The 56,876-nt window shown below is 69.5% G+C and carries 51 protein-coding genes (2 of these 51 only partly in view); 20 read left to right on the top strand and 31 right to left on the bottom strand.

Annotated features, from left to right (window positions below):
* The 5 genes in view from hsaB to AVR91_RS13560 are tightly spaced (at most 43 nt apart) and all read right to left on the bottom strand, a layout consistent with a single transcriptional unit that may run on beyond the window.
* Positions 1-119, bottom strand: the 5' end (the start) of a protein-coding gene (gene hsaB, locus AVR91_RS13580) for a 3-hydroxy-9,10-secoandrosta-1,3,5(10)-triene-9,17-dione monooxygenase reductase subunit (RefSeq protein ID WP_063271392.1). The gene continues 436 nt to the left of window position 1, outside the view; only the first 119 of its 555 coding nucleotides appear in the window; its start codon is at positions 117-119; its stop codon lies beyond the left edge, outside the window.
* Positions 116-1,030: an iron-dependent extradiol dioxygenase HsaC gene (gene hsaC, locus AVR91_RS13575; RefSeq protein WP_063271393.1), complete on the bottom strand. Its 915-nt coding sequence runs from the start codon at positions 1,028-1,030 to the stop codon at positions 116-118. The genes hsaB and hsaC overlap by 4 nt, the downstream gene beginning before the upstream one ends.
* Positions 1,030-1,878: a 4,5:9,10-diseco-3-hydroxy-5,9,17-trioxoandrosta-1(10),2-diene-4-oate hydrolase gene (gene hsaD / locus AVR91_RS13570; protein WP_016332856.1), complete on the bottom strand. Its 849-nt coding sequence runs from the start codon at positions 1,876-1,878 to the stop codon at positions 1,030-1,032. Before hsaD ends, hsaC begins: the two co-directional genes overlap by 1 nt.
* Positions 1,878-3,053 carry a 3-hydroxy-9,10-secoandrosta-1,3,5(10)-triene-9,17-dione monooxygenase oxygenase subunit gene (gene hsaA / locus AVR91_RS13565; RefSeq protein WP_063271394.1) on the bottom strand — a complete coding sequence of 392 codons (1,176 nt, stop codon included), beginning with the start codon at positions 3,051-3,053 and terminating at the stop codon, positions 1,878-1,880. Before hsaA ends, hsaD begins: the two co-directional genes overlap by 1 nt.
* Before the next feature lie 43 nt (positions 3,054-3,096).
* Positions 3,097-4,695 carry an FAD-binding protein gene (locus AVR91_RS13560; protein WP_063271395.1) on the bottom strand — a complete coding sequence of 533 codons (1,599 nt, stop codon included), beginning with the start codon at positions 4,693-4,695 and terminating at the stop codon, positions 3,097-3,099.
* Between the two features lie 99 nt (positions 4,696-4,794).
* On the opposite strand from AVR91_RS13560, the gene kstD reads away from it, so the two are divergent.
* The 7 genes from kstD (at position 4,795) to AVR91_RS13525 (ending at position 11,117) form a co-directional block, all read left to right on the top strand.
* Entirely contained in the window at positions 4,795-6,465 is a 1,671-nt protein-coding gene (gene kstD / locus AVR91_RS13555; RefSeq protein WP_063271396.1) for a 3-oxosteroid 1-dehydrogenase, read from the top strand.
* A complete protein-coding gene (locus tag AVR91_RS13550) occupies positions 6,462-7,601 on the top strand; it encodes a Rieske 2Fe-2S domain-containing protein (protein WP_063271397.1) in 1,140 nt (379 codons plus the stop codon). The genes kstD and AVR91_RS13550 overlap by 4 nt, the downstream gene beginning before the upstream one ends.
* A complete protein-coding gene (locus tag AVR91_RS13545; RefSeq protein ID WP_063271398.1) occupies positions 7,598-7,858 on the top strand; it encodes a hypothetical protein in 261 nt (86 codons plus the stop codon). Before AVR91_RS13550 ends, AVR91_RS13545 begins: the two co-directional genes overlap by 4 nt.
* Positions 7,855-8,880, top strand: a complete 1,026-nt coding sequence (locus AVR91_RS13540; RefSeq protein WP_063271399.1) for a ferredoxin--NADP reductase — start codon at positions 7,855-7,857, stop codon at positions 8,878-8,880. The genes AVR91_RS13545 and AVR91_RS13540 overlap by 4 nt, the downstream gene beginning before the upstream one ends.
* Before the next feature lie 10 nt (positions 8,881-8,890).
* Positions 8,891-9,754 (top strand): MaoC/PaaZ C-terminal domain-containing protein, encoded by an 864-nt coding sequence (locus AVR91_RS13535; RefSeq protein ID WP_063271400.1) that lies wholly within the window; start codon positions 8,891-8,893, stop codon positions 9,752-9,754.
* Between the two features lie 52 nt (positions 9,755-9,806).
* Positions 9,807-10,556, top strand: a complete 750-nt coding sequence (locus tag AVR91_RS13530) for a class I SAM-dependent methyltransferase (RefSeq protein ID WP_063271401.1) — start codon at positions 9,807-9,809, stop codon at positions 10,554-10,556.
* A gap of 99 nt (positions 10,557-10,655) precedes the next feature.
* The gene (locus AVR91_RS13525) at positions 10,656-11,117 is read left to right on the top strand and encodes a riboflavin kinase (protein WP_063271402.1); all 462 of its coding nucleotides are present in this window, start codon (positions 10,656-10,658) and stop codon (positions 11,115-11,117) included.
* 116 nt (positions 11,118-11,233) lie between these two features.
* On the opposite strand, the gene AVR91_RS13520 is transcribed toward AVR91_RS13525, so the two are convergent.
* From AVR91_RS13520 to AVR91_RS13490, 7 genes are all read right to left on the bottom strand, one after another.
* Positions 11,234-11,803: a DUF5134 domain-containing protein gene (locus tag AVR91_RS13520; protein WP_063271403.1), complete on the bottom strand. Its 570-nt coding sequence runs from the start codon at positions 11,801-11,803 to the stop codon at positions 11,234-11,236.
* A gap of 73 nt (positions 11,804-11,876) precedes the next feature.
* Positions 11,877-13,046 (bottom strand): lipid-transfer protein, encoded by a 1,170-nt coding sequence (locus tag AVR91_RS13515; RefSeq protein WP_063271404.1) that lies wholly within the window; start codon positions 13,044-13,046, stop codon positions 11,877-11,879.
* Positions 13,046-13,441, bottom strand: a complete 396-nt coding sequence (locus tag AVR91_RS13510; protein WP_063271405.1) for a MaoC family dehydratase — start codon at positions 13,439-13,441, stop codon at positions 13,046-13,048. The genes AVR91_RS13515 and AVR91_RS13510 overlap by 1 nt, the downstream gene beginning before the upstream one ends.
* Positions 13,438-14,352 carry a bifunctional MaoC family dehydratase N-terminal/OB-fold nucleic acid binding domain-containing protein gene (locus AVR91_RS13505; protein WP_063271406.1) on the bottom strand — a complete coding sequence of 305 codons (915 nt, stop codon included), beginning with the start codon at positions 14,350-14,352 and terminating at the stop codon, positions 13,438-13,440. The genes AVR91_RS13510 and AVR91_RS13505 overlap by 4 nt, the downstream gene beginning before the upstream one ends.
* Positions 14,349-15,521, bottom strand: coding sequence for an acyl-CoA dehydrogenase family protein (locus AVR91_RS13500; RefSeq protein ID WP_063271407.1), 1,173 nt, complete (start codon positions 15,519-15,521; stop codon positions 14,349-14,351). Before AVR91_RS13500 ends, AVR91_RS13505 begins: the two co-directional genes overlap by 4 nt.
* Positions 15,522-15,525: 4 nt before the next feature.
* Positions 15,526-16,590 (bottom strand): acyl-CoA dehydrogenase family protein, encoded by a 1,065-nt coding sequence (locus tag AVR91_RS13495; protein WP_063271408.1) that lies wholly within the window; start codon positions 16,588-16,590, stop codon positions 15,526-15,528.
* A gap of 87 nt (positions 16,591-16,677) precedes the next feature.
* Positions 16,678-18,069: a WS/DGAT/MGAT family O-acyltransferase gene (locus AVR91_RS13490; protein WP_063271409.1), complete on the bottom strand. Its 1,392-nt coding sequence runs from the start codon at positions 18,067-18,069 to the stop codon at positions 16,678-16,680.
* A gap of 66 nt (positions 18,070-18,135) precedes the next feature.
* Between AVR91_RS13490 and AVR91_RS13485 the strand changes: the two genes are divergently transcribed.
* Positions 18,136-19,377, top strand: a complete 1,242-nt coding sequence (locus tag AVR91_RS13485; RefSeq protein ID WP_063271410.1) for an alpha/beta hydrolase — start codon at positions 18,136-18,138, stop codon at positions 19,375-19,377.
* 479 nt (positions 19,378-19,856) lie between these two features.
* On the opposite strand, the gene AVR91_RS13480 is transcribed toward AVR91_RS13485, so the two are convergent.
* The 3 genes from AVR91_RS13480 to AVR91_RS13470 all read right to left on the bottom strand — a co-directional run bounded on the left by AVR91_RS13480 (position 19,857) and on the right by AVR91_RS13470 (position 25,997).
* Positions 19,857-21,041 carry an SWIM zinc finger family protein gene (locus AVR91_RS13480; protein ID WP_063271411.1) on the bottom strand — a complete coding sequence of 395 codons (1,185 nt, stop codon included), beginning with the start codon at positions 21,039-21,041 and terminating at the stop codon, positions 19,857-19,859.
* A complete protein-coding gene (locus AVR91_RS13475; RefSeq protein WP_083737531.1) occupies positions 21,041-23,806 on the bottom strand; it encodes a DEAD/DEAH box helicase in 2,766 nt (921 codons plus the stop codon). The genes AVR91_RS13480 and AVR91_RS13475 overlap by 1 nt, the downstream gene beginning before the upstream one ends.
* Positions 23,807-23,921: 115 nt before the next feature.
* The gene (locus AVR91_RS13470) at positions 23,922-25,997 is read right to left on the bottom strand and encodes an acyl-CoA dehydrogenase (protein ID WP_063271412.1); all 2,076 of its coding nucleotides are present in this window, start codon (positions 25,995-25,997) and stop codon (positions 23,922-23,924) included.
* A gap of 145 nt (positions 25,998-26,142) precedes the next feature.
* Between AVR91_RS13470 and kstR the strand changes: the two genes are divergently transcribed.
* Positions 26,143-26,790 (top strand): cholesterol catabolism transcriptional regulator KstR, encoded by a 648-nt coding sequence (gene kstR, locus AVR91_RS13465; protein WP_038523880.1) that lies wholly within the window; start codon positions 26,143-26,145, stop codon positions 26,788-26,790.
* 58 nt (positions 26,791-26,848) lie between these two features.
* Here the strand turns inward: kstR and AVR91_RS13460 are convergent, their stop codons facing one another.
* Genes AVR91_RS13460 through icmF form a run of 3 tightly spaced genes read right to left on the bottom strand, consistent with a single transcriptional unit; the run spans position 26,849 to position 31,960 of the window.
* A complete protein-coding gene (locus AVR91_RS13460) occupies positions 26,849-27,838 on the bottom strand; it encodes a TIGR03557 family F420-dependent LLM class oxidoreductase (RefSeq protein WP_063271413.1) in 990 nt (329 codons plus the stop codon).
* Positions 27,835-28,680: an LLM class F420-dependent oxidoreductase gene (locus tag AVR91_RS13455; RefSeq protein WP_063271414.1), complete on the bottom strand. Its 846-nt coding sequence runs from the start codon at positions 28,678-28,680 to the stop codon at positions 27,835-27,837. The genes AVR91_RS13460 and AVR91_RS13455 overlap by 4 nt, the downstream gene beginning before the upstream one ends.
* 43 nt (positions 28,681-28,723) lie before the next feature.
* Positions 28,724-31,960, bottom strand: a complete 3,237-nt coding sequence (icmF, locus tag AVR91_RS13450; RefSeq protein ID WP_063271415.1) for a fused isobutyryl-CoA mutase/GTPase IcmF — start codon at positions 31,958-31,960, stop codon at positions 28,724-28,726.
* 135 nt (positions 31,961-32,095) lie between these two features.
* Between icmF and AVR91_RS13445 the strand changes: the two genes are divergently transcribed.
* The 3 genes from AVR91_RS13445 to AVR91_RS13435 all read left to right on the top strand — a co-directional run bounded on the left by AVR91_RS13445 (position 32,096) and on the right by AVR91_RS13435 (position 33,748).
* Positions 32,096-32,434, top strand: coding sequence for an ArsR/SmtB family transcription factor (locus AVR91_RS13445; RefSeq protein WP_063271416.1), 339 nt, complete (start codon positions 32,096-32,098; stop codon positions 32,432-32,434).
* On the top strand, positions 32,427-33,080 hold the full coding sequence (locus tag AVR91_RS13440) for a DUF899 domain-containing protein (RefSeq protein ID WP_063271417.1): 654 nt from the start codon (positions 32,427-32,429) through the stop codon (positions 33,078-33,080). Before AVR91_RS13445 ends, AVR91_RS13440 begins: the two co-directional genes overlap by 8 nt.
* 110 nt (positions 33,081-33,190) lie before the next feature.
* Complete coding sequence (locus AVR91_RS13435) at positions 33,191-33,748, top strand: dihydrofolate reductase family protein (protein WP_063271418.1); 558 nt, start codon at positions 33,191-33,193, stop codon at positions 33,746-33,748.
* A 37-nt stretch (positions 33,749-33,785) separates the two neighbouring features.
* Here AVR91_RS13435 and AVR91_RS13430 read toward each other — a convergent pair whose 3' ends face one another.
* From AVR91_RS13430 to AVR91_RS13415, 4 genes are read right to left on the bottom strand one after another with little or no spacing between them, the layout of a single operon-like run.
* Positions 33,786-34,349, bottom strand: a complete 564-nt coding sequence (locus AVR91_RS13430; protein WP_007033694.1) for a GTP-binding protein — start codon at positions 34,347-34,349, stop codon at positions 33,786-33,788.
* Positions 34,350-34,377: 28 nt separating this feature from the next.
* Entirely contained in the window at positions 34,378-35,124 is a 747-nt protein-coding gene (locus tag AVR91_RS43525) for a DUF742 domain-containing protein (protein ID WP_172843509.1), read from the bottom strand.
* A gap of 7 nt (positions 35,125-35,131) precedes the next feature.
* The gene (locus AVR91_RS13420) at positions 35,132-35,584 is read right to left on the bottom strand and encodes a roadblock/LC7 domain-containing protein (protein ID WP_005166055.1); all 453 of its coding nucleotides are present in this window, start codon (positions 35,582-35,584) and stop codon (positions 35,132-35,134) included.
* On the bottom strand, positions 35,581-38,982 hold the full coding sequence (locus tag AVR91_RS13415) for a sensor histidine kinase (protein WP_063271419.1): 3,402 nt from the start codon (positions 38,980-38,982) through the stop codon (positions 35,581-35,583). The genes AVR91_RS13420 and AVR91_RS13415 overlap by 4 nt, the downstream gene beginning before the upstream one ends.
* 979 nt (positions 38,983-39,961) lie before the next feature.
* Between AVR91_RS13415 and AVR91_RS13410 the strand changes: the two genes are divergently transcribed.
* Together AVR91_RS13410 and AVR91_RS13405 are read left to right on the top strand one after the other, a co-directional pair.
* Entirely contained in the window at positions 39,962-40,384 is a 423-nt protein-coding gene (locus AVR91_RS13410; protein WP_063271420.1) for a DUF485 domain-containing protein, read from the top strand.
* On the top strand, positions 40,381-41,955 hold the full coding sequence (locus tag AVR91_RS13405) for a solute symporter family protein (RefSeq protein ID WP_063271421.1): 1,575 nt from the start codon (positions 40,381-40,383) through the stop codon (positions 41,953-41,955). Before AVR91_RS13410 ends, AVR91_RS13405 begins: the two co-directional genes overlap by 4 nt.
* 39 nt (positions 41,956-41,994) lie before the next feature.
* Here AVR91_RS13405 and AVR91_RS13400 read toward each other — a convergent pair whose 3' ends face one another.
* Positions 41,995-42,564 carry a TetR/AcrR family transcriptional regulator gene (locus tag AVR91_RS13400; protein ID WP_063271422.1) on the bottom strand — a complete coding sequence of 190 codons (570 nt, stop codon included), beginning with the start codon at positions 42,562-42,564 and terminating at the stop codon, positions 41,995-41,997.
* Between the two features lie 137 nt (positions 42,565-42,701).
* Between AVR91_RS13400 and AVR91_RS13395 the strand changes: the two genes are divergently transcribed.
* Entirely contained in the window at positions 42,702-44,123 is a 1,422-nt protein-coding gene (locus AVR91_RS13395) for an MFS transporter (RefSeq protein WP_063271427.1), read from the top strand.
* Here AVR91_RS13395 and AVR91_RS13390 read toward each other — a convergent pair.
* From AVR91_RS13390 to AVR91_RS43340, 5 genes are all read right to left on the bottom strand, one after another.
* On the bottom strand, positions 44,120-44,473 hold the full coding sequence (locus AVR91_RS13390) for a DUF3817 domain-containing protein (protein ID WP_016332822.1): 354 nt from the start codon (positions 44,471-44,473) through the stop codon (positions 44,120-44,122). The genes AVR91_RS13395 and AVR91_RS13390 overlap by 4 nt on opposite strands.
* Before the next feature lie 24 nt (positions 44,474-44,497).
* Positions 44,498-44,869 (bottom strand): hypothetical protein, encoded by a 372-nt coding sequence (locus tag AVR91_RS13385; RefSeq protein ID WP_063271423.1) that lies wholly within the window; start codon positions 44,867-44,869, stop codon positions 44,498-44,500.
* Between the two features lie 619 nt (positions 44,870-45,488).
* Positions 45,489-46,373, bottom strand: coding sequence for a lytic transglycosylase domain-containing protein (locus AVR91_RS13380; protein WP_063275099.1), 885 nt, complete (start codon positions 46,371-46,373; stop codon positions 45,489-45,491).
* 131 nt (positions 46,374-46,504) lie between these two features.
* On the bottom strand, positions 46,505-46,987 hold the full coding sequence (locus AVR91_RS13375) for a hypothetical protein (RefSeq protein ID WP_016332819.1): 483 nt from the start codon (positions 46,985-46,987) through the stop codon (positions 46,505-46,507).
* 354 nt (positions 46,988-47,341) lie between these two features.
* Positions 47,342-47,497, bottom strand: coding sequence for a hypothetical protein (locus AVR91_RS43340; RefSeq protein ID WP_162182762.1), 156 nt, complete (start codon positions 47,495-47,497; stop codon positions 47,342-47,344).
* Between the two features lie 133 nt (positions 47,498-47,630).
* On the opposite strand from AVR91_RS43340, the gene AVR91_RS13370 reads away from it, so the two are divergent.
* Together AVR91_RS13370 and AVR91_RS13365 are read left to right on the top strand one after the other, a co-directional pair.
* A complete protein-coding gene (locus tag AVR91_RS13370) occupies positions 47,631-48,416 on the top strand; it encodes a crotonase/enoyl-CoA hydratase family protein (protein WP_063275098.1) in 786 nt (261 codons plus the stop codon).
* A 10-nt stretch (positions 48,417-48,426) separates the two neighbouring features.
* Positions 48,427-48,951 (top strand): GNAT family N-acetyltransferase, encoded by a 525-nt coding sequence (locus AVR91_RS13365; protein WP_063275097.1) that lies wholly within the window; start codon positions 48,427-48,429, stop codon positions 48,949-48,951.
* 14 nt (positions 48,952-48,965) lie between these two features.
* On the opposite strand, the gene AVR91_RS13360 is transcribed toward AVR91_RS13365, so the two are convergent.
* Positions 48,966-50,114, bottom strand: a complete 1,149-nt coding sequence (locus AVR91_RS13360; protein ID WP_063275096.1) for a CaiB/BaiF CoA transferase family protein — start codon at positions 50,112-50,114, stop codon at positions 48,966-48,968.
* A 26-nt stretch (positions 50,115-50,140) separates the two neighbouring features.
* On the bottom strand, positions 50,141-51,292 hold the full coding sequence (locus tag AVR91_RS13355) for an acyl-CoA dehydrogenase family protein (protein WP_043848699.1): 1,152 nt from the start codon (positions 51,290-51,292) through the stop codon (positions 50,141-50,143).
* 104 nt (positions 51,293-51,396) lie between these two features.
* Between AVR91_RS13355 and AVR91_RS13350 the strand changes: the two genes are divergently transcribed.
* The 3 genes from AVR91_RS13350 to AVR91_RS13340 all read left to right on the top strand — a co-directional run bounded on the left by AVR91_RS13350 (position 51,397) and on the right by AVR91_RS13340 (position 54,629).
* Complete coding sequence (locus AVR91_RS13350) at positions 51,397-52,011, top strand: TetR/AcrR family transcriptional regulator (RefSeq protein ID WP_063275095.1); 615 nt, start codon at positions 51,397-51,399, stop codon at positions 52,009-52,011.
* A 103-nt stretch (positions 52,012-52,114) separates the two neighbouring features.
* Positions 52,115-52,897: a hypothetical protein gene (locus AVR91_RS13345; protein ID WP_063275094.1), complete on the top strand. Its 783-nt coding sequence runs from the start codon at positions 52,115-52,117 to the stop codon at positions 52,895-52,897.
* A gap of 118 nt (positions 52,898-53,015) precedes the next feature.
* Positions 53,016-54,629 carry a succinic semialdehyde dehydrogenase gene (locus tag AVR91_RS13340; protein ID WP_063275093.1) on the top strand — a complete coding sequence of 538 codons (1,614 nt, stop codon included), beginning with the start codon at positions 53,016-53,018 and terminating at the stop codon, positions 54,627-54,629.
* Between the two features lie 48 nt (positions 54,630-54,677).
* Here the strand turns inward: AVR91_RS13340 and AVR91_RS13335 are convergent, their stop codons facing one another.
* On the bottom strand, positions 54,678-56,876 hold the 3' portion of the coding sequence (locus AVR91_RS13335; RefSeq protein ID WP_063275092.1) for a helix-turn-helix transcriptional regulator. The gene runs 828 nt beyond the window's last position; 2,199 of the gene's 3,027 nt are visible here — the last part of the coding sequence; its start codon lies beyond the right edge, outside the window; its stop codon occupies positions 54,678-54,680.

Genomic DNA, 56,876 nt, shown 5'->3' with positions numbered 1-56,876 from the left:
CCCACCGGAGCTTCGCCGTCGTGTCCGGTCACCACCGCGACGCCGGTGCAGAAGTGCCCGAGCACCGTGCGGAATCGTGCCGGATCGATGTCCGCGCCGAGGTCCGTCACCGGGGTCACGACTGCCCCGGCGGACGGGCGCCGACTGAAAAGTCGTGTCCCCACAACGAAACCGCCGTACTCTCTCGGGCGATCCAGCTCTCGTCGTCCACCTGACGTCCCTCGCAGCCGTATTCGACATCGAAGCCGCCGGGGGTCTTCATGTAGAACGAGAGCATCAGATCGTTGACGTGCCGCCCGAGGGTCGCCGACATCGGCACCTTCCGGCGGATGGCCCGGTCGAGGCAGAGACCGACGTCGTCGGTTTTCTCCACCTCTACCATGAGATGCACGATGCCACTCGGTGTCGGCATCGGCAGGAACGCGAGACTGTGGTGACGCGGGTTGCAGCCGAAGAACCGCAGCCAGGCCGGTGCGCCGTCGGCGGGCCTTCCGACCATCTGCGGCGGCAGTTTCATCGAGTCCCGCAGCCGGAATCCGAGCACGTCACGATAGAAGCGCAAGGACGCCTCATCGTCGTGTGTGGACAGGACGACGTGCCCGAGCCCTTGCTCGCCGGTCACGAACTTGTGCCCGTACGGGCTCACCACGCGCCGATGTTGCAACGCGACACCGTGGAACACTTCGAGCGTGTTGCCGGAAGGGTCCTCAAAGGACACAAGACCGTCGACCCGACGATCTGCCAGCTGATCCGGCGTGCCTTCCTTGTACGGCACCGAGTGCGCGTCGAGCGACGCCCGGATCTCGTCGAGTTCGCCGGCGTTGGCGACCTCCCAGCCCGCGACGGCGAGCCTGTCGCGCTCACCGGGGAACACCACCAGCCGCGCCGGGAAGTCGTCCATGCGCAGGTAAAGCGCCTCGGGATTGGTGCCGGAACCCTCGACCATGCCGAGGACCTTCAGCCCGTATTCGCGCCACGCGGCCATGTCCGTGGCTTCGATACGCAGGTAGGCGAGCGAGCGGATACCCATCAGGAGGCTCCCAGGAAGTCGAGTGCCAGCCGGTTGAATTCGTCGAATTTCTCCAGCTGCGCCCAGTGTCCGCAGCCGCCGAACACGTGCAACTGGGCACGCGGGATCGTCTTGAGCGCGAGCAGCGCGCCGTCGAGCGGGTTCACCCGGTCTTCCCGTCCCCAGATCAGGAGCACACGCTGACGCAGGCGATGCGCCTCGCGCCACAGCATGCCCTCTTCGTAGGTGTCGGGCTGGGCGAACGACTTGCCCATCGCCTTCATCGCGGCCAGCGACTCCGGCGCGCTCGCGGCGGCGAACCGCTCGTCGATCAGCTCGTCGGTGATCAGCGACTGGTCGTGCACCATGATCCGCAGGAAGGCTTCCAGCTTCTCGCGGCTCGGCCCCGGCGGAGCACTGAACCGGCCGAGGTTCTTGATGCCTTCGGTGGGATCGGGCGCGAACAGGTTGACGCTCAGGCCGCCCGGCCCCATCAGGACGAGTCGCCCGGCGCGCTTCGGGTGGTTGAGCGCGAGCCGCACGGAAGTCCCGCCGCCGAGCGAGTTCCCGACGAAATGCGCCCGCTCGATGCCGAGTTCGTCCATCAGCCCGGCCACGGCGTCCGCGCTGTGCCGGAAATACTGCGGATGCTCGGTCGGTTTGTCCGACCGGCCGAATCCGGGCTGGTCGATCGCCAGGGTCCGGTAGTTCTTGCCGAACACCGGGAGATTACGGCCGAAGTTGCTCCACGCCGACGCGCCGGGCCCGCCGCCGTGCAGCAGGATCACCGTCTCGGAATGTTCCGCGCCCGCCTCGTGGTAGTGCAGCTTGAGTCCACCTTGGACGGTGACGTACTTGCCTTCGGTCATCAGACCATCGCATTCTCGACGGGCAGCCCGAAGGCGCCGGTTCCGAACATGACGTAGGCGCGCTCGGCGTCGTTCGCCGCGTGCACCCGGCCGGCGTGCGCGTCGCGCCAGAACCGCTGGATCGGGGTTCCGGCCTGCAGCGCGCGGCCGCCGGAGTTCTCGAAAAGCCGGTCGATCGCGAAGATCGCGCGTTCCGTGCCGCGGACCTGATCACGGCGGACCCGCAGCCGCGTGGGGAACGGGAGCTTCTCCCCCTTGCACGCCAGCTGGTACAGCTCGTCGATGTTGTTCGTCAGCTGGAGCCAGGCCGCGTCGATCTCGCTGGCCGCCTCGGCGATGCGCACCTTCGCGAACGGGTCCTCTTTGGACTGTTCACCCGCGTACGCCGCGCGGACCCGCTTGCCCTGGTACTCCACATGCGCGTCGTACGCGCCTTGCGCCATCCCGATGATCGGCGCGGTGATCGTGCTCGGATGCACCGAACCGTAGGGGAGTTTGTACAGCGGTCCGGGGTTGATCTCCTGTCCGGGCGTCTTGCACTTCGACGTCGCGATGAAGCTGAGCGCGCGGTGCGCCGGGACGAACACGTCGTTCACGATGATGTCGTTGGACCCGGTGCCGCGCAGGCCCACGGTGTCCCAGACGTCTTCGATCGTGTAGTCGGAGATCGGCACCAGGTAGGTGCAGAAGTCGACGGGTTTGCCGTCCTTGAACGTCGGCCCGCCCAACAGCACCCAGGTCGCGTGGTCGCAGCCGGAGGAGAAACTCCAGCGTCCGCTGAGCCGGTAGCCGCCCTCGACGACGTCCGCCTTGCCCATCGGCGCGTACGACGAGGAGATCCGGACATCGGTGTCGTCACCCCAGACGTCCTGCTGCGCCTGCGCCTCGAACAGGCCGAGGTGCCACGGGTGGACGCCGAGGATGGAGGCGACCCAGCCGGTGGACCCGCACGCGCTCGCGACGAGTTTGACCGCGGTGTAGAAGCTCACCGGGTCGGCTTCGATGCCACCGAAGGTCTTCGGCTGCAGCATTTTGAAGAACCCGGTCTCCTGCAGGGATTTGACGGACTCCTCGGGAACGCGCCTGGCGTCCTCCGCCTCCTGCGCCCGTTCCCGCAGGACCGGCAGCAGCTCCCGGATCCCCGCGATCACGTCCTGCGCGGCGTGCTCGCTCATATGCGTTCCCTCTCTCGCCATACTCCGTGAACCGGATCCAAGACTAGAACACGTTCTCGTTTTTGTCGACCGATCCCCGGTCGAGCGCACTGTGCAGTCCGGCACGCCGACCGGAAAACACGCAGTCGGCCAGCGACAGACCGCTCACATAAGACCTAGAACAGATTCCCACCGCGGTCCGGCCCGCCGCGTACAGACCGCGGATGGGGACACCGGCCCCGGAACGCACGGCACCGGTCTCTTCGTCGACGACCAGGCCGCCCAGCGTCAGCATCGGGCACGGATAGCCGAGGTTCGGCTTGATCGAGACGTCGATCAGCGAATACGGCGCCCGATCCAGCGACCGCGCGAATTCCGCCGGCTTACCCACCGGATCCGCGCCGGAACGCGCGGCCTCGACGGTGGCGGCCAGCCCGCCCGGGTCGACGCCCGCCTTGCGCGCGACCTCGTCCAGCGACCCGGCGACGACCCGCTGCCGCAGCAGATACCGCACCTGAAGTCCTTGGAACCATTGGCTTTGCCCGCGCGCGTCCCGTTTGACCTCCCCGACGATGGCGTCGTCGACCAGCAGCCAGCCGCGGCCGCCGTGCCCGGTGATCATGCGTTCGCCGACGGCGGCGCCGTAGCGGGATTCGTCGATGATCCGGCCGCCCGTCTCGTCCACGAGCAGCCCGCCGAGGAACGCCGACGGCGGGGTGATGAACCGCCAGGCGGAGATCCGCCCGAGTTCGGCGGTGGCCCCGCCCACCTCGACACCCATCCGGATGCCGGACCCGTCGTCGGCCGACGTCCCGAGTGCCAGCCCGCCCCGGTACGCGGGGGCGTGCTCGCGCACCATCTCGCGGTTCGCGATGAAGCCGCCCGCCGCGAGAACGACCCCGCGTGTGGCGGAAATCCGCAGCTCACGTCCGTATCGGCGTTCGATCCGCTCCGCCCGCCGGTGCAGCGACTTCCGCAGCGACGGCACGTAGATCCCCGGTTTCGCGGCATACGCGGACAGCCTCCGGTGCGCGGCCCGCACGCGGGCGGGAGCGTCCCGCAGGGTGGACACCACGACGCCGGTGACGGTCCCGTCGGCGTCCACGATCAGGTTCCGCGCCGCCGTCTGCGGCAACACCTGGATCCCGCGGCTCCGGACGGCGTCGGCCAGGCGTTTCATCAGCAGCTTCCCGGAGGTGCCCGGCCCCTTGACGCGATGCCCGCGCGGCGCCGGCTTGGCCGCCTCGCGGAAACCGCCGGCCGCCTCGCTGCCCGAGTAGTACAGATAGTGCTTGTCGCTCGGATAAGACGTCTTGTACGGGCACAGACTGCCCTCGAACGGGACGCCGTTGCCTTCCAGCCACGAGATCATCTCCGTACTCCCCGCGCAGAACCGCCGCAGGGTCTCTTCGGAGACGACGTCGCCGACTTCGAGCCGCAGATAGTCGTACATCGCGTCGACGCTGTCGTCGACGCCCGCGTCCCGCTGCTGCGCCGTCCCGCCACCGGCGTAGACGACACCGCCGCTGACCGCGCTCGCGCCACCGCCGGAGAACCGGTCCAGCACGAGCACCCGGGCACCGGCGTCGGCCGCTTCGATCGCCGCGCAGGCGCCCGCCGCACCGAAACCCACGATCACCACATCCGCGACGAGGGAGTCCATGGCCCCACCCTAGAACTAGAACACGTTCTCGTCTATGGTGACTGGAGCAGCGCGGATGCTGCTCGATGCTTCCTACAACGTGTTTCAGGTGAGGGGCGTATGGAGTTCGACGTGATCGTGGCGGGCACCGGTGCCGCCGGGATGACCGCCGCACTGTCCGCAGCCCACCGGGGACTCGAGGTCCTGGTCGTGGAGAAGGCCGCCCACTTCGGCGGCTCCACCGCCCGCTCCGGCGGCGGCGTCTGGATCCCCGGCAACCACGCGCTGCGGGCGGCCGGGATCTCCGAACCCCCGGAGCGGGCGCGCGAATACCTCGAAGCGATCGTCGGTGACGTGGTCCCCGCCGAACTGCGGTCGGCCTTCCTCGACCGCGGCCCCGAGGTGCTGTCCTTCGTCTGCGACCACACGCCGCTGCGCTTCCGCTGGGTCCGCGGTTACTCGGACTACCACCCGGAGGCTCCCGGCGGGCGCGCCGGCGGACGCTCGGTCGAACCGGTCGCGCTCGACGGCAACCTGCTGGGCCCGGAACTGGCGAATCTGGAGCCGCCGTACAGCGCTCCCCCGCTGGGCGCGCCGATCACCCAGGCGGACTACCGGTGGCTGAGCCTGCTCGCCCGGCACCCGCGCGGGATCCTCCGCGTGCTGAGCCTCGGCGGCCGCTGGCTCGCCGGCCGGATTCGCCGTCAGCGGTTGCTGTCCATGGGGCAAGCGCTTGCGGCCGGGTTGCGCGAGGGACTGCGGCGGGCGGATGTCCCCGTCTGGCTGAACACTCCCCTGGTGGATCTGGAGATCGAGGGCGACCGGGTGACCGGCGTCGTCGTGCGCCACGAGGGTGAGGACAAGACGATCCGCGCGCGGCTCGGCGTCGTCCTCGGCGCGGGCGGGTTCGAGCGCAACGAGGAGATGCGGGTCAAGTACCAGCGGGCGCCCATCGGTACGGAGTGGACCGTCGGCGCCGAAGCCAACACCGGCGACGCCATCGACGCCGGGCTCAAACTCGGCGCGGCCGTCGACCTGATGGACGACGCCTGGTGGGGTCCGTCCATCCCGCTCACCGGCGGCCCGTGGTTCGCGCTCGCCGAGCGGTCGCGGCCGGGCTGCCTGATGGTCAACGGGCGGGGCGAGCGCTTCGTCAACGAGTCGGCGCCGTACGTCGAGGCCGTCCACGCGATGTACGGCGACGGGGACGGCCCCGGCGAGAACATCCCGACCTGGCTGGTGTTCGACCAGCGCAACCGCAACCGGTACATGTTCACCGGCCTCGGCCCGCGCCAGCCGCTGCCCGGCCGCTGGTTCAAAGCGGGCATCGCGGTCAAAGCGAGCACCATCGCGAAACTCGCCGAGCGGATCGAGGTCCCGGCCGACGCGCTGGAGAACACCGTGCGCCGGTTCAACGGCTTCGCGAAAAGCGGCGTGGACGAGGACTTCCACCGCGGGCGCAGCGCGTATGACCACTACTACGGCGACCCGCGGAACAAACCCAACCCCAGCCTGGGCCCGCTGGACGTCGCGCCGTACTACGCGGTGAAGATCGTGCCCGGCGACCTGGGCACCAAGGGCGGATTGAGGATCGACCCGCACGCGCGCGTCCTGCGCGAGGACGGGTCGGTCATCGACGGGCTTTACGCGGCGGGCAACACGAGCGCGGCGGTGATGGGCCGCACCTACGCCGGCCCCGGCGCGACGATCGGCCCGGCGATGGTGTTCGGCTACCTTGCGGCCGAGCACCTCGCGCAGCAAGATCACACCAAAGCGGGAGGCAGCCGATGACGACGGAATCCGTACGGCAGATCGACGCGGGCGCGCCCCCTGCGCGGTTCGCGCGCGGGTGGCACTGCCTCGGCCTCGCCGAGACGTTCCGCGACGGGAAACCACACGCCATCACCGCGTTCGGGACGAAACTGGTGGTCTTCGCCGATTCGTCCGGCAAGCTGAACGTGCTCGACGGGTACTGCCGCCACATGGGCGGCGACCTCACCCAGGGCGAGGTCAAGGGCGACGAGATCGCCTGCCCGTTCCACGACTGGCGCTGGAACGGCAACGGCAAATGCGTGTCGATCCCCTACGCCAAACGGGTTCCGCTGCGGGCGCGCACGAAGTCGTGGCAGGTGCTGGAGGAGAACAAGCAGCTGTTCGTCTGGCACGACCCGGAGGGGAACCCGCCGCCGGAAGACGTCGTCATCCCGCGCATCGAGGGCATCTTCACCGGCGAGTGGAGCAACTGGACCTGGGACTCGGTGCTCATCGAGGGCTCCAACTGCCGCGAGATCATCGACAACATGGTCGACATGGCGCACTTCTTCTACATCCACTACGCCTTCCCGACCTACTTCAAGAACGTGTTCGAGGGCCACATCGCCACGCAGTACCTGAACACGAAGGGCCGCCCGGACAAGGGCATGGCGTCGAACTACGGCGGCGAGGAGAACCTGCTGCGGTCCGAGGCGTCGTACTTCGGCCCGTCGTACATGATCAACAAGCTGCTCAACACGTACCAGGGTTTCGAGATCGAGAACGTGCTGATCAACTGCCACTACCCGGTCACCGAGAACTCGTTCGTCCTGCAGTGGGGCGTGAGCGTGAAGAAGTTCGAGGGCGTCTCGGACGAGCACGCGGACAAGATCGCCGGGAAGTTCGCCAAGGGTATCGGCGTCGGCTTCCTGCAGGACGTCGAGATCTGGCGCAACAAGACCCGCATCGACAATCCGTTGCTGTGCGAGGAAGACGGGCCGGTGTACCAGCTGCGCCGCTGGTACGACCAGTTCTATGTGGACGCGGCCGACGTCACCGAGGACATGACGCGCCGGTTCGAGTTCGAAGTGGACACCAGCCGCGCCAACGAGGTCTGGGCGGCGGAGGTGGCCGAGAACCTGGCACGGCAGCAGGCGGAAGAGGCCGGGGTGTGAAGCCCGAGACCGTCGAATTCCTCACCGCCGGGCTGCGGCCGCTGACCTGCCGCTCGTGCGGGACGTGCGTGCTGGTCAAGAAGAACAGCATGCAGCACACCAGCATCCAGTGGACGAGTGACGCGTCCCGGAGCTGCCCGGTGTTCGCCGAGCAGAAGGCTTCCGGGGCGCAGACCGCGTTGCTCGACACGTGCGGCAATCTCAGCGAGAGCATCGAAGCCGCGTTGAAGGACGGCCTGCTGGAGGTGCCCGAATGAGCGGTCCCGTCACCGTGACCGTGGCCGAGGTGATCACCGAGACGGCCGACGCGCGCTCGATCGTGTTCGAGATCCCGGCCGAGCACGTCTCCGCCTTCTCTTACGTCCCAGGGCAGTTCCTCACGCTGCGCGTGCCGAGCGACCGGACCGGTTCGGTGGCCCGGTGCTACTCGCTCTCCAGCGCGCCGCACGAGGGCCGGGTGCAGGTCACCGTCAAACGCACCGCCGACGGTTACGGGTCGAACTGGCTGTGCGACAACCTCCGGGCGGGTCAGGAAGTCCAGGTTCTCCCGCCGGCCGGGGTGTTCAGTCCCGCGTCGCTCGACGAGGACTTCCTGCTGCTCGCGGGCGGCAGCGGGATCACACCGGTGATGTCGATCCTCAAATCCGCGCTGGAGCACGGCACCGGCAAGGTGGTGCTCCTGTACGCCAATCGCGACGAGAGCTCGGTGATCTTCGCGAGGGAGCTGGCGGACCTCGCCGCCCGGTACTCCGACCGGCTGGTCGTCGTGCACTGGCTGGAGAGCCTGCAAGGACTGCCGACGGAGACGCATCTGCGCGCGCTGGTGGCGCCGTACACCGCGCACGAGGCGTTCATCTGCGGACCCGGCCCGTTCATGGACGCGGCGCGCGCGGTGCTCAAGGAGCTCGGGCTGCCGCGCAAGCGGATCCACCTGGAGCGGTTCCTGTCACTGGGCGGGAACCCGTTCGAGGTGGCCGAGCCCGTCGCCGTCGAAGAGGCCGAGACCCCGGCGTCGGTCGAGGTCACCCTCGACGGCGAGACCAGGAACCTCGCGTGGCCTCGCCGGACGAAACTGCTGGACCTGTTGCTGGAAAAGGGTTTCGACGCGCCGTACTCGTGCCGCGAGGGCCAGTGCAGCGCGTGTGCCTGCCGGGTCACCTCCGGCGAGGTGAAGATGCTGAACAACGAGGTCCTCGACGGCGACGACATCGCCGAAGGCATCGTGCTGGCGTGCCAGTCCCTGCCGCTGACCGACGAGGTCACCGTCACCTACGAGTAGGAGTTCCCCCGTGCCCATCGATCCTTCGGTCGCGATCGGCGCCGACCTCGGCGAGGTGAGTTTCGCCTGGACCGCGTCGGACGTGCAGCTCTACCACCTGGCGCTGGGCGCCGGCGCGGATCCGATGAGCCCGCGCGAACTGCGCTACACCTACGAGGACGGCCTCCAGGTGCTGCCGACGTTCGCCACCGTGGCGGCGAACCTGCGCGTGTTCGAGCCGCCCGCGGTCTCGTTCCCCGGCGTCGAGGTCGACCTCGGGAAAGTTCTGCACGGCAAGCAGGAGGTGATCGCGCACCGGCCCATCCCGGTCTCGGGGAAGGCCGTGGCGCGGACGCGGATCGTCGACGTCTTCGACAAGGGCAAGGCGGCCGTGATCGTGAACGAGACGGTTGCCACCGATTCGGACGGCGCTCCACTGTGGACACTGCGGTCGAGCATCTTCGCCCGTGGTGAAGGAGGTTTCGGCGGCGAACGTGGCCCGTCCGACCGGGTCGAGCCCCCGTCGCGGGAGCCGGACGCCGTCATCGACACCCCGACGCTGCCGCAACAGGCACTGCTCTACCGGCTCTGCGGGGACCGCAACCCCCTGCACGCCGATCCCGCGTTCGCCGCGGCGGCCGGGTTCGACAGGCCGATCCTGCACGGCCTGTGCACCTACGGCGTCGTCGCGAAGGCGGTCACCGACGCGTGCCTCGACGGCGACACCGCCCGCGTCGGGTCGTTCTCGGCCAAGTTCGCCGGCGTCGTCTTCCCCGGCGAACCGCTGCGGACCCGGGTCTGGCGCGAGCCCGCCGGGCTGCTGATCGCGACCACGGCGCCGGACCGGGACGACGCGCCCGTCCTTTCCGACACTTTCTTGACCACGACAGACTGAATCATCGTTCCCGCAGGTCGCGCACCTGGCTAGACTCGGCCGGGTGCGCCCCTTGATCTCGGACCCGTATGCCGAACTCGGCCGGGACTACGCGCGATCGAGACGGCCGGATCCCCGTGTCGCCGCCGCCATCACCGCTGCCCTCGGCGACGCGCGCTCGGTGGTCAACGTCGGGGCCGGAACCGGTTCCTACGAGCCGGAAGACCGCGACGTGGTGGCCGTCGAACCGTCGCGGCGGATGATCGCGCAGCGTCCCGCCACGGCGGCGCCCGCCGTCCAGGCGTGCGCGGAAGGGCTGCCCTTCGCCGACGGCGCCTTCGACGTCGCCTTGGCGGTGCTCACCGTGCACCACTGGACGGACGTGACCGCCGGGCTGGCCGAGTTGCGGCGCGTCTCCCGCCGCCAGGTGATCGTGACCTGGGACCAGGCGGTGTTCGCGCGGTTCTGGCTGGTGCGGGACTACCTGCCGGAGATCGCCGAACACGAGAGCAGGCTGGCCTGTCTCGACCGGGTCGTCGAGGAACTGACCGAGGCGGGTCCGGCGCCCACGGTGGCTCCGCTGCCGGTGCCGTCGGACTGCGTCGACGGATTCCTCGGCGCGTATTGGCGCAGGCCGGAGGCGTATCTGTCCGAGCGCGTGCGCGCGGGGATGTCCGGGGTGGCCCTGCTGGACCAGAACGTCGTCGCGACGGCGGTCGAGCGGCTGCGCGCCGATCTCGCGGACGGGCACTGGCACCGGCACCACGTCGGGCTGCTCGGCCGGACGGAACTCGACCTCGGGTATCGCGTCGTCACGACGTGACCAAGTACACAGTGGACACTCCCGCGACATGAACGGCGGTCGACCTCGGCAGCGAGGCGTGGTATTCATGGCTCTCGTGACGGCAGCGACGGGAGCGGCATGACGACGGAGTACTTCGTGGTCCGTGGCCAGGTGGAGAAGGGCGACCAGCGGGGCAGGGAACTGGGCTTCCCCACCGCCAACATCGCGCTGCGCGACCAAGACGGCCAGGTCGGCGACGGAGTGTGGGCGGGCTGGGCCGAACGCGCCGACGGCACCCGGATCGCGGCCGCGGTCTCGGTCGGGAGGCGGCCGACCTACTACGGCGCGGACGGATACCGGCTCGTCGAGGCCCATCTGCTGGACTTCAGCGGCGACCTCTACGGCGAGGTGCTGACCGTGTGGCTGGGCCACCACCTGCGCGAGCAGGAGGCGTACCCGTCTTCGGAGGCGCTGATCGTCGCGCTCAACAAGGACATCGCCGACGCCCGCAAGTGGGCCGCGGAGAACCCTGCCGACGGTTTGCCGGACGCGGGTGCCGCGGAGGCCGGTGTCGTGCGGCGCTTGCCGCTCGGCTCCTAAACCGGCACTTCATCCAGGACTTCAGGACCGGCGTCCCACGGCCGTTGCGAAAGCCACTTTCGCAACGTTGAGTGTTGCGAAAGTGGCTTTCGCAACACGCACGACGGTTCCCGCCTCTAGACCGCCGCGCCCAGCAGCATGTACCCCATGCCGAGCCCCATGATCACCCGGCACACCCGCCGCGACGTCTGTCCGGAGGCCGAGGCTCCCCGCGCCGCCAGCACCCCGGCGCGCACGGCGTCCGCCGCGAAGTACGCGGCGACAGCGCCGAAGATCAGCGAAAGCCACAGCGCGGAAGTGCCGCCGGGGCCGGACATCACCAGCCACGGCCCGTGGGTCACGTCGCTGTGCGGCATGAACGTCACCATGAACAGCATCGCGACGGCGGAGACGGCGTGATGCCCGCACGACGTGTGCCCGGAGCGCCGCCCCTTCCACCACGAAACGGCGAACCAGCCGGCGGTCAGCGCCAGCACCGCCTGCCAGCCCGCCGCCGGGATCGGGCCGCCGACCGGGGACAGCATCGCGACCATGGCGACGACGAGCAGCAGTTCGGCCAGGTCGCCGTTGCGGACCGCCGCGCCCTGCCTGCCGTAGTCCAGCCGGACGAGTCTCAGCACGCAGGGCAGCACGAGCGCGGCGAACACCGCGGTCAGGGTCCACGCGACGACGATTGGTCCAGACATGGCACCTCCCGGCCGGTAACCCCTTCACCGTGGCAGGTACCGCTCTAGTACACCATCGGGCATTGAGGTGATCTCAACCCGCGGTCAGGACCAGTCCGCTCGTTGGTACGCCGGTGCCGGCGGTCACCAGCACACGCGCGGCCCCGTCCACCTGGTTGACGGCGTCGCCCCGGAGCTGCCGGACACCTTCGGCGATCCCGTTCATCCCGTGGATGTAGGCCTCCCCCAGCTGCCCGCCGTGCGGGTTGAGCGGCAGCTTCCCGTCCAGTTCCAGGGTGCCGCCGCCGATGAAGTCCTTGGCCTCGCCCTTCCCGCAGAAGCCGAGTTCTTCCAGCTGCATCAGGACATACGGGGTGAAGTGGTCGTATAGCACCGCGAGGTCCATGTCGCCGGGGCCCAGCCCCGACTGCTCCCACAACTGCCGTCCGACGACACCCATTTCGGGCAGCGCCGGCAGATCGTCGCGGTAGTAGCTGGTCATCACGTACTGATCCGGCCCGCTCCCCTGCGCGGCCGCCGCGATCACGGCGGGCCGGTGCGGCAGGTCACGCGCCCGCTCGGCGCTGACGATCACCAGGGCGACGCCGCCGTCGCTCTCCTGGCAGCAGTCCAGCAGGTGCAACGGTTCGGCGACCCAGCGGGAGGCCTGATGTTCTTCGAGCGTGATCGGCTTGCCGTAGAACCACGCCTTCGGGTTGGTCGCCGCGCGGGCGCGGTCGACGACGGCCACCCGGCCGAAGTCCTCGCTCGTCGCGCTGTATTCGTGCATGTAGCGCCGGGCGAGCATGGCGACGGTCGCGGCCGGCGTCGCGATGCCCATCGGGTAGTGGAACGCGTTGTCGACGCCGGACGAGTTCACCTGCCCCGCCGCGGCCGAGGACACCTGCCCGAACCGCATGCCGGACCGTTCGTTGAAGGCCCGGTACGCGACGACGACGTCCGCGACGCCGGTCGCGACGGCCATCGCGGCCTGTTGCACGGTCGCGGCCGCGGCCCCGCCGCCGTAGTGGATCCGGCTGAAGAACTTGAGCTCCGGGATGCCGAGTTCCCGCGCGACGGCGATCTCGCTGTTGCCGTCCATGGTGAAAGAAACCAGTCCGTCCACATCGGACGGAGTGAGCCCGGCGTCCTTCAGCGCGCTCGAAATCGCTTCCGCCGCCAGCCTCAGCTCACTGCGCCCGGAGTCCTTCGAGAATTCCGTCGCACCGATCCCGGCGATGGCCGCCCGTCCGGAGAGGGTCATCACTCGCCTCCCAACGTGATCGCCACGGTGCCCACCACATGTTCGCCCAGGCTGTCCACACCGGACACCGAGATCACGACGTCGTCACCGTCCCGTTCCGTCACCCGGCCGGTGAAGGTCAGCGTGTCGTAGGCGTAGCAAGGTACGCCGAGCCGGATCTTGATCGACCGCACGAAAGCCTCCGGGCCCGCCCAGTCGGTCACGAACCGTTGCACCAGGCCGGTGTCGGTGAGGATGTTGAGGAAGATGTCCTTCGAGCCGCGCTGGACGGCGGCGTCGCGATCGTGGTGGACGTCCTGGAAGTCCCGCGTCGCCAGCGCGGTGCTCACCACGAAGGTCGGGGTGGCCTCGATCGTCAGCGGTGGCAGCTCGGTGCCGACCGAACAGTCCTTCATCGCGCGACCCTCCAAGCGGGCAACGTCAGTTCCTCGTCGATCTTCACGAAGGCCGCTTCCACCGGGAGTCCGATGTGGACGGTCTCGGGATCGGCGTCGAGCAGCTCGCCCATCACCCGGACACCCTCCTCCAGCTCGACGAGCGCGACCACGAACGGCAGATCCTTGCCGGGGACCTTCGGATGGTGGTGCACCACGTAGCTGTACACCGTGCCGCGCCCGCACGCGACGACGTAGTCGGGCTTGGCGTCGAAGTCCCCGTCCGGCGGCATGGGCCCGGGCGGATGCCGCAGGGTCTCGCCCCAGCGCTGGATCCGCAGTTCCCCTTCCCGCAGACCGGTCCAGAAGAACTCGGTGTCCTTGCTGATCACCGGCCGCAGCACGGGTGCGGCCGTCTTGGCGGGCTCGGCGCCCGGCGGACGGAATTTCAGCACCCGGAACACCATGTCCGCCACGGCCTCGTCGCCGACGTACCAGGTGGTCTTCGTCGTCACGAACCAGCCTTCGCCCAGCGCGGTGCGTTTGGGCCCGACAACGCTTTCGAGTTTCGCGGTCGCGGCGACGCGTTCGCCGTGGCGCAGATACCGGAAGTAGTTCTGTTCGGAGTTCGTCGCGACGACCGAGGTGAACCCGGCCTCGTCGAGCACCTCCATCATCGCGCCGAGCGGATCGTCCGACGCCCTGGTCCAGTGCAGCCCGCCCATCGTCCACACCTGCGCCATCGCGGGCGGCGCGACGAGTCCCTTGTGGACACTCGCGGCGGCGAACTCCTCGTCGACGTACACGGGATTGCGGTCGCCGATGGCTTCGACCCAGTTGTTCACCATCGCCTGGTTGACCGCGTCACGCGCGGCCCTCGGCGCGGATTCCCCGCGCGCGGCGATACGTTCGGCCGCTTCCCGGATGCTCATCGCGGCACCCTCGGCAGGCCGAGCCCGGCGGTCGCGATCAGCTCGCGCTGGATCTCGCTGACGCCGCCGCCGAAGGTCAGCACCAGATTGCGTTTGGCCACCACGTCCAGCCACTGCGCCAGTTCCGCGGTTCCGGCGTCGGCCTGATCGCCGTGTCGCGCCACGATCTCCTCCAGTTTCCTGGTCAGCCCCTGGATCCGCTCGGAGCCGACGATCTTGGTGGCCGACGCGTCGGCCACCGCCACCGGCCCGGTCGCGGACGACGCGGCGACCTGCCAGTTCAGCAGTTCGTTGATCCGGGCGGTCGCCAGGGTTTCCGCGAGGACGGCCCGGACGTCGGGTAGCTGGAGCAGCGGTGTCCCGTCCGGGGTCTTCCTCGCCGCCGCCCATTCGCGGACGCGGTCGTGGAGACCGCCGATCCGCCCGGCGGGGCCGAGCATGACGCGTTCGTGGTTCAGCTGCGTGGTGATCAGCCGCCAGCCCTCGTTCTCCTTGCCCACCAGCATGTTCGCGGGCACGCGGACGTCCGAGTAGTAGGTGGCGTTCACGTGGTGGGCGCCGTCGCAGGTGATGATCGGCGTCCACGAGTAGCCCGGATCGCGGGTGTCCATGATGAGGATCGAGATGCCCTTGTGCCTGGGCGCGCCGGGATCGGTGCGCACGGCCAGCCAGATGTAGTCGGCGTCGTGCCCGCCGGTGGTGAAGATCTTCTGGCCGTTGACGACGTACTCGTCCCCTTCGCGCACCGCTGTCGTACGCAGCGCCGCCAGGTCCGTTCCCGCCTCGGGTTCGGTGTAACCGATGGCGAAATGCACCTCGCCCGCGAGGATCTTGGGCAGGAACAAGGCTTTCTGCTCCTCGGTGCCGAACGCCTGCAACGTGGGCCCGACGGTCTGCAGGGTCACCGACGGCAGCTGGACGTCGGCACGGGCGGCCTCGTCGACGAAGATGTGCTGCTCGATCTCGCCGAAACCCCGGCCACCGTACTGTTCCGGCCAGCCGACGCCCAACCAGCCGTCGCGGCCCATCCGGCGCACGATCTCGCGGTACACCGGCCCGTGCCGCTCCCGCAGCATCGCGCGCCGCTCGTCGGCGCTCACCAGCCCGGCGAAGTACTTTCGCAGTTCGGAGCGCAGCTCGTGTTGCTCCGCGGTCAGTTCGATCAGCATCGGTTCACCCCGCCACCAGTTCGCCCAGGCCGGCCAGCCGATGCGAGGCGCCGCCGAGCGTTCGTCCCAAGTCCTTGACCGCCGACGAGAACCGGTGCAGCGGATACGTTTCGTCCACGCCGATCCCGCCGTGCAGGTGATGGCAGACGGCCAGCGCCGCGGGCGCCTCCTCCGCCAGCCAGTAGGCCGCGATGTCGAGTTCGGCGTCGGCGTCGAGCCCCGCCGCGAGCCGCCAGACCGCCGACCGCGCGGCGAGCTGGACCGTCCTCGAAGCGACGTAGACGTCCGCGATCTGTTGCGCCACCGCCTGGAACGCCGCCAGCGGGCGCCCGAACTGCTCCCGTTCGCCGACGTGTTTCGTGGTCAGCGCGAGCGCGCCGGCGAGCAGCCCGTCGCCGAACGCCACGGCACCCGCGAGCGCGAACCGGTGCAGCGTCGCGATCGACACGCCGGGACCGTGCCCGTTGAGGAGGTCGGCGTCGGTGACGGTCACCGAATCCAGCGTCATCGTGTAGTCCGGTGTGCCGGAAGAGGTTCTCGTCGGCGTCAGGGTCACGCCGTCCGCGCGCGGATCGACGAGGAAGACGCCGGTGCCGCCGGGCAGCGAGGCGGGCGTCAGGATCCGGGTCGCCTCCGCCGCGAACGGCACGCCGACCTTGACCCCGCTCAGCCGCCAGTCCCCCGCCGATTCCGCGACGGTCGCGGGCCTCGTGGTGAACGGCGCGGAAGGTTCGTTCAGCGCGGCGGTGAGCACGGATTCACCCGCGGCGACCGGTGGGAGCAGCGCCGACCGCTGATCCGGCCCGCCGAGCGCGGTGACCGGCAGGACACCGAAGGCCAGCGACGCCAGCGCGGGCGCCGTCGAGGCGACACGGCCGAGTTCGGTCAGCACCAGGGCGACTTCGGCGACGCCGAGGCCGTCGCCGCCGAGTTCGGCGGGCAGCGCCAGGGCGAGCAAACCGGCGTCGGCCAGCGCGCGCCACGCGTCCGCGGGCTCACGCTCCTTGCCGAGCACACGCGCGGCCAGCGCGGTGACCTCGGTCTGCGTCTCGTCGAACTGGAAGTCCACACTGGCTCCTCACCGGGGCGAACGGGCACAATATTGAAACCTGTTCTAGTCTTAACCGGAAGGAGCCGCGACGGCAAGGGGGAGGATCTAGGAGGTGGCCTCGAGCAGTTCCGCGAGCGCGTCGGCGAAGTGGTCGGCGAGCGGCCACAGCTCACCGGTGAGCTCACGGGCGCCGAGCAGGCCGACGTCGACCCTGCCCGCGTTGGACAGCACGGTGATGTTGAGCCCGGCACCGTGGAACACCGGGCCGAGCGGGTAGAGCCCGGTGATCCGGCAGCCCAGCAGGTACAGCGGCATCGGCGGCCCCGGCACGTTGGAGACCACCAGGTTGTGCACCACCGGATGCCGTTCGGCCAGCCGCAGCGCGGAATACGCGCGGACCGCGAGCCCGAACATGGTCGCCGCCGAGAACTGCGCCCAGTCCTGGAGCATGTCCGCGTCGATGTCGTGGTGATGGTCCTTGGACAGCCGGTTCGACTCCGCGAGCATGAACACGCGCGCGGCGGGATCCTCCAGATGGGTGGGCAGCGACGCGAAGAACGCCGAGACCTTGTTGATGCCGTGTTCGCGCTCGGTGCGTCCGTGCACCGACACCGGAACGGTCGCCACCAGCGGATCCTCCGGCAGTTCGCCCCGATCCCGCAGGAACTGCCGCAGGGCACCGGCGACCACGGCGAGGACGACGTCGTTGACGGTCACCCCGAAAGCGTTCTTGACCCGTTTGACGTCGTCGAGGTCGAGAGAGGCGTAGGCGACGCTGCGGTGCGCGGTGATCGTCCCGTTGAACGACGTCCGGGGCGCGGTGAACGGGACCGGCATTCCCTTGCCCTGCAACGCTTTCCCCAGCCATCTCGGCACGAGTTCGAGCAGGCCGGGGAGCAGTTTCGCCACCTCGACCGGACGTTTCGCGAACGACGTCAGCCCGGCGCCGAACAGCGCGCGCCTGCCGGGAACGTCCGCGTTGCGGCGTTCGTCCCGCGCGATCTCCGGCGGCGGGGCGTCCGGTTCGAGCCCGGCGAGTGAGGCGATCAGGCTGGCGCCGCCGACCCCGTCGACGCTGGCGTGGTGCATCTTCAGCAGGACCGCGATCCCGCCGTCCGCCAGGCCTTCGATGACGTACAACTGCCAGAGCGGCTGCGCGCGGTCCAGCCGTTGTCCCGCGATGTGGGCGCAGAGCTCGGCCAGTTCCCGCCGGTCGCCGGGCGCCGGTACGCCGATGCGGTGCACGTGGGCTTCGAGGTCGAAGTCGTCGTCCTCCACCCAGACCGGATGCGCCAGATTCCAGAGTGGATTGTGCAGCTTGCGCCGGAACGCCGGGATCAGCTCGACCCGTTCGGCCAGTTTCTCCTTGAAGCGCTCGAAATCGTAGCCGCCGGGCATGGTCGAACCGTCCAAGGTGAGCAGCCCGCACACGTGCAGTACCTGGGCCGGTGTCTCCAGGTACAGAAAACTCGCGTCCAGACCACTCAGTCTCTGCATAAGAATCACCTTAAGTGAACTTTGCAACCCGTTCTAGGCGGTCACCCGGCGGTAGGATCGGTGGCCATGCAGCCGAGTTTCGTCCTCCGCCAGGCACTCCAGCTCGCGCTCACCGCGAACGCGCTGAAGCCGCCGCGAGGCGCCCGCACGGCGGTCCCGGCGTTCTTCGCGGGCTGGCTCACCGGGGAACTCGCCCCGCATCTGCTCGCGCTCACCGCGGCCGACGCGGCGGCGCACGTCGCCCGGCACCGCGGCGCGTCGAGCAAGGCGGGGCTCGCCCTCGCGGCGGCGTCGGCGGCCGGGCTCGGCACGCTCATCGCGCAGTCCCAGCGGGCCCGCGACGAGATCGAGACCGCGCTGACCGAAGGCATCGGCGAGGCGTACACCGACGAACTCGAGCACCCGCCGAGCCCGACCGACCTCGCGACGCCGTGGGGCCAGCTGGCGCTGCCGTTCCGCATGCGCGACCCCGAGGTCCGGCGGACCCGCAACATCGCCTACGCGCCCGGCGGGAAACGGTTCCTGCTCGACATCTACGCCCCGCGCGAACCGGTCACCGGCGCACCGATCCTGCTCCAGGTGCACGGCGGCGCCTGGGTGATCGGCAACAAGGACCAGCAGGGCCTGCCGCTGATGCTGCACATGGCCAAACGCGGCTGGATCTGCGTCGCGATCAACTACCCGCTCTCCCCCGCCGCCCGCTGGCCCGCGCACATCGTCGCCGCGAAACGTGCGCTGGCCTGGATCAGGGACAACGCGGAGACCTACGGCGGCGACCCGTCCTTCGTCGCCGTCACCGGCGGATCCGCGGGCGGGCATCTCGCCGCGCTGCTGGCGCTGACCGCCAACGACCCGGCGCTGCAGCCCGGCTTCACCGAAGCCGACACGAGCATCCAGGCGTGCGTCCCGCACTACGGCGTGTACGACTTCGCCGCGACCAGCGGGCGGCGCTCCAGCCAGACCCGGCTGAAGACGTTCATCGCCCGGCACGTCTTCGAGGCGGACCGGGATCCGGTGAACTTCCTCGACGACTACATCGCGGCCTCCCCGCTCGACCGGATCACCGAAGACGCGCCGCCGTTCTTCGTCATCCACGGCGTCCACGACTCGCTGGTGCCGGTGGGCGAGGCGCGCGAATTCGTGCGGCGCCTGCGGGACAAGTCCCAGCGCGAGGTCGCGTACGCGGAGATCTCCGGCGCGCAGCACGCCTTCGACGTCTTCCCCTCGATCCGCAGCGCCCATGTGGTGCGCGGGGTGGAACGGTTCCTGGAGTGGAGCTATCGCACCTGGCTGCGCCGCTCCGGCTGACCGCGGCCCCGGTCCGTGAAGGCCTCCTTGCCTACCCTCAAGGTAGTGAAGGAGGCCTTCACGGACTACGCGATCGCCACCGCAGCCTCAGCGGCACCAGCAGTCACAGCGGCCGCGCGTGAAGGCCCCTCCACACCTTCCTCAAGTACATGAAGGCCCCCTTCCTTGCGCTAGACGCAAGGAAGGGGGCCTTCATGTACTTGAGGGGCGAGCGAGTGGGCCAGCGGCGTGGTGGGGCGCGTCTCGTGAACGGCAAGGACCGTTCGAGCCAACCGTGTCCTGGACACCTGCTGGCGGTCTTGCGTGATTGACCGGACGACACATGTGATCCGACGGACGACACGTGTGACCAGATGGACGACACACTCGCGGCGAAGCCTCGCCACGAGTCGCCCGTCCAGACACGCGAGTCGTCCGTCGGATCACGCGAGTCGTCCGGTCAGTCACGCGAAAGCCACCGGCACTCACGAGACGTGAGGTCAGGGCGGATAGATCACGTCCATCGGCCGGGCGGAGGACGGGCCGTCGACCCGCCACCCTTCGCCGTCGCGCACAAAGCGGTACCACCGTTCGTCACGGCCGTAGCGCAGTTGCAGATCGCCCTGGGTGATCCGGTTCCGCCAGGTCTTGGGCTCGCCAGGCAACCCGGATTCGGCGAGGTCCGCCTTGGCCTGGGCGAGCGGCGCCTGCGTGGGACGCCACGCCTCCCGGACCACCGCCATCCCGCCCCTGCCCGCCTCACGCCATGCCTGCGCCCACAGGGCAAGATCCCGCACCGCCACCCCGGCCGCCTCGGCGAGTTCGGCGACCACGTGAGGTTCGCTCACCGCCGCGCGACGGGCGAGGTCTTCCTCGAACGACAGCTCCGCTTCCCGCTCGGGCCCCATGACCAGCAGTTCCCAGGCCCTCGCGGCGGCGTCGGCGGCCAGCTCGACGAACATCTCCCCACTCCAGCCGGTGCGGTGCGGCGGGTCGACGTCGAGGACGGCGGGCGGCCCGACCGTACCCGGGACGGCCGGACGCGGCGGCAGCGCGGCGATCCGCCGGGTGTAGGCCCGCTTCGGGTCCACGCCGGGTGCGGCGGGGGCCCGCACCCGTTTGCCCGGCGTGCTCGCGGGGGCTCGACGGGACCGCAGTTCCGCGAGCACGGCCTCCCTCGGCCTGCCGCGCAGCAGGAACAGCACGAACGGATCGGCGTCGACCTCGTCCGCGACCAGGTAGTACACCGCGGCGACGTGTTTGCACGGGTTCGCGCTGTCCGGGCAGGAGCACTTCGGGCGCAGATCGCCGGGGCCGGGCAGCAGGTCCGCGCCGGCGGTCCGCGCGTCCTCGGCCAGCTCGCCGGGCAGTTCGCCGTCGAGGAGGGCGGCGACGTGCCCGAGCCGCGAGCCGACCATGCCGAGCAGGCTCTCCCACTGCGGCTCGGTGAACGCCCGCATGTGGATGGTCACCCGGTACGGCACCGCCCGGCTGCCCTGCACCCAGGCCGTCACCTCGCCCACACCCACCGCGAGCTTGCTGACGGTGCCCTTACGCGCATACGTCCGGCCTCGCGGCAGGCGGTTCGGGTCGAGTTTGGCGCGTTCCTCCAGCGCCTCGACCCACGCCTTGCCCCACCACGTGTTGCCGAAGGTGCGCCGTTTCCGCCCTGTCGCGCCGGGCATCACGTCCCCCCGAGCCGGACCAGGTCGGCCAGTTCGTCGTCGGAGAGCTCGGTGATCCAGTCCTCACCCGCGCCGATGACCGCGTCGGCCAGTCCGCGTTTGGTCTCCAGCACCTTGGCGATGCGCTCCTCGAGCGTGCCTTCGGCGATCAACCGGTGCACCTGGACCGGCCGGTCTTGCCCGATCCGGTACGCACGGTCGGTGGCCTGGTCCTCGACGGCCGGGTTCCACCAGCGGTCGTAGTGGATCACGTGGGTGGCCTTGGTCAGGTTGAGCCCGACCCCGCCCGCCTTGAGCGAGAGCAGGAACACCGGGACCTCGCCGGCCTGGAATCGGGCGACCATGTCCTCCCGGACCTTGGGTGTGCTCGACCCGGACAGCAGCATCGTCGGCAGGCCGCGTTCGGCCAGGCGTTTCTCCAGCAGACGGCACAGCTGGACGTACTGGCTGAACACGAGCACGCTGTCGCCCTCGTCGAGGATGACGTCGAGCAGCTCCTCGAACGCGGCGAGCTTGCCGGACCGGCCGTGCAGCACGCCGGGCTCCTTGAGGTACTGCGCCGGATGGTTGCAGATCTGCTTGAGCTCGGTGAGCAGTTTCAGTACCTGCCCGCGCCGGGCCACCCCGTCCAGCTCGCGGATCATCGCGAGGTTCTCCCGGACCACGGCCTCGTACAGCGTCGTCTGCTCGGCGGTGAGCGGGACGAACCGGTCGGTCTCGGTCTTGCGCGGGAGCTCGGGCGCGATGTCCGGGTCGGTCTTCTTGCGGCGCAACAGGAACGGCCGGACGGTCGCGGCGAGCCGTTCGGTCGCCGCGGTGTCCCGGTCCCGCTCGATCGGGCGCGCGACCTTGCGGCGGAACCCGTCGAGCGAACCGAGCAGGCCCGGCGTCGTCCAGTCGATGATGGACCACAGTTCGGTGAGCCGGTTCTCCATCGGTGTCCCGGTCAGCGCGACCTTCGCGGCGGCCGGGATCTTCCGCAGTTCCTTGGCGGTGACCGAAAGCGGGTTCTTGACATGCTGCGCCTCGTCGGCCGCGATCATCCCCCAGTCCACTTCGGACAGTGTCTCGCGATCGCGGCGGAGCACACCGTACGTGGCGAGCACGACCTCGTCCGGCGCGACCTCGTCGAGATGCCGTCCGCCACCGTGGAACCGGCGCACCGGGATGTCCGGCGCGAACCGGGCGAACTCCCGTTCCCAGTTGCCCAGCAACGACGTCGGGCACAGGACCAGCGTCGGCCCCTCGCCGCGCGGGCGGCGGTGCAGGTGCAGGGAGATGAGCTGGATCGTCTTGCCGAGCCCCATGTCGTCGGCGAGGCAGGCGCCGAGACCGAGCCCGGTCATCGTCGCCAGCCAGGAGAGCCCGGCCTTCTGATACGGCCGCAGGGTGGCCTTCAGTTCCGCGGGCTGCTCGATCGGTTCCGCCGCGCTGTCACGGATCCGCTGGAGCAACCCCGTCAACGCCGACGGGGCGGTGAACTCGACCTTTTCGCCGTCCAGCTCCAGCTCGCCGGTGAGCGCCGCGGCCAGTGCCTCGGCTCCGGACAGCTTCTTCGCCCGGTGGGCGCGCACCTTGGCGATCAGGCGCGCGTCGACCTTGACCCATTTGCCCCGCAGCCGCACCAGTGGCCGCTTCGCCTCGGCGAGCGCGGTGACTTCGGCGTCGGTGAGGTCTTCGTCGCCGAGACTCATCCGCCAGCGGAACCGGAGCAGGCTCTTGAGCGTGAACTCGGGCCCGGTGACGCTGCCCGGGGCCTGTGTCGCGCTCGCCTTCGCCTTGAGCTCGCCCGCGAAGAGGTCTTTCGGCCATTGCACCTCGATGCCGGCTCCGCCCAGCGCCGCGTCCCCGTGGGTCAGCAGATCGACGACCTCGTCGTAGTCCAGCGCCAGCCCGGTCGGCGCGGCGGACTGGAGCATGCGGCCGAGCGGCGCCCACGCCCTGGCTCCCCGGCGCAGGCCGAGCAGCAACTGCGTCTCGACCTGCTCGCCCATGCGTTCCAGCACCGCCTCCGGCGCGTCCCACAGTGTCGCCGCCTCGACGATCAAGCTCGGGTCGGCGGCGCTCCGCACGGCGAGGACGGCCTCGAACGCGGGCTCGTCTTCGGGATCTTCGGGTTCGTGGACCTCCATGCGCAGGACGAGATGCGCGCCCTGGGCCTGCCGGGCGCTCAGTTCCGCCAACCACGCGGCGCCGTCCGGCCCGACCAATGTCGGCTCGGCGGCCGCGAACGCCGGACCGCCCGCCGCCACACTCGCGGCGGGCGTGCGGACCAGCACATCCGCCGTCGCGTCCCACAGCGCGCGGATCAACGACTCCGGCGAATGCAGCCGGATCCGTTTCAGCCCGGACAACGGCAACGCGTGCGCCTCGGGAGGCAGCGCGGCGGCGAGCCCGCGCAGCATCTCCTCGTCGGCGACGTCGAGCGGGCCGACCCGCCACGAATCCACCCCGCCGGGTGAGGCCGCGGGCAGCAGCCTGCCGCGGGCGATGAGGTTCACCCCGGCCTCGGCGACGGCCGACCACGCGGCGATGGCCGGGCTCAGCTCACCCTCCGCGGTGAGCAGCCGCGGAATCGCGCGTGACAACGGGACGAGTGCCGCGTCGACCTTCGTGCGCCGGAAGATCTTGCCTGCCGGAAGCACGAGTTCGATCGCGGTGTCACCCGCTACGCCGTCTCCCCACAGCGCCAGCACTCCGTCCCGCGGGGGATCCGAGGGGACGAAGGTGGCTTGGGTTCCTGTGCCGAACTCCACGACCCGCACGCTAGAGCACCGGACCGACATCCCTCGGGCGGTGGTGTCATGAAAGGGTCGTTCAGGACACAAAACGTCCTGAACGACCCTTTCATGACACTCGGAACGGGCGTGACAGGGACTTTCAGGACCGCGGCAGCCCCAGCAACCGCTCAGCCGTCAGCGACAGCAGCACCTGGGTCGTCCCGCCCGCGATACTGAGGCACCGGGTCAGCAGGAATTCGTGCTGCGCAGGGTCGCCGTCCACAAGGGCGCGCTCACCGAGCGACTCCAGCGCGAACTCGGCCACCGCCTGCCGATGCCGCACGCCCAGCAGCTTGCGCACACTCGACTCGGCGCCGGGATCCTGCCCGTCGAGCCGCCGCAGCGTCGCCCGCAGGTCCAGCACCGAACACGCGCTCCCGTCCGCGATCAACGCGCCGAGTTTCTCCAGGTCGGCGCCGCCGCCCAGGGTGGCGAGCAGGTTCTCGACGCCCTCCCCCACCGCCGAGCCGCTCCCGAGCGCGACCCGTTCGTTCGCCAGCGTCGTCCGCGCGAGCCGCCAGCCGCCGTCGACCTCCCCGACCACCATCTCGTCCGGGACGAACACGTCGTCGAGGAACACCTCGTTGAAGACGGCGTCGCCGGTGATCTCGCGCAGCGGCCGCGTGCTGATCCCGTCGGCGGTCATGTCGACCAGGAAGTAGGTGATCCCCTTGTGTTTCGGCGCGTCCGGATCGGTGCGTGCCAGGCAGATCGCCCAGTCGGCCTCGCGCGCGAGCGAGGTCCACACTTTCTGGCCGTTGAGCAGCCATCCGCCGTCGGCGCGCCGGGCCGTCGTGCGCAGCGACGCGAGATCCGAACCCGCTCCCGGTTCACTGAACAACTGACACCAGGTGATCTCGCCGCGCAAAGTGGGTACGGCGAACCGTTCGCGCTGCGCCGCGGAGCCGTGTTCCAGCAACGTCGGCACGGCCCAGCCGCCGATGACCAGATCCGGGCGGCGGACCCCCGCACCGTCGAGCGCGGCGTCGATCCGCAGTTGCTCGGCGGCTGTCGCGCCCCTGCCGTACGGCGCGGGCCAATGTGGGGCCAGCAACCCGGAATCGGCCAGCGCGACCCGGCGTTCCGGCTCGGGCAGGGCGGCGATTCCGCCGACCAGGTCACGGAGTTCGGCGTCCTCGCCGACGTCGACGCTCAGCGTCCGGCGGTCACCGCGCAGCGCGAGTTCGGCCGCGCGACGACGCCAGCGGGCGGAACCGCCGAGCCACTGCCGCAGGGCGACGGCGCGGCGCAGGTAGAAGTGCGCGTCATGCTCCCAGGTGAATCCGATGCCGCCGAGGACCTGGATACAGTCCTTCGCGTTGGCCACGGCCGCGTCGAGCGCGTACGCCGCGGCCGTCGCGGCCGCGAGGGCGTGCTGTGCGGGGTCTTCGGCCGCCCTCGCCGCGTCCCATGCGAGCGCGTCGGTGGCTTCGGCCCGGCACAGCATTTCCGCGCACAGATGCTTGATCGCCTGGAACGCCCCGATGGGGCGGCCGAACTGCTCCCGGACCTTCGCGTACTCGACAGCGGTCCGAAGACACCATCGGGCGATCCCCGCGGCTTCGGCGGCACCGAGCGTGGCGGCGTAGGTATCCACCGGCAGCGCCTCGAAAACCGCTTCGGACCGCACCTTCTCGCACCGGACCCGGCCGACCGGCCGCGACAGATCGAACGGCTCACCCTGCCGAATGTCCATTCCGGACGCTCCGGGCGGGATGAGCGCGGAGACTGCGCCGTCGGAGACCAGCGTCCACGCCGTCGGGTGAACATCGAGCGCCGGTCCCGATTCACCGTCGACGACCGAATCCTCGACGCGGAAACCGCCGCCCAGCACCACCGCCAGCCGCTCGGTCCCGTCGGCGAGACCGGGCAGGATCTCCTTGGCGGTCTGGGGATCCGTCGCGAGCAACGCCCCGCCCAGCACCGTCCCGAGGACAGGGCCGGGTACGAGCGCTTCGGCGGCTTCGGCGAGCCCGGCGGCCAGATCGGCGAGCGTGCCGCCGGCGCCGCCGACGTCTTCGGGAATCGCCACGCCGAACAGGCCGAGTTCCGCCAGCCCTGGCGGCGGTTCGGCGGTCCGGCCACTTCGGACGGCGTCGACGGGCCGGGCCGAGGCCGCCCAGGCGCGGATCGACGCGGCCAGGGCCGCCTGTTCTTCGGTGAGCGCGATCGACACGGGTGAGACCTCCTCGCCGGACCTACCCGCGAGTGTAGAACGTGTTACAGTTTCTTGCCCAGTGGGTCACGTCTTGAACAGTTCGTCCGCTTAGGTACGCTACGTGAGGAAAGTGGAACAAGTTCCGACGAAGGGGGACGTGGCGATGCCAGGGAAGGCCAAGGCGCCCACGAGCGCGAAAGCGCGAAGCGGCAACGGTCTCTCCGCGCTCGGCGGCGAGGAACTCGGCTCCGCGGCCCAACGCGACCGGCGGCGCCGCATCATCGACGCGACCCTGACGCTCGCCGCGAAGGGCGGGTACGACGCCGTCCAGATGCGGGCGGTCGCCGAGAAGGCGGACGTCGCGCTCGGCACGCTGTACCGCTACTTCCCTTCGAAGATCCACCTGCTGGTTTCCGGGCTGGCCAGGGAATTCGAGCGCGCGCAGGAGAAACTCGACCGCGCCGCCATCCCCGGCGACACCCCGAGCGAGCGGCTGATGTTCGTCCTCGGCCGCAACACCCGGCTGATGCAGCGGGACCCGCACCTGACCGAGGCGATGGTCCGCGCGTTCATGTTCGCCGACACGACCGCGGCCGCCGAGGTCGAACAGGTCGGACGGCTCATGGAGAACATGTTCGCCAAGGCCATGGGCATCGAGGACCCGACCGAGGCCGATCGCGACATCTTCCACGTCATCGCCGACGTCTGGATGGCGAACCTGGTCGCCTGGGTGACGCGGCGCGCGTCGGCGGCCGACGTCGCGAACCGGCTGGAGCTGTCGGTGCACCTGCTGCTGGACAAGAACGTCTGAACGCCATGAACGGGACGTTCCTTGCAAATTTTGCAAGGAACGTCCCGTTCATAGCGCGTCAGGCGGTCAGCTTGGGCAGCACGTCCCGCCCGAAGGTCTCGATGAACTCGTCCTGGTTCCGCCCCACGTTGTGGATGTAGATCCGGTTGAAGCCCGCGTCGACGTACTTCTGCAGCGCCGCGCGGTGCACGTCCGGATCGGACGAGACGACCATGCGCCCCTCGAAGTCCTCACGCCGCACCAGTTTCGCCATCTGCGCGAAGTCGAACGGCGAGCGGATGTCGGCCTTCGGGAACTTCATGCCGCCGTTGGGCCACTGGTCCATCGCGTTCGCCCACGCCGTCTCGTCGTCCTCGGCCCACGACAGGTGCACCTGCAGCAGCTTCGGCATCGAGTCCGGGTCCTTGCCCGCCTTGCGCGCGCCGGTGCCGAAGTTGTCGAGGATCCCCGCCAGTTTCTCGATCGACGCGCCCGGCGTGATCAGCCCGTCCGCGAGCTCGCCCGTCTTGCGCGAGGTGTACGGGCCCGCCGACGCGATGTAGATCGGCGGCAGCTCGTCCGGCAGCGTCCACAGCCGGGTGGTGTGCAGTTTGAAGAACTCGCCGCTGTGCTTGACGTCCTTGCCGGTGAACAGCTTCCGGATGACCTCCAGCGCCTCGAACATCCGCCGGACCCGCTCCGGCGCTTCGGGCCAGTAGCCGCCGATGATGTGCTCGTTGAGCGCTTCGCCGGATCCGATACCGAGCCACGTCCGGCCCGGGTAGGTCGCCTCCAGCGTCGCCGCGGCCTGCGCGACCATCGACGGGTGCAGCCGGAACGACGGGCACGTCACGCCCGGCCCGAGGTCGCCCGTGGTGTTCTCCGCCAGCGACGCGAGCACGCTCCACACGAAGGACGCTTCACCCTGTTGAGGGACCCACGGCTGGAAGTGATCGGCGGCCATCTGGCCGGAGAACCCGTGCTGTTCGGCCAGTGCGGCCAGCCGGATCGACTCGCGCGGGGAGAACTGCTCCAACGCCGCGGCCAAGCCGATTTGAACCTCAGTCACGCCTGCTGCCCCTTTCGAAAGCTCTCGGCGACCTTCGCGAACTGGACGAGTCGGTCCAGTGTCGCCGCTTCGGGCTCGGTCGGCAGGAAGAGCGTCGCCTCGTCGACGCCGCCCTCGACGAGCCTGCCCAGCGCGTCCTCTTCCGGTGTCGCGCCGAAGGCCGAGAACTTGACGTCCTCGCGCCCCTGGTCGGCCAGCCACTGACGCGCCCGGCGAAGCTCCTCCGGCGGCGTGTGCGCGTGCGGCAGCCAGCCGTCGCCGTACTTGGCGATCCGCTCCATCGCCTTCTGCCCCGCACCGCCGATGTAAATGGGCGGATGCGGCTTCTGCACCGGCTTCGGCCACGCGAAGATCGGGTCGAAGTCGACGTGCTCGCCGTGGAATTCGGCCTCGTCCTTCGTCCAGATCTCCTTCAGCGCGGCGAGCTGCTCGTCGACGAGCGCACCACGGGTGCGCGGATCCGTGCCGTGATTGCGCATTTCCTCCCGGTTCCACCCGACGCCCACGCCGAAGACGAATCTGCCTCGCGAGACCAGGTCCAGCGAAGCGACCTCTTTCGCCGTGTGGATGACGTCACGCTGCTGAAGCAACGCGACGCCCGTCCCCAGCTTCAGGGTCGACGTGGCCCCGGCCGCCGCGGTCAGCGCGACGAACGGGTCCAGGGTCCGGTAGTACACGTGCGGCAGTTCGCCGCCGCCCGGGTACGGCGTTTCCCGGCTGACCGGGATATGCGAATGCTCCGCGATGTGGAGCGAGCTGAACCCGCGCTCTTCGGCTGCGGCGGCGAGGACGTCCGGCCTGATGCCTTCATCGGTGATGAAGGTGGCGATTCCGATCTCCATGTCCAGCAACTACCCGGACACGCACCGCGATATTCCCGCGCCGCTAGACGTTGCGCCGGTACTGCCCGCCCACCTCGAAGAACGCCTCGGTGATCTGGCCGAGCGAGCACACCCGCGCCGCGTCCATCAGCACACCGAACAGGTTGCCGCCCCGGGTCGCCGCCTCGCGCAGCGTCTTGAGCGCGACCTGCGCCTCGGCGTGGTGGCGGTGCTGGAAGTCCTCCAGCCGCTCCAGCTGCGAACGCTTCTCGTCCTCGGTCGCCCGCGCGAGTTCCACCTCGACGTCGTTCTCGCCGCCGTTCGGGTTGCGGAAGGTGTTGACGCCGATGATCGGCAGCGTGCCGTCGTGCTTCTGGCGTTCGTACAGGATCGACTCGTCCTGGATCTTGCCGCGCTGGTAGCCGGTCTCCATCGCGCCCAGCACACCGCCGCGCTCGGAGATCCGGTCGAATTCCAGCAGCACGGCCTCTTCGACCAGGTCGGTCAGCTCGTCGATGATGAACGAGCCCTGCAACGGGTTCTCGTTCTTCGACAGGCCCCATTCCTTGTTGATGATCATCTGGATGGCCATCGCGCGACGCACCGAGCTCTCCGACGGCGTGGTGATCGCCTCGTCGAAAGCGTTGGTGTGCAAGGAGTTCGCGTTGTCGTAGAGCGCGCACAGCGCTTGCAGCGTGGTGCGGATGTCGTTGAAGCTCATCTCCTGCGCGTGCAGCGAGCGGCCTGAGGTCTGCACGTGGTACTTGAGCTTCTGCGAGCGCTCGTTGGCGCCGTAGCGCTCCCGCATCGCGACGGCCCAGATCCGGCGCGCGACCCGGCCCAGCACCGAGTATTCGGCGTCCATGCCGTTGGAGAAGAAGAACGACAGGTTCGGCGCGAAGTCGTCGATGTCCATCCCGCGCGCGAGGTAGCTCTCGACGTAGGTGAAACCGTTCGACAGGGTGAACGCCAGCTGCGAGATCGGGTTCGCCCCGGCCTCGGCGATGTGATAGCCGGAGATCGACACCGAGTAGAAGTTCCGGACGCCGTGCTCGATGAACCATTCCTGGATGTCCGCCATCATGCGCAGGCTGAACTCGGTGGAGAAGATGCAGGTGTTCTGCCCCTGGTCCTCCTTGAGGATGTCCGCCTGCACGGTGCCGCGGACGTTGCGCAGCGCCCATTCGCGCAGTTCGGCGGCCTCGGTTTCGGACGGCTCGCGGCCGTGCTCGGCCTTGAACGCCGCCATCCGCTGGTCGATCGCGGTGTTGAGGAAGAACGCGAGGATCGTCGGCGCCGGGCCGTTGATCGTCATCGACACCGACGTGCTCGGCGACGTCAGGTCGAAGCCGTCGTAGAGCACCTCCATGTCCTCCAGCGTCGCGATGGAGACGCCCGAGGTGCCGACCTTGCCGTAGATGTCGGGGCGGGTGTGCGGGTCGTGCCCGTACAGCGTCACCGAGTCGAAGGCGGTCGAAAGGCGCTTCGCCTCGGAGTCGGCCGACAGGAGCTTGAACCGCTTGTTGGTCCGGAACGGGTCACCCTCGCCTGCGAACATCCGCGCCGGGTCCTCGCCCTCGCGCTTGAACGGGAAAACGCCCGCGGTGTAAGGGAAGTATCCGGGCAGGTGCTCGCGGCGCAGGAACGACAGCAGCTCGCCGGATTCGGTGTAGCGCGGCAGCGCCACGCGCGGGATCCGGTTGCCGGACAGCGTGTCGCGCCAGAGCTGGGTGTGCAGTTCCTTGTCGCGGATCTTCACGACCAGCTCGTCGGCGCGGTAGGACTCGGCCAGTTCCTGGAAGCGCGCCAGGAGATTCGTCGTTTCACCGTCCACATCGGACTCGGCGGCGGCGAGCAGGCCGTCGAGCGCGTCGGTGCTCGCGTCGACGGCGGCCAGCGCCTCCTTGGCGGCGGCGAGATGCTCGCGTTTGCGCAGCGCGGCGACCTGCCGCTCGGTCTTGGCGTGGTAACCGCGGACGGTCTCGGAGATCTCCGCGAGGTAGCGCGTCCGGTTGGCCGGGATGATCGTGCTGGCGTCGGTGGACACCTTGCCCTCGACCTTCGGGAGCACACCCGCCGAGACGGTCAGGCCCCGTTCGGCGAGGGTGTCGCGCAGGTGCTGGTAGAGCGCGGTGACACCGTCGTCGTTGAACTTCGCGGCACTGGTGCCGTAGACGGGCATGTCCTCGGGTGAGGAGCTGAACGCCTCGCGGTTGCGCACGAGCTGGCGCGCGACGTCGCGGCGGGCGTCTTCGGCGCCGCGGCGCTCGAACTTGTTGATCGCCACCGCGTCGGCGAAGTCGAGCATGTCGATCTTCTCCAGCTGCGACGCCGCGCCGAACTCCGGCGTCATGACGTACAGCGACTGGTCCACGTAGTCGACGATGCCGGCGTCGCCCTGGCCGATACCGGGTGTCTCGACGATCACGAGGTCGAAGCCCGCCGCCTTGCAGGCGAGGATGGACTCGGACAGCCCGGTGGGAATCTCGCCGCTGGTGGTCCGCGTGGCGAGGGACCGGAAGTAGACCGGGCTGCCGTCGAGGCAGTTCATCCGGATGCGGTCGCCGAGCAGCGCTCCCCCGCCCTTCCGGCGCGACGGGTCGACGGCGAGCACGGCGATGCGGAGCTTGTCCTCCTGGTCCAGCCGGAACCGGCGGATCAGCTCGTCGGTGAGCGACGACTTGCCGGAACCACCCGTCCCGGTGATGCCGAGGACCGGCACGGTCCGCGACTTGGCGGCCTCCGTGATCTTGTCGAGCACGTCCTGCGGCAGCGACTCGCGCTGCAACTGCGTGATGACCCGTGACAGCGCCGGGATGTCACCCGAAAGCAGTTTGTCGAGCGAGCCGGGCGACTGCGCCGCGAGGTCGGTGTCGCAGGCCTTGATCATCAGGTTGATCATGCCCGGGAGGCCCATCTCGTAGCCGTCTTCCGGCGAGAAGATCCGCGCGACACCCCGCGAGTGCAGCAGGTCGATCTCCTCGCGGACGATGACGCCGCCACCGCCGCCGAACACCTTGATATGCCCCGCGCCGCGCTCGTTGAGCAGCTCGACCAGGTAGCTGAAGTACTCGACGTGCCCGCCCTGATAGGCGCTGATGGCCACACCCTGCACGTCCTCGGCGATGGCCGCGGTGGCGACCTCGTCGACCGACCGGTTGTGCCCGAGGTGCACGACCTCCGCGCCCTGCGACTGCAGGATCCGCCGCATGATGTTGATGGACGCGTCGTGCCCGTCGAAGAGGCTCGACGCCGTCACGAAACGAACGGGGTTAACCGGGCGGTGCAGGTCGCTGCTCATCCCTCCAAAATACTAGGACTTCCTACTGTTTTAAACCCATCCACTCGCGTGACGACGCTCTCACTCATCCTTGACAGATCGACTCGCACCAGTATATTCAACCCAAGGGTTAAACAACCGATTGATTGAGCAGCGATGACCACTGATCAGCTCAGCGCCACGTTCGCCGCCTTGGCGGACCCCACCCGGCGTGCGATCCTCGCCCGGCTCGCCACCGGCGAGGCCAGCGTCAACGAGCTGGCCGAACCCTTTCCGGTCAGCCTCCAGGCCATCTCGAAACACCTCAAGGTCCTCGAGCGCGCGGGCTTGATCAGCCGGAGCCGGACGGCGCAATGGCGGCCCTGCCGGCTGGAAGCCGGCCCGCTCGGCGACGTCTCCGAGTGGGTCGAGCGGTACCGGCGCTTCTGGGAAGGCGGTTTCGACCGCATGGAAGAACACCTGGCCGAACTTCAGAAAGGCGAACACGATGCCTGAGACCACCACCCTGCCCGCGGTCGTCTCGCACGACGAGTGGCAGATCGCCCGAGACGCGTTGCTGGTGAAGGAAAAAGAACTCACCCGCGCCACGGACGCGGTCGCCGCCGAACGGCGACGCCTGCCGATGGTCCGCTTCGATGCCGGATACGAATTCGAAGGGCCCCAGGGCAAGATGACCCTGCTGGACCTCTTCGAGGGACGACGTCAGCTGATCGTCTACCACTTCATGCTCGCGCCCGGGCAGAAGGCGGGCTGCCCGGGCTGCTCGATGCTCGTGGACAACATCGGCCACCCCGCCCATCTGCACGCCCGCGACACCACGCTGTACGTCGTCGCGCCGGCGACGCTGCCCGAGATCGAGCGGTACAAGGAGCGCATGGGCTGGACCGTGCCCTGGGTCTCGACCCTCGGCGACTTCAACCCGGACTGCGGTATCGACGGTGGCTTCGGCGTCAGTGTCTTCCTGCGTGACGGCGACGACGTGTTCCGGACCTACTTCACCACCGGTCGCGGCGGGGACCAGCTGGTGGGGACGCTGCGCTACCTGGACCTGACGCCGCTCGGACGGCAGGAGGCCTGGGAGGAAGGCGGCCGCGGGACCGACGGCCCCGGGTACTGGTGGAAGCGCCACGACGAGTACTGACGCATTTAGTCCTCTAAATGCGTCGAGGGCATGTCGAGAACTCCTCGGCCGCTCCGACCCCTCGGTGTCCGGCGCCCGGAAGGCGGGCGCCACACCGAAGGGATCAAGCCATGCGCAAGCTCGTCTACGCCGTCCACACCTCGCTCGACGGCCGCATCGAAGGCCCCGGCGGCGAGTTCGACTGGGCCGACATGGGCCCGCAGCTGTCCGCCCACTCGCAGGAACTCACCGACCGCGCCGACACCCTCGTCTACGGGCGGCGCGTCTGGGAGATGATGTCGTCGTACTGGCCGGAGGCCGAGCAGATCTCGGACCACCCGCACGACCTGGAATACGCCCCGATCTGGCGCGAGACGCCGAAGATCGTGTTCTCCCGGACGCTGGACGAGGCCGGCTGGAACACCGAAGTGGCGGGCGGCGACCTCACCGAGCGGGTCACCGAGCTCAAAAGCAAGCCCGGTAAGGATCTGCTGCTGATGGGCGGGGCCGGACTCGCCACCGCGATGTCGGACCGCGGCCTGATCGACGAGGCCCACGTCGTCGTGCACCCGGTGGTGCTCGGCGGCGGGAAGCAGGTGTTCGGGGGCGGCGTGCGCACGGACCTGCGGCTCACCGGCACCCGGACGATGGACGGGCGCGCGGTACTGCTGACCTACGCAAAGGCGTGAAACCTGGGCGGCAGCCCCTACGCTGCCGCCGTCAGGATCACCTCGCGTTGCTCGCCCGCAACGCGATCCACTGCCGCATCGCGTACTCGACCAGCGTGATCAGCGTCTGCTTCGTCGACTCCCGCTCCCGCGCGTCACAGCGGACGATCGGGATGTTGGGGTCGATGGACAGCGCTTCACGCACGTCGTTGATGTCGTGCTCGAGGATGCCGTCGAAGGTGTTCACCCCGACGATATAGGGCAGGCCCCGGTCCTCGAAGAAGTCGATCGGCGCGAACGAGTCGGCCAGCCGTCGCGTGTCGGCCAGCACCACGGCACCGATCGCACCGCGGACGAGGTCGTCCCACATGAACCAGAACCGCTGCTGCCCGGGCGTGCCGAACAGGTAGAGGATCAGGTCCGCGTCCAGGGAGACCCGGCCGAAGTCCATCGCGACCGTGGTGGTCGATTTGTTGGGCGTCTGGTCGAGGTTGTCGATCCCCCGACTGGCGTCCGTCATCATCGCCTCGGTGGTGAGCGGGACGATCTCCGACACCGAACCGACGAAGGTCGTCTTACCCGCACCGAAGCCACCCGCCACGACGATCTTCGCGGATGTCATGGTCGGGGGCGCGGTTTCCCGCGGTGCCTTAAAGCCGACGGAGTCCACTCAAAACCCTTTCCATCAACACCAGATGTGCCTCGGCGCCGTCATTGCCCGAAATCGTCTTGTGCACGCTGACCAGCCCCGCGTCCGCCGCGTCGCTGATCAGCACGCGTGCCACACCCAGTGGTACGCGCAGGGTCGCCGCGATCTCGGCGACCGAACGCGGGGTGCGGCACTCCTCGATGATCGAAACGCACTCGATCTGGTCCGCGGCCACCGCGGGGAGGCTACCCGCCGCGACATGGTCCTTGGTGGAGATGAGGGTCTCCAGCTCGAGAGCGTAGTTCGCCTTGGTCCGGCCCCCGGTGAGGGCATAGGGACGGACGATCGCCGTCTCTTCGAGCGGTGACGGCGCCTGCTCGAAGACGGCGGGCATGATGAACTCGCCGCTGGGCGGGCCCGGGTCGAAAAGACCACCTGGTCTCGGCCCGACGGCACCTGCGCCGCTGTCGGGTGGAGAGGCAAGTGAGGTCACGCGGTCTCCTTGATCGGTCGGCTGCGGGACTGCCGGTTCCCCGGTGGCGTGTGCCCCGCCCACCTGGGAATCCTCTGACTGCTTGCTCTTCTTGCGCTTCCGACGACCACGACCCGAATCCAAGGTGAAGCCGTTCAGGACGTCGGCGAACGTGCCGTCGTCCCGTGAACCGGCAGCATGGGCAGCCCCCGCGTGCGGAGGCTGGTGTTCACCCGTCCCCGGCGGTTCGCCGAAGGATCCGGATCCGGTGCTCATCGGGACATCATCCCACCGGTTCGCCGATCAGCGACCCACCGGCGCCCTGCAATTGTGCGCGGAGTTCCGGAGTGAGGATCTGGCCGACGCGATCGACGAGCATCGTCATCTCGTAGGCGACCTGTCCGATGTCGCAGTTGGGGGCGGCGAGGATGGCCAGGCAGGAGCCGTCACTGATGGACATCAGCACCATGATGCCGAGTTCCATCTCGACGACGGTCTCGTTGACCGCGCCCGCCTCGAAGCAGCGCGCGGCGCCCTGGGTCAGGCTCACCAGGCCGGACGCGACGGCGGCCAGCTGATCGGCGCGATCCAGCGGGAGCCTGCTGGACGCCGTGAGCAGGAGGCCGTCCGCCGACACGACCACGGCGTGCGCCACTCCGGGTACCCGCTCGGCGAAGTCGTTCACCAGCCACCCGAACTGGTTCTGCTGGGGCTGGGCCGGGTTCGGCGAGGTCATTCACCCTCCAGGGTTTCGTGGTTGGCTTCGGTCGCCTGGGCTGTGTGGTGCCGTCCGCGCTGGATGCCCTGCTGGAAACTGCTCAGGCGACCGCGCACGTCGTGCGCGTCTCGCTGTGGTCGGGGGGTGACCACCCCGGAGGGTGGTCCCGCGCTGCCCGGGAGCAGTTGCTCCCCGCGACGGCGCCTGGGTAATCCTGCCGAAGTCATCCGCGAGGGCACGGACTGGGACACCGCTTGGGCGGCTTTCCAGCCCTCGTCGGAGCCGAAGTTCCAGGCGTCCGTCCGCTCGGTGGCGGCGACCGGCGCCGGTTCCGGGCTCGCTGCCTGCGGTTTCCGGCTGGGCAACGCGGCGGGTGGGGCCGCCGGACGCTCGGCCGTCTCCGGCGTCTTCGCGGGCTCGTCCGCCTTCGCCGCTTCAGGCGCCTTCGACGGCTCGGGCGCCTTCGCGGGTTCGGGCTTCGTGTCCGGCTTGGCGGTCGCCGCCTCGGTGGCCGGCGCTGCCTTGTCCGCCGCTTCCTTGCGGCCCCGTTTGACGCCCTGCTGGAAGCTGCTCAGCCTGCCGCGCACGTTCGCGGGGTCGCGGACCGGCAGTTCCGATTTGGCGGCGGGTTCGGCGGCCGGAACGGACGACGCCGCGCTGCCCGGCAGAAGCTGCTCGCCCTTGCGGCGGCGCGGCAACCCGGCCTCGGTGAACGTCGACGGGGCGTTCTGGGAGACCTCCTGCACCGTGCGGAAGGCCTTGTCGCTGGCGAAGTCCCAGCTGCGGGCTTCCTGTTCGGCGGTGGGAGCGGCCTCGTCCGCCTTCTCCGCTTCGGGCTCCTTCGCGCCCGGCTTCTCCTTCTTGGCCGCGGGTTCGGCCGCGGCCTTTTCCGGAGCGGGCACGGGCGAACGGAACCACGCCGAGAGCATCTCGTCGAAGATCGGCGTCGTCTCCGATTTGGGCGCCGCCGGTGCGGCAGGCGCCGGGGTGGCCGCCTGGTTCCACCACTCGCTCAGCGTGGTGTTGTTCTTGGCCTCGAACAGTTCCTTGCCGCTGGGCAGATCGCCGTCCGCCGCGGCGGGCTTGTCCGCCTCCTTGGCGACCGGCTCGGGCTCGGCGGCGGGTTCCGGTTCGGGACGGCGGGGCTCCGGCGCGGGCGGTGTCGTCTCGTCCTTGGGGATCGGGCTGAACAGCGCCGTTCCCGAGATCTCCAGATCGGACGGCGGCCGTGCCTCCTGCGGGTGGCTGTGCCCGTTCACCCCGGGTTTGGTGTGCCCGGCCAGATCGTTCGCCGACGGCCACCGCTCGCCGCCCTGCGACGGGACGCTCGGCATCGCCGGGCGTGAACCGTTCGCGGGCCGCTGGCGCCGGGGCAGACCGCCCGGCTGCTGCGGCGGCAACGGCGCGAGCCGCTGGGTGATCGGGCCGGTCGCGGGGCCGGGGTCTCCCCCGGGCGGGACCATCACCAGATCCGCCGGGACCGAGACGGTGGCGCGCACGCCGACGATGTCCTTGCCGCCGTGCAGCGAGACGCCGATGCGGTGCCTGCTGGCCAACCGTCCGACGACGAACAGGCCCATCCGGCGCGAAGTGGTGAGGTCGACGTTGGGGGCTTCGGTGAGCCGGGCGTTGGCCTCGGCGACCTCGGCCTCGTTCATGCCGATGCCCTTGTCGAGGATGTCGATGCCGAACGAGCCGTCTTCTACGAGCCTGGTCGCGACGGTCACCTGGGTCTCCGGCGCGGAGAACGCCGTGGCGTTGTCCAGCAGTTCGGCGATCAGGCGCATCAGGTCGTTGGCCGCGTACCCGACCAGCCGCACCGGCGGCGGGTTCTGCACGGTGACCCGTTGGTACTGCTCGATTTCGGACACCGCCGCGCGCACGACGTCGGTCGCGGAGACGGGCTGACCGGAGCGCCTGCCCGGCTCGGCGCCGGAGAGGACCATCAGGTTCTCGTTGTTGCGGCGCATCCGGGTGGCGAGGTGGTCCAGCTGGAACAGCGTGGCCAGCTGGTCGGCGTCCTCTTCGTCGCGCTCCAGCCGCTCGATCAGCTGCAGCTGCCGTTGCACGAGGCTCTGGCTGCGGCGGGAGAGGTTGACGAACACGTTGCTGTAGCCGGTGCGCATCGAGGCCTGCTCGGTGGCCAGGCGCAGCGCCTGGTGGTGCACCTTGTCGAAGGCCCTGGCGACCTCGCCGATCTCGTCGTCGCTGCCGACCGGCACCGGCCGCACGTCGGTGCCCTGCGAACGGCCCTCCTGGATGTTGCGGACCGCGTCGGGCAGCTGCTTCTCGGCGACGTCGAGGGCGCTGGCGCGCAACACCTTCAGCGAGCGCAGCAGCTGGCGGGTGATGAGGAAGACGACGGCGACGGCGAGCACCATCGCGCCGAACAGCAGGACCGCGAGCAGGCCCGCGCCGCTGCTGGCGTCGTCGACCAGTTCGGCCGACACCGCGCTCGTCTCGGCGCCGAATTTGTTCGCGACCTCGCCGACCTTGCCGATCACCGCGGTCGACGCGTCGGTCCAGCCCTGCGCGGACAACGTGCGGAACGCTTGCGCCGACGGGGTTCCCTGCTCGCCGAGCGCGGTTTTCGCCAGCCTGTCACGGTTTTCCATCGCCTGGTCGGTGACGGCGGCGCTGAATTCCCGGCGCTGCTGTTCCGACGCGGCGGCGCGGAAGTCGGTGAGCCGGTCGGTCAGCCGGAGTTCGGCGGTGCGCAGCTGGTCGAGCTCGCTCGGCGCGAGGCTCGACCGCGCGATGCCGAAGGAGACCAGCGCCTGGCTCAGCGACAGCTGTTCCTTCATCATCGCGAGGTCGTGCAGCGCCGTCGGGGTGCCGCCGAGGTCGTCCTGGCCGGCACCGGCGGCCAGCGCGGTGTCGAGGGCGAGCAGCGCGGTGGTCACCTCGGTGTACTCGCCGATCGCCTGGACGGGGTCGAGCTGACCGGAAGAGGCCCGCTGCCGGATGTCGGGCAGCCGGTCGAGCTGGGCGGCCGCCGCTTCACGCGCCTGACGGAGCGACGGCTCGTTCTCCACCGCCCGCGACGCGGCGGCACCGTAAAGGGGGATGGCGGTGTCGACGTCGGCGCGGGCCGAGCCGAGCTCCAGGGTCCCGCCGACGGTGCCGGCGGTCAGCCCGGCGGCGGACTGGGTGCGCTCGCGGCCGAGGCCGTCGGCGAGCGTGCGGATGTGCCCGCTCAGCGCGACGAGACGGTCGAGCCGCTGGTAGCCGTCGGAACGGCCGACCTGGCCGGCGATGGTGGCGATGCCCAGTGCCAGCGCGATGAGGATCGGCACCAGCGTCACGGCCGACAGCTTCACCGGCAGGCTCCAGTCCCGCCAGCGCACGAGCGTGCGCCAGCCGGTGGCCCACCGAGATGGCCGGGGAGTGCGTCCCAGCAGCTCCCCGACCGGCACTTGGCCTTCTCCTGCAACGGTCACGTAGGTGACTCCCTGTCCGGCGTCCTGGCACGGTCTGAGGCGTCCGTTCCCGCGAGGTACCTGCCTGCGGGGAACTCGACCCCGGCCTGACCACGTGATCGATCGCGACGTGAGGGACCCCGTCCGGCGATCCAGGTGTTCTCTGTGTCCCCAAGAACACCGGTCCGCTTCGGGAGGTCTTGCACCTGCACGTGCAGGTCGCAACCTGCGAAGTGCATGGTCGTCGAGATCAACTTTTCTTTGCCAATCGATCACTGCGGGTCGGCCGGGCCAAAGAATCGTACACCAATCCGGGTGCCGTCAATTCCGTTCAGCACACGGGTGCTGACCAGCGAAAAGTGTGCTTCCGAACGATCCGCGCGGCCGGAAAACCGCCCGTGCGTCACAAACGAGGGAATTCCGGTTACGGGTTGCGCGGATGCACAGGGTGCCCTAATCACCCGATCAGCCTACGTACGGTAGCCGCATCGCCCGGTCGAACTACTTTCCGTGCCCCCAACGGGTGGGTCAAGCCCAAATATGTGCCCGATGTTGTGGCCTTGCCGCCCAAGCCGGTTCGATGTCGCCCGACATGGTGATTTCTTTCGAGGCACCCCGGTGAAGCGGGGGATCTTCCCCGGCCCGGGATGGCGGGCACGGTATCGAAACCCGGCGCCCTCCGGTAGCGAAACTACAATCTGTCACCAATTTGAGTGACAGAGCGTGGTCGCCGTCCATCTTTTGCCGCAGTGGGCCGTTCGGGCGACGACCGCGCGTGACAACTCCGCTCACTATGACGAGTGATAAAGCCGGTTCATTCCGGCCGAAACGATTTTCCGAAACACTAATACGAGGTAAAACGGAATACCGCCCCACGCCTTCGCGGAACCGGGGTCGCCTATTCAGAGCGGGTGAAGCCGTAGTTAGTATGTGCGCTCCCCGTACCGCGCCACGGATGCAAGTCCCGGAGGAACCCATGCCCGACGTCGCGCGTCCTTACGCGGCGAGCAACGCCCTGGAGGACACCGGGCAGATGCCCGCGCTGTTCGTCCGCGAGCGCCAGCCCACTCCCCCGCCGCCGCGCGCCACCGGACCGGACTTCGACCGGATCCAGCACGGCAAGGAGTTCGTCGCGCTCCGCAAGACCTTCCGCCGCTTCGTGTTCCCGATGAGCCTGCTCTTCTTCACCTGGTACATGACGTTCGTGCTGCTGGCGGCCTACGCGCACGACTTCATGAGCCGGAAGGTGTGGGGCGAGGTCAACGTCGGCATGCTGCTCGGGCTCGGGCAGTTCGCCAGCACGATCCTGATCACGATCGCCTACCTGAAATTCGCGAACAAGCGGCTCGACCCCAAGGTCGAGGCGCTGCGGGCCTCCGTCCGGGCGGGTGAGCGATGAGCATCCCCGACAACGACCCGGTGCTGAACATCGCGGTGTTCGCGCTGTTCGTCGCCATCACCCTGTATGTGGTGTACCGCGTCAGCACGCGGAACTCCTCCACTTCGGACTACTACGCGGCGGGAAGCGCCTTCACCGGACGCCAGAACGGCATCGCCCTGTCGGGTGACTTCCTCTCGGCGGCGTCGTTCCTCGGCATCGCCGGGGCGATCGCGATCCACGGCTACGACGGCTTCCTGTACTCGATCGGGTTCCTCGTCGCGTGGATGGTCGACCTGCTGCTGATCGCGGAACTGCTGCGCAACACCGGCCGCTTCACCATGGGCGACGTGCTGAGCTTCCGGATGAAGCAGCGCCCGGTCCGCGCCGCGGCCGCGACGTCGACCCTGGTGATCTCCTTCTTCTACATGCTCGCGCAGATGGCGGGCGCCGGCGGGCTGGTGGCGCTGCTGCTGGACATCCACGGCGGGTTCGGCCAGGCGCTCGTGATCGGCGTCGTCGGCGTCGTCATGGTGCTGTACGTTCTGGTCGGCGGGATGAAGGGCACCACATGGGTGCAGATCATCAAGGCGACCATCCTGCTGCTGACCGGCGCGCTGATCACCGTGTTCCTGTTCGGCAAGTTCGGTTTCAGCTTCTCGAACCTGCTCTCGGCCGCCGCCGACAACAGCCCGCTCGGCGACGAGCTGCTGGAGCCGGGCGGCTCCTACGGCAAGAGCGAGGTCACGAAGCTCGACTTCGTCTCGCTGGCACTCGCGCTGGTCCTCGGCGCCGCCGCGCTCCCGCACGTGCTGATGCGCTTCTACACGGTGCCGAACTCGCGCGAGGCGCGGCGCTCGGTGGTGTGGGCGACCGCGTGCATGACGATCTTCTACCTCTGCACGCTGGTCATCGGCTTCGGCGCGGCCGCGCTGGTCGGCCCGGAGGCGATCAAGAACGCGCCCGGCGGGGAGAACTCGGCGGCGCCGCTGCTCGCGCTGAACATCGGCGGCACCCTCCTGCTCGGCATCGTGTCGGCGGTGGCGTTCGCGACCATCCTCGCCGTCGTCGCCGGGCTGACGATCACCGCCTCGGCCTCCTTCGCCCACGACGTCTACGCCAACATCTTCAAGCGCGGCAAGGCGGAACCGGCCTCGGAGGTCCGCGTCGCGCGACTGACCGCGGTCGCCGTCGGGGCGCTCGCGATCATCGGCGGCATCCTGGCGAACGGGCAGAACATCGCGTTCCTGGTGGCGCTGGCGTTCGCCGTCGCGGCGTCGGCGAACCTCTCGACGCTGCTTTACTCGCTGTTCTGGAAACGCTTCAACACCACCGGGACCCTGTGGGGCATCTACGGCGGGCTGATCGCCAGCCTGGTGCTCGTGTTCTTCTCGCCGGTGATGTCCGGATCCGCGGATTCGATCATCTCCAGCGTCGACTTCCACTGGTTCCCGTTGAAGAACCCGGGCCTGGTGTCGATCCCGTTCTCGTTCCTGTGCGGGTTCGTGGGCACCTTCGTCGGCCAGTCGAAGGCCGATCCGGTCAAGCACGCGGAGATGGAGGTGCGGTCCCTCACCGGGATCGGCTCCTGACGCGCGCAATGAACGGTCCGTTCCTTGCAANNGGACCGTTCATTGCATCCGGAGACCGTCCAGCACGATCGTGAGAAGCCGCTTCGTGTCCTCCTCCGAAGCCTTGCTCGCCGCCGACCCCAGCCCGTGCCCGAGCCGCAGGATGTCGACACCGGCGACGTCGGCCCGGAGCACCCCCTCGTCTTGCGCCGCCTTCACGATCGTGTCGGCCGCGGCCCGCAACCGTGCCTGACACCAGGCGAAGACCTCGGAGCCGGCGTCGACCGACGCCTTCAGCGTCATCGCGAGCCCGTGCTTCTCGACCACGTAGATGACGTGCGTGGCCAGCCACGTCTCGAGCGCCTTCCCCGGCGGCAGCTCGTCGAGCAGGTCGTACGCCTGCTGCGCCAGCCCGTCGATCTCGTCGCGGTAGACCGCCTCGATCAGCTTGTCGCGAGTCGGGAAGTGGCGGTACAACGTGCCCGCGCCGACCCCGGCGCGTTTGGCGATGTCGTCGGCGGGCACGTCGATCCCGTCGGCGGTGAACGCCTCCTTCGCCACGGCCACGATGCGCTCGTAGTTGCGCCGCGCGTCCGCACGCATGGGGCGGGCCGGATCGGCCGTGACCATCTGCACCTCCTCGGGCGACGAAAACGGAGAAGCTCTCCGAATTCACTTGCGTAAGCGGAGAGTGTCTCCATATCATCGCTCACGACCTCAAGTGGAGAGTCTCTCCGCTTCATCTCGTTACGTCTTTGGAGTATTCCTTGACCGAACGAACCCTGCGTGCCGAGCCTAGGCCGGAGGCGGCCGGGGCACCGCCACCTCCGCACCGGCTGGTCCTCCCGATCATCCTGACCTGCCAGCTCATGCTCATCCTCGACGCGACGGTGATGAACGTCGCGCTCCCCCGCATCCAGTCCGAACTGGGCTTCACCGACACCGGCCTGTCCTGGGTGATGACGGCGTACAGCCTGGTCTTCGGCGGTTTGCTGCTGCTCGGCGGCCGGGCGGGCGACCTGTTCGGCCGCCGCCGGACGTTCGTCGCCGGCGCGGCCGTGTTCACCGCGGCCTCCCTGCTCGGCGGCCTCGCCGGGTCTGCGGAACTGCTGATCGCCGCCCGGGTCGCGCAGGGCGTCGGCGCCGCGCTCGCCGGGCCGAGCACGCTGGCGCTGATCACCAGCACGTTCACCGAAGCCAAGGCACGAGTACGCGCGCTGGCGTTGTTCTCGGCGATGTCCAGCAGCGGTTTCGCGATCGGCCTGCTGCTCGGCGGGCTGCTGACCGAATGGATCTCGTGGCGCGCGGCGTTGTACATCAACGTCCCGTTCGGGCTCGCGATCGTCCTGCTCACCTCGCGGTACGTGGCCGATCCACCCCGGCGGCGCGCCCGGCTGGACCTCCCCGGCGCGTTCACCGGCACCCTCGGCGTCGGCTCGCTCGTGTTCGCCTTCACCCACGCCGCGTCGCACGGCTGGGGCGACACGATCACCCTCGGCGGCCTCGCCGCCGGGCTCGCCCTGCTGGTCGCGTTCCTCATCATCGAGACCCGGGTGAGCGAGCCGTTGATCCCGTTGCGCCTGTTCGCCGAACGCGACCGGGCCGCGGCCTACGTCAACTTCTTCCTCGGGCCGATGGCGATGATGTCCATGTTCTTCTTCCTGACCCAGTTCCTGCAGGACATCGCGGGTTTCGCCGCGCTGGAGACCGGCTTCGCGTTCCTGCCGATGGCGGTCTGCATGTTCCTGCTGAGCAGGCTGATCCCGAAGCTGCTCCCCCGGTTCGGGCCGAAACCGCTCGCGCTCACCGGCACCGCGCTGATGACCGGCGGCGTCGTCTGGCTGACCACGCTCACCTCGGACAGCGGCTACTTCTCGCATCTGCTCGGGCCGATGCTGCTGATGGGCGTGGGCGCGGGGCTGGCGTTCTCCCCGCTCAGCGTGATCATCATGGCGACCGTGCCCACCGGCGACGCGGGTGCCGCGGGCGGTGCGTTGCAGACGTTGCAGCAGGTCGGGGCGACCTTGGGACTGGCGATCCTGATCACCGTGTTCGGCGCGGTGACCCGCACGCCGTCCGGGAGCCCGGCGGAGACCACCGTCGCCGGGATGACCGCGGCGTTCACCGTCGCCGCCGTGGTGACGGCGTTGTCCTTCCTGGTGGCGCTGACCTTCCGGCGCCGGGCTTAGAGCTTCGCGCCCGCCTGGACCTTGTGCGTCACCTTGCGCTCCATCACGAACGAGAAGAACGGGATGCAGCCGGCGATCAGCACGAGCAGGGTGCCCTTCATCGACCAGCGGGCCTTGATCGCGAGGTCGACCGCGAGCAGCAGGTAGATCAGGTAGAGCCCGCCGTGGACCATCGGGATCAGCTTCACGAACTGGGGAAGCTCCACGCGGAAGACGTACTGCAGCAGCATCTCGACGACCAGCCCGAGCAGGGCCACACCGGTGGCGTACGCCGCGACGCGGAACCGGATCAGCGGTCCGCCCAGCGAGACCGGGCGGGCCGGGGCGGCGTCGTCAGTTCGGGTGGTCATAGGGTCTCGAACCTCTCTGGGGAACTACTTGTCGCGGGCGTTGAGTTCGCGCAGGTACCTGTTGTACGCGGCGAGCTCGTCGTCCTCGGGGGGCGGCGGTGCCGGGGCACGCCGCCGCCGGGGCGCGGGCACCTCGGGCACGGCGATCTCGGCCACCGTCTCCTGGGCGTCGGCTTCGGCGGCGCGGCGACGGAGCTTGCGGATCCGCCAGAACATGAACGCGGGGAACAGCCCGAACAGCGGCCACTGCAGGACGTAGCCGAGGTTCTGGAACGTCCCGCTGGCCGAGGAGAACCGCTCCCACTGCCACCAGGCGAGCCCGCAGCACAGCGCCAGGCTCACCAGGCAGACGCCGGCGATGCCGAGACGGCGCAGGATGACGGGCGAAGCGGACACACATCGACGCTAGCACTGGGTGCGCGGCGAATCGTCGCCGACCTGGGCGTTCGGGACCTTGGTCCCGGGTCCGGTCTCGTGAGTGGTAAGGACGGTTAGAGCGGACCGGTATTTGCCTACCTACGCCTGACTGGGCCGAGAGTGGTGGTTCCACGGCTGCCGGGCGCGACGATGNNTCGTCGCCGGGGACGCCCGGTCTTGGACCTTGATCAACGGAAGGTTCGGGACACTCAACGTCCCCGATCCTCCGTTGATCAAGGTCGCGCCAGGCGCGACCGGTGGCAGACGCGGTGACGGGGGAGGAATCCGGACGTTCAACGGCCGGAATCCTCCCCCGTCGACCGCTAATCACACCAGTGGGTAGGTAAATACGAGTCCGTTAGAACCGTCCTTACCACTCACGAGACGTGCCGCGACGGCGATGTCACGTGACTGGACGGACGACTCGCGTGATCAGATGGACGACACGCGTGACTGGACGGACGACACGACCGCGGCCACGTCCCGCCACGAGCCGTCCATCTGATCACGCGTGTCGTCCGTCTGATCACGTGTGTCGTCCGTTCCGTGCACCTGCGGCAGGTACTCAAGACGCTCTTGCCCCAGCCGTCCTCAACACTCACTTGGCGGCGGCCACGGACTTCGCGTAGCCGTCCGCCAGACCGAAGACCTTCTGCGCGTACTCGGTCGAGTTGTTGTAGGACAGGATCCCCTGCCACCACCCCGAGGCGGCCGACATGTCGCGGTTGTTCACGCACAGGTAGCGCGCCGCCGCCAGCGTCGCGTCGTCGATCTGCTGCGGGTCGCCGACGCCGTCGCGGTTGCCGTCGGCGGCGTACCGGCGCCAGGTGCTGGGGATGAACTGCATCGGGCCGACCGCCCGGTCGACGGACGCGTCGCCGTCGAACTGGCCGCCGTCGGTGTCGCCGATCGCCTTCACGCCGGGCGACCCGTCGAGCGGGACGCCGATGATCGGCTTCGACGGCCGTCCGTCCTGGCCGAGGACGGCACCGCCGTACTGGCCGTGGTTCGACTCGATCCGGCCGATGCCCGCCAGGGTCGCCCACGAGATCTTGCAGTTCGGCTGCATCTGCCGCATCGCCAGTTCGGCGTTGCCGTAGGCGAGCAGTGCCCTGGCCGGGATGCCGGTGGCCTGCGCGGCCCGCTCGGTCCAGGCGGTCAGCGGGTCCTTGCCCGGCTTCGGTTGTGCCTGCTGCGGCGAGGTCTGCTGGGTCGCGCCACCCGCGAGGGTGGCGTTCACCGGGGCGACCGAACCGGGTTTGACGTCCGCCGCCTTGACCTGCAACGCGGGGATCTCCATCGTCGTGGGGCTCGCGACCGGGGCGGACGCCTTGGTCACCAGCCAGATCCCGCCCCCGGCGAGGCCGAGTACGGCCAGCACGATCACCAGCCTGCCGAGTACGGCGGCGCCCACCCCGCGGCGTGGCGGAGCGGGCGTGGCCGGGTCGTCGACGAGCTCGTCGTTTTCCGGGGTGGTGCGCACGAAGCGGGTCCTCCAGCGTGGGCGGCGATCACGACCGATGCTCGAACAACGAGCCCGCGCAGGTTAGCGTTACGCGGTAGCCGGGATCGCCCTTGCCACGCCGGTTCACCCGCGCGTGCGAGAAGTTCCCATCAGGCGGACTTCTGCTGCCTCGCCAGCCGCGCGACGCACCAGGCCGGGGCGCTGCCGCGGCGGAGGTGCTGCAAAACGGTCATCGGGCCGAGACGACGGCTCAGGTCGGACGGGGCGAGCCCGGCCGCGCGGTAGTCGAGAGCGCGCTGGTCGAGCGGGCTGATCCCGGCGTCCCACCAGGCTTCGGCCTCGGCGACGCCGCCCACCATCTGCCACCAGCCCGCGGCCGCGACGAGCAGCTCCTGCGGGACCTCCGGGAGACGGCGGCTCATGGCGTCGAGGTAGCCGGGGTCGGCGGCCTCGACCGGCGCCCAGCGCGCCTGGCCGGACTGCTGACGCTGGCCGGGGATTCCGGGAGCCTGCCTTGGCACGTCGGCCAGCCACGCCGACGCGATGCGGTCGGCCTCCTGCTCCTCGGGGGTCTGCTCACGCTCGGCCGCCCACTGCCGGATCAACGCATCGACTCCGGGATCTCCGGTCATCCCTGCCTCCTCATGATTCCCCGACTGACAAGTCCTGACTTACTTGCCCGGCTGGAAGTTCCCGCTGCCCTGGGGCTTGCACCTGCGAAAACTCCTCGCCCAGGAGGCCGGCTCCGGCGCCTGGAGGACCAACCGATCACGCAATGTGAGCACCGTAGGGGCGCGGAGGTCTCTTCCGCCAGAGCTTCCAGGGCACGAATTCGTCGACCAGCGGGTTTTCGGGGGCAATCCACCCGGATGGTCGAGTCGTCCGACCGAAATCCGAGACGAGTGACGCTGAGTGATAACCGCAGGTGGCTGCGCACGGTGATCACCGGCGTCGCCGAGGACGCCGGTGATCACCCGGACGAGGGGTCAGGAGAAGAGGCTCCGGACGAAGGTCACGATGGCTTCGGCACCGGACCGGAGCCAGCCGAGCGCGGTGTGGACGGCGTCGGCGGATTGCGTCGGCCTGCTGATCAGAAAGAAGAGCACGAGCGCGACGACGGCGATCACAACGAATTTCTTCAAGCCGGGCGACATGGCTCCATCCCATCACACCGTAGTGTCCAGACGATGACTCCGCGCGCACTGCGGACTTTGTCACCACTTTAAGGAGAATCGGGCCCTGTTGCCCACCCGTATTCGCCTGAGGGAGCGATCGATGAGCGAAAACGTTCTCGTCCACCGGGAAGGGCCGGTGACGACGGTCACGCTGAACCGTCCCGCGTCCCGCAACGCGGTGGACGGGCCGACCGCGGCCGCGCTGGCGGACGCGTTCCGCGCGTTCGACTCGGACGAGGAAGCCGCGGTCGCCGTCCTCACCGGTTCGGGTGACGCCTTCTGCGCCGGAGCCGATCTGAAGGCCGTCGGGACCGACCGCACCAACGCGCTCAGCCCGGCGGGTGACGGGCCGATGGGCCCGACGCGCATGGCTCTGTCGAAGCCGGTGATCGCCGCGGTCCGCGGGCACGCCGTCGCGGGCGGGCTGGAGCTGGCGCTGTGGTGCGACCTGCGGGTCGCCGACACGACGGCCGTCTTCGGCGTCTTCTGCCGCCGCTGGGGCGTGCCGCTCATCGACGGCGGCACCGTGCGCCTCCCCCGGCTGATCGGCCATTCGCGGGCGATGGACCTGATCCTCACCGGCAGGCCGGTCGACGCCGACGAGGCGCTCGCCATCGGGCTTGCGAACCGGGTCGTGCCGGACGGCGAGGCACTGGCGGCCGCGCAAGCGCTGGCGCGCGAGATCGCCGCGTTCCCCCAGGCGTGCCTGCGCGCGGACCGCAAGTCCGCGTACGGCCAATACGGGCTCACCGAAGACGAGGCGATGCGGGCGGAGTTCTCGAACGCGCTGATCGGCGGCGGGCTCGCCGAAGAGGCTGTCGCGGGCGCCGGCCGGTTCAGTGACGGCGCGGGGCGTCACGGCAGTTTCGAGAGCGATCCGTCCTAGGGTCTGTCGGATGACAGAAACCGGAGTCGCGCTCAGACCGGTGTCCGAAGACGACCTGCCGATGCTCGAAGCGCTCACGAACGACCCACGGGCCGCGGGCCCGTTCGAGTGGCACGGCTGGCACGATCCGCATTTCCTCCGCCGCCGCTGGTCCGAGACCGGCATGCTCGCGGCGGACAACGGGATGCTGATGATCGACCTCGGCGGGCAGCGGCTCGGGTTCGTCTCGTGGCACAAGACCAGGACCGGCTCGACGTCGTACTGCTGGAACGCCGGGCTCGTGCTCATTCCCGAGGCACGCGGCCACGGCTACGGGACCGAGGCGCAGCGGCTGCTGGTCCGCTACCTCTTCGCGCACACGCAGATGAACCGGGTCGAGGCGTCGACAGAGGCCGACAACGTCGCCGAGCAGCGCTCCCTGGTGAAGGCGGGCTTCACCAGGGAGGGTGTGCTGCGCGGCTACGGGTTCCGGGACGGGGCCTGGCGCGACCACGTCCTCTACTCGGTGCTGCGGTCCGATCTCGACGTGGGCTGAAAGCGTCCTTCAGCTCACGCGATGGTGCCCGCGGCCCTGAGCCGTTCGATCCCGTCGGCGTCCACGCCGAGTTCGGCGAGGACCTCGGCGGTGTCGCCGCCCTTGGGGCGCGGCGGTTCCGGCGTCTCGGCCGGCGTGCGGTCGAACCGCGGCGCCGGAGCGGGCTGCAGCATGCCGCCGACGTCGACGAACGTCTTGCGCGCGACGTTGTGCGGATGCGACGGCGCCTCCTTCGGGGAGAGCACCGCCGTCAGGCACGCGTCGGTGCCCTCGGCCTTCGCCACCAGCTCGTCGCGAGTGTGCTTCGCGACGGCCTCGGCGACGATCTTGCGCAGCTTCGGCCACTCGTTCTTGTCGACGTGGACCGGCGTCTCCTCGGGGTCGAGCCCGAGCACCTTCACCAGATCGCCCCAGAACCGCATTTCGATCGCGCCGATGGCGACGTATTTGCCGTCGGAGGTCTCGTAGGTGTCGTAGAACGGCGCGCCGCCGTCGAGCATGTTCTCGCCGCGCCCGCCGGACCACAGCCCGGAGTCCAGCAGTCCGTGCAGGCTGGTGGTCAGCAGTGCCGCACCGTCCACCATGGACGCGTCGACCACCTGCCCCTTGCCGGACGTCTGGCGTTCGAACAACGCCGCGAGCACACCCATCGCGAGCAGGAGGCCACCTCCGCCGAAATCGCCGACGAGGTTGAGCGGCACCACCGGCCGCTGCCCGGCGTGCCCGATGGGTTCGAGCGCGCCGGAGATGCCGATGTAGTTGATGTCGTGCCCGGCGACGGTCGCCAGCGGGCCGTCCTGGCCGTAGCCGGTCATCCGGCCGTAGACCAGCCGCGGGTTGCGGGCGTGGACCTGTTCCGGTCCGATGCCCATCCGCTCGGCGACGCCGGGACGGAAACCCTCGATGAGCACGTCGGCGTCGTCGGCGAGCTTCAGCACCAGTTCGACCCCCTCGGGGGTCTTGGTGTTGATCCCGATCGACCGCCTGCCGCGGGCGAGCGGATCGTTCGGGAACCCGATGACGTCGTTGCCCGGTGTCGCCCGGTCGATCCGGACGACCTCCGCGCCGAGATCGGCGAGGATCGTGCAGGCGAACGGCGCCGGGGCGAGCCCGGCCAGTTCGACGACCTTGAGCCCGCTGAGCGGGCCGGCCTTCTTCGCCACGTCTTTCCTTCCTACGCCAACGGTTTCTACAGCGTGCGGGAGATGATTTCCTTCATGATCTCGCTGGTGCCACCGAAGATCCGGGAGATCCGGATGTCGGCCCACGCGCGCGCGATCGGGTACTCGGTCATGTAGCCGTAGCCGCCGAAGAGCTGCAAGCAGTCGTCGACGACCTTGTTGACCCGTTCGGTGGTCCACAGCTTCGCCATCGCCGCGCCCTGCACGTCGAGTTCCTTGCGCAGATGCCGTTCGATGCACTGGTCGAGGAAGGCGCGGGACACCGCGGCCTCGGTCGCGGCCTCGGCGAGCTTGAACTTGGTGTTCTGGAAGTTGTAGACCGGGCGGCCAAAGGCCTGGCGGTCCTTGGTGTAGGCGATGGTCTGGTCGATCGCGGCCTCCATCCCGGCGACCGCGGTGACGGCGATGATGAGCCGTTCCTGCGGCAGCTGCTGCATGAGCTGGATGAAGCCGAGACCTTCCTGCGCGCCGAGGAGGTTGGCGGCGGGGACGCGGACGTCGTCGAAGTTCAGCTCCGCGGTGTCCTGGCCCTTGAGGCCGATCTTGTCGAGGACACGGCCGCGGCTGAAGCCCGGCGTGTCGGTCTCGACGGCGATCAGCGAGACACCCTGCGCGCCCGCGTCCGGGTCGGTCTTCACCGCGACGACGACGAGATCGGCGTGGAAACCGTTGGTGATGAACGTCTTCGCGCCGTTGATCACGTAGTGGTCGCCGTCGCGCACCGCGCGGGTCTTGATGCTCTGCAGGTCCGAACCCGTGCCGGGTTCGGTCATCGCGACCGCGCCGACCATCTCGCCGGAGGCGAACTTCGGCAGCCACGCCTTCTTCTGCTCTTCGTTCGCGTACTCCAGGATGTAGTGCGCGACGATTCCATTGTGGACGGTGACACCCCACGCGCTGTCACCGGACCGGGCCTGCTCCTCGTAGAGCACGGCCTCGTGGGCGAACGTGCCGCCGCCACCGCCGTACTCCTCCGGGATGGACAGAGCCAGCAGGCCGACCTCGCCCGCCTTCGTCCACAGCTCGCGGTCGACCTTCTTCTCGGCCGCCCAGCGCTCCTGGTTCGGCGCGAGTTCCTTCTGGCAGAAGGTCCGGGCGAGGTCCCGGAGGTCTTCGAGTTCCGTCGTGCTCCACGAACTCTTCTGGATCTGCAAGGGCACGGCCAACGCCTCCTGATCGGACCTGGAAAACATGACGCTTAGGATGTAAGTTCCATGCGGAATGTACATCCGTACCGAGCTGCACGTAAAGGGGGCCGGAACCGGTGAGTGTGCTCGGCAGGACCCACCGCACGCAGGCCGAGCGCCGGGAGCAGACCCGCACCGCCCTGCTCGACGCGACCATCGACTGTCTCGTCGACCTCGGCTACGCGCGCACCTCGGTGCAGGAGATCTGTGCCCGCGCCGGCGTCTCGAAGGGCGCCGTGCAGCATCACTTCTCCGCGAAGGCCGAACTCATGGCCGCGGCCGTCGAGCATCTGACGGAGAAGCTGCGCGGACGCCTCGCGAAGTCGATCTCGGCGCTCCCCGGCGGCGCCTCGGGTGTCGCGGCGGCCATCGACCTGCTCTGGGAGGGCTACTCCGGCACGCTGTCCACGGCCGCCACGGAACTGTGGGTCGCGGCACGCACCGACCCCGAACTCCGCGAGGCGATCCGCCCGGTCGACCGGGCGCTGGGCCGCTCGACCCTGGAGCACGTCACCGCGGTCGCGGGCGATCTCCCGAAGGAACGCGCGGAGATCCTCTTCTGGCTCACCGTGAACCTCACCCGCGGACTGGCACTGGACGCCGAACTCGGCGGTGATCCCCAGCGGCGGCGGCAATTGCTCGACGAGTGGAAGCGCGTCGCGGTCATGTTGTACGAGGACACCTCCGCGTAGCACGCGCGAAAGCGGTTGACCAGAGCACTGGTGACACTTATCTCCTCGGCCGATTCGTGGTGGAATTCCTTGCTGGCCAACAAAACCGGCGGAGGAGCCGACCATGAGCGCGCCGCAGCAGCAGCCGTACCAACCGACTGGCCCGTTCAGCGCAATCCCGCCCTCCGACACGCGGCTTCCCCGCCTTTTCGCCGCCATGATGGGGGTTTTCGCCGGTCTGCTCGTCCTTCTCGCGACTTTTCTCCCGCAATCGACCTACGAACAGCTTTCCGACGGCAAGCCGGTGTCGAAGTTCGCCGAAACCGGCTGGACGCGGACCTTCGACATCGAACCTTCGGCGGAGGAAAAGGAGTTCTACGACAAGACCCATGTCGCCCGCTACGGAATCCCGCTGTCGGCCGCCGCGCTGACGCTGTTCGCGGGAGCCGCGGTGGGTTTCGCCGCGTACCGGCGGAGTTCGACCTCGATCGCCGCGACGACGTCGAGAACGCTGCTGGTCGCCGGCGGGGCGGGGACCGCGATCGGCGTCTGGATGCTCGGCATGGACATCTCGGCGAGCCTGAGCTTCGGACAGGACACCGGCCGCTTCGTCTCGCGGTATGGGACCGGCAGCGGTTTCTGGATCCTGCTCGCGGGCGGGCTCGTGGCGTTGCTCACCATCGGGCTGGCGGTCGTGGCCAACCGGCGTGAACCGGCGCCGCCCCGGCAAGTCCCTTATCCGGTCGCCTATCCCCCTTACGCGCCCGGCGTCCCCCAGCGGCAATATCAGCAGCAACAGCCCTATGAGCCGCCGTCTCCCCCGACCCCGCCCGCGGGCTCCGCGTTGCAGCAGCAGGACATCCTGCGCCCGTCCCCGGACAATCCGCCACGCCCCGAGAATATGTGAAACTTATTCATATCAGCGGTGGACAGTCTCCATACCGGCAGTATGCTGTACTCGTCGGTAACACCTGGGCTCTGCGTGGCGCCTCCCCCGGCTCCGCGCGGTATGGAACGGAGACGGCATGACGAGCACGACACCGGCGAGCGCGGGCCACCACACCGAAGGACCGGCCACCATCGGCGACGTCCCCGGCGCCCCTGCCGCGGCCAGGGCGGAACGGCTCGTGCGCCGGGTCGTGGGCGGCGCGGACTCCGCGCCGGTCCGGATGCGGGCGCCCTTCACCGGGCAGCCGATCGCGACCCTCCCCCAGGCCACCGACGCCGACGTCCGCGCCGTGTTCGACCAGGCGAGGGAAGCGCAGCGCGCCTGGGCCGAGCGGCCGGTCGAGGACCGTCAGCGCATCCTTATCCGCCTGCACGACTTGGTCCTGAAGCGTCAGGAAGAGGCGCTCGACCTCGTGCAGATCGAGGCGGGCAAAGCCCGGATGGACGCCTTCGACGAAGTCAGCGCCACCGCCCTCGTGGCCGCCTACTACGGCAAGCACAGCGCGAAGTTCCTTTCGCCGCGCCGTGCCGCCGGCCTGATCCCCGTGCTGACCAAGGTCGGCGAGATCCGGCATCCCAAGGGTGTCGTCGGGATCATCTCGCCGTGGAACTACCCGCTCGCGCTGACCGCGATGGACGTCCTGCCCGCGCTCGCGGCCGGCAACGCCGTCGTGCAGAAGCCGGACAACCAGACCGCGCTTTCGGCGCTGTGGCTGCAGGAACTCGCCGAGGAGGCCGGGCTGCCCACCGGTGTCTGGCAGATCGTGCTCGGCCGGGGTTCGCAGATCGGCGACGCGCTGGTCGAGGAATCGGACTACCTGTGCTTCACCGGGTCTACGCCGACGGGCAAGGGGCTCGCCGCGAAGGTGGCGGAGCGGCTGACGAGCTACTCGCTGGAACTCGGCGGCAAGAACCCGATGATCGTGCTGCCCGACGCGGACATCGCCAAGACCGCCACGGGCGCGGTGACCGCGTGCTTCTCCTCCGCGGGGCAGCTGTGCGTCTCGGTCGAACGCATCTACGTCCACGAGTCGATCCGCGAGGAGTTCACCCGCGCCTTCGTCGCCAAGACCGCCGCGCTGCGGCTCGGTGGCGCGCTGGATTACCAGGCGCAGATGGGATCCCTGACCTCCGAGGCGCAGCTGGAGACGGTGTCGGCGCACGTCGAGGACGCCCGGTCCAAGGGCGCGAAGGTGCTCACCGGCGGCAAGGCCCGGCCCGACCTCGGCCCGCTGTTCTACGAGCCGACCGTGCTCACCGACGTCACCGAGGACGTCAAGCTGTTCGCCGAGGAGACCTTCGGGCCGGTCGTGTCGATCTACGGCTACACCGACGTCACCGACGCGATCGAACGCGCCAACGACACGAAGTTCGGGCTGAACGCGAGCGTCTGGTCGCGTAACGGCCGGGCGGGCTGGGAGGTCGCGGCACGGCTGAAGGCCGGGACCGTCAACGTCAACGAAGGCTTCGCGGCGACCTTCGGGACCGTGGGGCTGCCGATGGGCGGGATGAAGGAGTCCGGTGTCGGACGGCGCAACGGCGCCGAAGGCCTGCTCAAGTACACCGAGGCCCAGGCGATCGCGGTGCAGCGCGGGATGCCGCTGCGCCCCGGCAAGGGGATCCCGCCGAAGCTGTGGGTGCGGACCCTGAGCACGAGCCTGAAGGCCCTTCGCCGCCTTCCCCGCCGCTGACCCCCTCCCGCATTTCGTCCTCTGAATGCGGTAGAGGACGAAATGCGATCAGGAGGAAGAAGACGGAGCGGCTAGCAGGCCTCGGTCGTAGGCGATCGCGACGGCCTCGGCCCGGCGGCTCGCGCCGAGTTTCGCCATCACGCGCGAGAGGTGGACGCTCACCGTCTTCTCGCTGATGTACAGCTCTTCGCCGACCTGCCGGTTGGTCCGGCCGAGTGCGACGCGCTCCAGCACGTCCCGTTCCCGGTCGGTCAGCGGGTCGACGACGTCACGACGCGGCGCCACGGCCTCTCCTGGCAGCTCGACGCGCGCCCGGTGGCTGAGCTCCCGGACGGCTTCCCGCAGCGGGCAGGCGCCGAGCCGGTCGGCCACCGCGTGCGCGGCAAGCAGCTCCGACGCGGCGAGCGCGGTGTCGCCGTCCGAGGCCAGCAAGGACTTCGCGTGCTGCAGGCGGCACATGGCCTGCTCGTACACCGCGCCGTACCCGAACGCCTCGACCGCCTTCGCCCACAACTCGGGATCCCCCGCGCCGCGCAAGCAGGCGCCGAGCGCCTCCATCCGGGCGAGCCACGCCAGCGCCTCCGGGCCCAGCGACACCGAACGCGGGATGCCGTGTTCGGCGCAGTGGCGGCCGTGGGCGAGCAGCTTCTCGCCGGCTTCCACCGCGGCCTCGGCGGTCGCCAGGTCGCCGCGCACCCGGGCTTCGGCGGCCTGGGCGACGGCCGCGGTGAGACCGTGCACGCTGATCCGGATCCCGCCGAGCAGCGCGGGTTCGATCTCTTCGAGCCAGTCGATCAGTTCCCGCGCCTGCCGCACCGCGCCCGCGTGGTCGCCTCGCCACGAGGCGAGCTGGATCGCGGCGTCGGCCGACGCGAGCGCGATCGAGTAGTCCGCGGCCCAGTGCTGACGCAGGCTCGGCAGGATCCTGTCCGCGTCCGCGAACCGGCCCCGGCCGACGACGAACTGCGCCCAGATCCCCAGGAAGCGTCCGGCGACGACACTCGACACACCGCGGCCCGCGCGGCCCGCGTCGTCGTCCTCCGGCCAATCCCCGCTGACGTACCGCAGCGTGAGGTGCTTGGTCCGCAGCTCGATGCCGAACGAGCTCCAGGTCAGCCCGGTCTCCTTGGCCCGCTGGATGCCCTTGGCGTAGTACTTCAGCGCGGACCGGATCTCGGCGCGGTCGTCGTAGCTCAGCCCGAGGAAGTGCAGCGCCCGTAGTTCGCCGTTGAGCGCGCCGGAATCCCTGGCCTTCCGCTCGGCCTCGCGCAGCCGCTCCCGGGCCAGTTCGACGTCGCCCGCCGAATCGGCCAGCGTCCCCAGCGAGACCAGCGCCGCCGCCTCCGCCCCGCCCGCGCCGACGGCCCTGGCGTCGGCGACCGCGGCCAGCGCGCACTGCAGTGCCTCGTCGTGCCTGTCGATCAGCCGCAGGATCCCGGCGCGGGTGGCGAGCACCCAGGCCCGCGCGGCACTCGCCTCGGTGTGTTCGACCAGCTCCCAGGCCTTGTCGATCGCCTCGACGACCTCGTCGAGCGTGCCGTCGACCGAAAGCAGCGCCTCCGCGTGCCGTCGCCAGACCTTGGCGGCCCGTTCGTTCCCGGTGTCCGGGCCGAGGGCCTCGGTCGCGGACCGCGAATAGGCGACCGCGCGCTCCGGCTCCCCCGACGTGCTCGCGAAATACGACGCCTCGTGCAGGAGGCGGAGCTCGTCGACGTCCGACGGCCGGTCCGCCGCGGGCACGGCGTCCCAAATGGACAGTGCCTGCTCCACGTGCCGCAACGCGGAACCGGGCGCGCCCAGCTTCTCCGCCTCGTCCATCGCGCGCAGCAACGCGGCCAGCGCGGAGACGAAGTCCTTGCTCTCCAGGCTGTGGTGCGCGAGCCGCGCCTGCTGGCCGCGGCCCTGTGCCCGGTCACGGATCCGCGACGCGTACGCCGCGTGCATGCGCACCCGCTCCCCCGGCAGCAGGTCGCCGTACACCGCTTCCTGCAGCAACGCGTGGCGGAAGGTGTAGAAACCGTTCTCGATCACCAGGACGTGATGCTGCACGGCCTCGCGCAGTGCCTCGTCGAGTTCGAGCTCGTCCAGCCCGGAGATCTCGGCGAGCGCGGCGTGCGCCACCGAATCCTTGGCGACCGAGACCACGCGCAGCACCCGGCGCGTGATCTGGGAAAGCTGCTCCACCCGGGCGAGGAGCACTTCGGCCAGCCCGGCGGGGAGGTCCCGGCAGTCCTTCGCGGACGCGAG

It is taken from the genome of Amycolatopsis keratiniphila subsp. keratiniphila (assembly GCF_001620365.2).
In the GTDB taxonomy this organism is placed as follows: Bacteria; Actinomycetota; Actinomycetes; order Mycobacteriales; family Pseudonocardiaceae; genus Amycolatopsis; species Amycolatopsis keratiniphila.
Note: the sequence above shows the minus strand (reverse complement) of the source record. Positions and strands in the feature narration are given on the sequence as shown.

Excerpts from the sequence above, each read along its gene's own strand:
- kstD (WP_063271396.1), top strand. The coding sequence starts at position 4,795 with ATGGAGTTCGACGTGATCGTGGCGGGCACCGGTGCCGCCGGGATGACC.
- AVR91_RS13430 (WP_007033694.1), bottom strand. The coding sequence starts at position 34,349 with ATGACATCCGCGAAGATCGTCGTGGCGGGTGGCTTCGGTGCGGGTAAG.
- AVR91_RS13440 (WP_063271417.1), top strand. The coding sequence starts at position 32,427 with ATGCCTGAGACCACCACCCTGCCCGCGGTCGTCTCGCACGACGAGTGG.
- AVR91_RS13540 (WP_063271399.1), top strand. The coding sequence starts at position 7,855 with ATGAGCGGTCCCGTCACCGTGACCGTGGCCGAGGTGATCACCGAGACG.
- AVR91_RS13445 (WP_063271416.1), top strand. The coding sequence starts at position 32,096 with ATGACCACTGATCAGCTCAGCGCCACGTTCGCCGCCTTGGCGGACCCC.
- hsaA (WP_063271394.1), bottom strand. The coding sequence starts at position 3,053 with ATGAGCGAGCACGCCGCGCAGGACGTGATCGCGGGGATCCGGGAGCTG.
- AVR91_RS13405 (WP_063271421.1), top strand. The coding sequence starts at position 40,381 with ATGAGCATCCCCGACAACGACCCGGTGCTGAACATCGCGGTGTTCGCG.
- AVR91_RS13345 (WP_063275094.1), top strand. The coding sequence starts at position 52,115 with ATGAGCGCGCCGCAGCAGCAGCCGTACCAACCGACTGGCCCGTTCAGC.
- AVR91_RS13390 (WP_016332822.1), bottom strand. The coding sequence starts at position 44,473 with ATGACCACCCGAACTGACGACGCCGCCCCGGCCCGCCCGGTCTCGCTG.
- icmF (WP_063271415.1), bottom strand. The coding sequence starts at position 31,960 with ATGAGCAGCGACCTGCACCGCCCGGTTAACCCCGTTCGTTTCGTGACG.
- AVR91_RS13485 (WP_063271410.1), top strand. The coding sequence starts at position 18,136 with ATGCAGCCGAGTTTCGTCCTCCGCCAGGCACTCCAGCTCGCGCTCACC.
- AVR91_RS13420 (WP_005166055.1), bottom strand. The coding sequence starts at position 35,584 with ATGACCTCGCCGAACCCGGCCCAGCCCCAGCAGAACCAGTTCGGGTGG.
- AVR91_RS43525 (WP_172843509.1), bottom strand. The coding sequence starts at position 35,124 with ATGAGCACCGGATCCGGATCCTTCGGCGAACCGCCGGGGACGGGTGAA.
- hsaC (WP_063271393.1), bottom strand. The coding sequence starts at position 1,030 with ATGGGTATCCGCTCGCTCGCCTACCTGCGTATCGAAGCCACGGACATG.
- AVR91_RS13520 (WP_063271403.1), bottom strand. The coding sequence starts at position 11,803 with ATGTCTGGACCAATCGTCGTCGCGTGGACCCTGACCGCGGTGTTCGCC.
- AVR91_RS13505 (WP_063271406.1), bottom strand. The coding sequence starts at position 14,352 with ATGAGCATCCGGGAAGCGGCCGAACGTATCGCCGCGCGCGGGGAATCC.
- AVR91_RS13370 (WP_063275098.1), top strand. The coding sequence starts at position 47,631 with ATGAGCGAAAACGTTCTCGTCCACCGGGAAGGGCCGGTGACGACGGTC.
- AVR91_RS13480 (WP_063271411.1), bottom strand. The coding sequence starts at position 21,041 with ATGCCCGGCGCGACAGGGCGGAAACGGCGCACCTTCGGCAACACGTGG.
- AVR91_RS13375 (WP_016332819.1), bottom strand. The coding sequence starts at position 46,987 with ATGACCGGAGATCCCGGAGTCGATGCGTTGATCCGGCAGTGGGCGGCC.
- AVR91_RS13490 (WP_063271409.1), bottom strand. The coding sequence starts at position 18,069 with ATGCAGAGACTGAGTGGTCTGGACGCGAGTTTTCTGTACCTGGAGACA.
- AVR91_RS13410 (WP_063271420.1), top strand. The coding sequence starts at position 39,962 with ATGCCCGACGTCGCGCGTCCTTACGCGGCGAGCAACGCCCTGGAGGAC.
- AVR91_RS13525 (WP_063271402.1), top strand. The coding sequence starts at position 10,656 with ATGACGACGGAGTACTTCGTGGTCCGTGGCCAGGTGGAGAAGGGCGAC.
- AVR91_RS13400 (WP_063271422.1), bottom strand. The coding sequence starts at position 42,564 with ATGGTCACGGCCGATCCGGCCCGCCCCATGCGTGCGGACGCGCGGCGC.
- AVR91_RS13550 (WP_063271397.1), top strand. The coding sequence starts at position 6,462 with ATGACGACGGAATCCGTACGGCAGATCGACGCGGGCGCGCCCCCTGCG.
- kstR (WP_038523880.1), top strand. The coding sequence starts at position 26,143 with ATGCCAGGGAAGGCCAAGGCGCCCACGAGCGCGAAAGCGCGAAGCGGC.
- AVR91_RS13500 (WP_063271407.1), bottom strand. The coding sequence starts at position 15,521 with ATGCTGATCGAACTGACCGCGGAGCAACACGAGCTGCGCTCCGAACTG.
- AVR91_RS13515 (WP_063271404.1), bottom strand. The coding sequence starts at position 13,046 with ATGACCCTCTCCGGACGGGCGGCCATCGCCGGGATCGGTGCGACGGAA.
- AVR91_RS13340 (WP_063275093.1), top strand. The coding sequence starts at position 53,016 with ATGACGAGCACGACACCGGCGAGCGCGGGCCACCACACCGAAGGACCG.
- AVR91_RS13365 (WP_063275097.1), top strand. The coding sequence starts at position 48,427 with ATGACAGAAACCGGAGTCGCGCTCAGACCGGTGTCCGAAGACGACCTG.
- AVR91_RS13510 (WP_063271405.1), bottom strand. The coding sequence starts at position 13,441 with ATGAAGGACTGTTCGGTCGGCACCGAGCTGCCACCGCTGACGATCGAG.
- hsaD (WP_016332856.1), bottom strand. The coding sequence starts at position 1,878 with ATGACCGAAGGCAAGTACGTCACCGTCCAAGGTGGACTCAAGCTGCAC.
- AVR91_RS13455 (WP_063271414.1), bottom strand. The coding sequence starts at position 28,680 with ATGGAGATCGGAATCGCCACCTTCATCACCGATGAAGGCATCAGGCCG.
- AVR91_RS13435 (WP_063271418.1), top strand. The coding sequence starts at position 33,191 with ATGCGCAAGCTCGTCTACGCCGTCCACACCTCGCTCGACGGCCGCATC.
- AVR91_RS13560 (WP_063271395.1), bottom strand. The coding sequence starts at position 4,695 with ATGGACTCCCTCGTCGCGGATGTGGTGATCGTGGGTTTCGGTGCGGCG.